Annotated in this window: 54 protein-coding genes; 30 read left to right on the top strand and 24 right to left on the bottom strand. The window is 59.7% G+C overall.

Going from position 1 to position 55,851, the window contains the following annotated elements:
* Positions 1-176 precede the first annotated feature (176 nt).
* Complete coding sequence (locus tag ACP7AP_RS15075; RefSeq protein ID WP_426035176.1) at positions 177-794, bottom strand: helix-turn-helix domain-containing protein; 618 nt, start codon at positions 792-794, stop codon at positions 177-179.
* 147 nt (positions 795-941) lie between these two features.
* On the opposite strand from ACP7AP_RS15075, the gene ACP7AP_RS15070 reads away from it, so the two are divergent.
* Both ACP7AP_RS15070 and ACP7AP_RS15065 read left to right on the top strand, forming a co-directional pair.
* A complete protein-coding gene (locus ACP7AP_RS15070; protein WP_426035174.1) occupies positions 942-1,589 on the top strand; it encodes a DsbA family oxidoreductase in 648 nt (215 codons plus the stop codon).
* A 1-nt stretch (position 1,590) separates the two neighbouring features.
* Positions 1,591-2,787 (top strand): multidrug effflux MFS transporter, encoded by a 1,197-nt coding sequence (locus ACP7AP_RS15065; protein WP_426035172.1) that lies wholly within the window; start codon positions 1,591-1,593, stop codon positions 2,785-2,787.
* Positions 2,788-2,848: 61 nt separating this feature from the next.
* Here ACP7AP_RS15065 and mfd read toward each other — a convergent pair whose 3' ends face one another.
* Together mfd and ACP7AP_RS15055 are read right to left on the bottom strand one after the other, a co-directional pair.
* A complete protein-coding gene (gene mfd / locus ACP7AP_RS15060) occupies positions 2,849-6,295 on the bottom strand; it encodes a transcription-repair coupling factor (RefSeq protein WP_426035170.1) in 3,447 nt (1,148 codons plus the stop codon).
* A gap of 3 nt (positions 6,296-6,298) precedes the next feature.
* On the bottom strand, positions 6,299-6,823 hold the full coding sequence (locus tag ACP7AP_RS15055) for a component of SufBCD complex (protein WP_426035168.1): 525 nt from the start codon (positions 6,821-6,823) through the stop codon (positions 6,299-6,301).
* Positions 6,824-6,947: 124 nt separating this feature from the next.
* Between ACP7AP_RS15055 and hemB the strand changes: the two genes are divergently transcribed.
* The 3 genes from hemB (at position 6,948) to ACP7AP_RS15040 (ending at position 9,867) form a co-directional block, all read left to right on the top strand.
* Complete coding sequence (hemB, locus tag ACP7AP_RS15050) at positions 6,948-7,958, top strand: porphobilinogen synthase (protein ID WP_426035166.1); 1,011 nt, start codon at positions 6,948-6,950, stop codon at positions 7,956-7,958.
* Positions 7,959-8,042: 84 nt separating this feature from the next.
* Positions 8,043-8,609 (top strand): YSC84-related protein, encoded by a 567-nt coding sequence (locus ACP7AP_RS15045; protein ID WP_426035164.1) that lies wholly within the window; start codon positions 8,043-8,045, stop codon positions 8,607-8,609.
* A 223-nt stretch (positions 8,610-8,832) separates the two neighbouring features.
* Positions 8,833-9,867, top strand: a complete 1,035-nt coding sequence (locus ACP7AP_RS15040) for a hypothetical protein (RefSeq protein WP_426035162.1) — start codon at positions 8,833-8,835, stop codon at positions 9,865-9,867.
* On the opposite strand, the gene ACP7AP_RS15035 is transcribed toward ACP7AP_RS15040, so the two are convergent.
* Positions 9,864-10,724 (bottom strand): NAD(P)-dependent oxidoreductase, encoded by an 861-nt coding sequence (locus ACP7AP_RS15035; protein ID WP_426035160.1) that lies wholly within the window; start codon positions 10,722-10,724, stop codon positions 9,864-9,866. The genes ACP7AP_RS15040 and ACP7AP_RS15035 overlap by 4 nt on opposite strands.
* Positions 10,725-10,803: 79 nt before the next feature.
* On the opposite strand from ACP7AP_RS15035, the gene ACP7AP_RS15030 reads away from it, so the two are divergent.
* Entirely contained in the window at positions 10,804-13,275 is a 2,472-nt protein-coding gene (locus ACP7AP_RS15030; RefSeq protein WP_426035158.1) for a penicillin acylase family protein, read from the top strand.
* A gap of 28 nt (positions 13,276-13,303) precedes the next feature.
* On the opposite strand, the gene hflX is transcribed toward ACP7AP_RS15030, so the two are convergent.
* The 7 genes from hflX to dusB form a co-directional block, all read right to left on the bottom strand.
* Positions 13,304-14,587 (bottom strand): GTPase HflX, encoded by a 1,284-nt coding sequence (hflX, locus tag ACP7AP_RS15025; protein ID WP_426035232.1) that lies wholly within the window; start codon positions 14,585-14,587, stop codon positions 13,304-13,306.
* Positions 14,588-14,634: 47 nt separating this feature from the next.
* Positions 14,635-14,868, bottom strand: a complete 234-nt coding sequence (hfq, locus tag ACP7AP_RS15020; protein ID WP_426035156.1) for an RNA chaperone Hfq — start codon at positions 14,866-14,868, stop codon at positions 14,635-14,637.
* Positions 14,869-15,019: 151 nt separating this feature from the next.
* On the bottom strand, positions 15,020-16,417 hold the full coding sequence (locus tag ACP7AP_RS15015) for a sigma-54-dependent transcriptional regulator (RefSeq protein WP_426035154.1): 1,398 nt from the start codon (positions 16,415-16,417) through the stop codon (positions 15,020-15,022).
* Entirely contained in the window at positions 16,414-18,624 is a 2,211-nt protein-coding gene (locus tag ACP7AP_RS15010; protein ID WP_426035230.1) for an ATP-binding protein, read from the bottom strand. Before ACP7AP_RS15010 ends, ACP7AP_RS15015 begins: the two co-directional genes overlap by 4 nt.
* A gap of 145 nt (positions 18,625-18,769) precedes the next feature.
* Positions 18,770-20,137 (bottom strand): response regulator, encoded by a 1,368-nt coding sequence (locus tag ACP7AP_RS15005; RefSeq protein ID WP_426035152.1) that lies wholly within the window; start codon positions 20,135-20,137, stop codon positions 18,770-18,772.
* A complete protein-coding gene (locus ACP7AP_RS15000) occupies positions 20,137-21,222 on the bottom strand; it encodes a two-component system sensor histidine kinase NtrB (protein ID WP_426035150.1) in 1,086 nt (361 codons plus the stop codon). The genes ACP7AP_RS15005 and ACP7AP_RS15000 overlap by 1 nt, the downstream gene beginning before the upstream one ends.
* Complete coding sequence (dusB, locus tag ACP7AP_RS14995) at positions 21,219-22,226, bottom strand: tRNA dihydrouridine synthase DusB (protein ID WP_426035148.1); 1,008 nt, start codon at positions 22,224-22,226, stop codon at positions 21,219-21,221. The genes ACP7AP_RS15000 and dusB overlap by 4 nt, the downstream gene beginning before the upstream one ends.
* 192 nt (positions 22,227-22,418) lie before the next feature.
* Between dusB and ACP7AP_RS14990 the strand changes: the two genes are divergently transcribed.
* From ACP7AP_RS14990 to ACP7AP_RS14980, 3 genes are read left to right on the top strand one after another with little or no spacing between them, the layout of a single operon-like run.
* The gene (locus ACP7AP_RS14990) at positions 22,419-23,543 is read left to right on the top strand and encodes a bifunctional 2-C-methyl-D-erythritol 4-phosphate cytidylyltransferase/2-C-methyl-D-erythritol 2,4-cyclodiphosphate synthase (protein WP_426035146.1); all 1,125 of its coding nucleotides are present in this window, start codon (positions 22,419-22,421) and stop codon (positions 23,541-23,543) included.
* Entirely contained in the window at positions 23,540-24,043 is a 504-nt protein-coding gene (locus tag ACP7AP_RS14985) for a phosphatidylglycerophosphatase A family protein (RefSeq protein WP_426035144.1), read from the top strand. The genes ACP7AP_RS14990 and ACP7AP_RS14985 overlap by 4 nt, the downstream gene beginning before the upstream one ends.
* 3 nt (positions 24,044-24,046) lie before the next feature.
* Positions 24,047-24,535 (top strand): CinA family protein, encoded by a 489-nt coding sequence (locus ACP7AP_RS14980; protein ID WP_426035142.1) that lies wholly within the window; start codon positions 24,047-24,049, stop codon positions 24,533-24,535.
* 53 nt (positions 24,536-24,588) lie between these two features.
* On the opposite strand, the gene ACP7AP_RS14975 is transcribed toward ACP7AP_RS14980, so the two are convergent.
* The gene (locus ACP7AP_RS14975; RefSeq protein ID WP_426035140.1) at positions 24,589-25,047 is read right to left on the bottom strand and encodes a type II toxin-antitoxin system RatA family toxin; all 459 of its coding nucleotides are present in this window, start codon (positions 25,045-25,047) and stop codon (positions 24,589-24,591) included.
* Between the two features lie 67 nt (positions 25,048-25,114).
* On the opposite strand from ACP7AP_RS14975, the gene hpt reads away from it, so the two are divergent.
* The 5 genes from hpt (at position 25,115) to ACP7AP_RS14950 (ending at position 28,127) form a co-directional block, all read left to right on the top strand.
* Positions 25,115-25,654, top strand: a complete 540-nt coding sequence (gene hpt, locus ACP7AP_RS14970) for a hypoxanthine phosphoribosyltransferase (RefSeq protein ID WP_426035138.1) — start codon at positions 25,115-25,117, stop codon at positions 25,652-25,654.
* Positions 25,654-25,827 carry a hypothetical protein gene (locus tag ACP7AP_RS14965; protein ID WP_426035136.1) on the top strand — a complete coding sequence of 58 codons (174 nt, stop codon included), beginning with the start codon at positions 25,654-25,656 and terminating at the stop codon, positions 25,825-25,827. The genes hpt and ACP7AP_RS14965 overlap by 1 nt, the downstream gene beginning before the upstream one ends.
* A gap of 114 nt (positions 25,828-25,941) precedes the next feature.
* On the top strand, positions 25,942-26,832 hold the full coding sequence (locus tag ACP7AP_RS14960; RefSeq protein WP_426035134.1) for a c-type cytochrome: 891 nt from the start codon (positions 25,942-25,944) through the stop codon (positions 26,830-26,832).
* Positions 26,833-27,450, top strand: a complete 618-nt coding sequence (locus ACP7AP_RS14955) for a glutathione S-transferase family protein (protein WP_426035132.1) — start codon at positions 26,833-26,835, stop codon at positions 27,448-27,450. It abuts the gene before it with no gap.
* 206 nt (positions 27,451-27,656) lie between these two features.
* Entirely contained in the window at positions 27,657-28,127 is a 471-nt protein-coding gene (locus tag ACP7AP_RS14950; protein WP_426035130.1) for a c-type cytochrome, read from the top strand.
* Between the two features lie 15 nt (positions 28,128-28,142).
* On the opposite strand, the gene lipA is transcribed toward ACP7AP_RS14950, so the two are convergent.
* Complete coding sequence (gene lipA, locus ACP7AP_RS14945; RefSeq protein WP_426035128.1) at positions 28,143-29,093, bottom strand: lipoyl synthase; 951 nt, start codon at positions 29,091-29,093, stop codon at positions 28,143-28,145.
* Positions 29,094-29,206: 113 nt separating this feature from the next.
* Here lipA and ACP7AP_RS14940 point away from each other — a divergent pair, with 113 nt between their 5' ends.
* Both ACP7AP_RS14940 and ACP7AP_RS14935 read left to right on the top strand, forming a co-directional pair.
* Positions 29,207-29,887, top strand: a complete 681-nt coding sequence (locus ACP7AP_RS14940) for an aquaporin (RefSeq protein WP_426035126.1) — start codon at positions 29,207-29,209, stop codon at positions 29,885-29,887.
* Between the two features lie 119 nt (positions 29,888-30,006).
* Positions 30,007-30,579: a LysE family translocator gene (locus ACP7AP_RS14935; RefSeq protein WP_426035124.1), complete on the top strand. Its 573-nt coding sequence runs from the start codon at positions 30,007-30,009 to the stop codon at positions 30,577-30,579.
* Positions 30,580-30,687: 108 nt separating this feature from the next.
* Here the strand turns inward: ACP7AP_RS14935 and ACP7AP_RS14930 are convergent, their stop codons facing one another.
* A complete protein-coding gene (locus tag ACP7AP_RS14930; RefSeq protein WP_426035228.1) occupies positions 30,688-31,800 on the bottom strand; it encodes a DUF6456 domain-containing protein in 1,113 nt (370 codons plus the stop codon).
* A gap of 222 nt (positions 31,801-32,022) precedes the next feature.
* On the opposite strand from ACP7AP_RS14930, the gene ACP7AP_RS14925 reads away from it, so the two are divergent.
* Positions 32,023-32,310: a DUF6477 family protein gene (locus ACP7AP_RS14925; RefSeq protein WP_304927017.1), complete on the top strand. Its 288-nt coding sequence runs from the start codon at positions 32,023-32,025 to the stop codon at positions 32,308-32,310.
* Positions 32,311-32,374: 64 nt separating this feature from the next.
* On the opposite strand, the gene ACP7AP_RS14920 is transcribed toward ACP7AP_RS14925, so the two are convergent.
* A complete protein-coding gene (locus ACP7AP_RS14920) occupies positions 32,375-33,922 on the bottom strand; it encodes a trimethylamine methyltransferase family protein (RefSeq protein ID WP_426035226.1) in 1,548 nt (515 codons plus the stop codon).
* A 271-nt stretch (positions 33,923-34,193) separates the two neighbouring features.
* Here ACP7AP_RS14920 and guaA point away from each other — a divergent pair, with 271 nt between their 5' ends.
* On the top strand, positions 34,194-35,750 hold the full coding sequence (gene guaA / locus ACP7AP_RS14915; RefSeq protein WP_426035121.1) for a glutamine-hydrolyzing GMP synthase: 1,557 nt from the start codon (positions 34,194-34,196) through the stop codon (positions 35,748-35,750).
* Between the two features lie 12 nt (positions 35,751-35,762).
* Complete coding sequence (locus tag ACP7AP_RS14910; RefSeq protein ID WP_426035119.1) at positions 35,763-36,041, top strand: putative quinol monooxygenase; 279 nt, start codon at positions 35,763-35,765, stop codon at positions 36,039-36,041.
* Positions 36,042-36,301: 260 nt separating this feature from the next.
* Here ACP7AP_RS14910 and ACP7AP_RS14905 read toward each other — a convergent pair whose 3' ends face one another.
* Entirely contained in the window at positions 36,302-36,901 is a 600-nt protein-coding gene (locus ACP7AP_RS14905) for a nitroreductase family protein (protein WP_426035117.1), read from the bottom strand.
* 144 nt (positions 36,902-37,045) lie between these two features.
* Between ACP7AP_RS14905 and ACP7AP_RS14900 the strand changes: the two genes are divergently transcribed.
* From ACP7AP_RS14900 to ACP7AP_RS14865, 8 genes are all read left to right on the top strand, one after another.
* Positions 37,046-38,341: an MFS transporter gene (locus ACP7AP_RS14900; RefSeq protein WP_426035115.1), complete on the top strand. Its 1,296-nt coding sequence runs from the start codon at positions 37,046-37,048 to the stop codon at positions 38,339-38,341.
* Positions 38,338-39,246 (top strand): DMT family transporter, encoded by a 909-nt coding sequence (locus ACP7AP_RS14895; protein WP_426035113.1) that lies wholly within the window; start codon positions 38,338-38,340, stop codon positions 39,244-39,246. The genes ACP7AP_RS14900 and ACP7AP_RS14895 overlap by 4 nt, the downstream gene beginning before the upstream one ends.
* 127 nt (positions 39,247-39,373) lie before the next feature.
* Positions 39,374-40,480 carry an OmpP1/FadL family transporter gene (locus ACP7AP_RS14890; RefSeq protein WP_426035111.1) on the top strand — a complete coding sequence of 369 codons (1,107 nt, stop codon included), beginning with the start codon at positions 39,374-39,376 and terminating at the stop codon, positions 40,478-40,480.
* A gap of 106 nt (positions 40,481-40,586) precedes the next feature.
* Positions 40,587-41,471, top strand: a complete 885-nt coding sequence (locus tag ACP7AP_RS14885; RefSeq protein WP_426035109.1) for an ATPase — start codon at positions 40,587-40,589, stop codon at positions 41,469-41,471.
* 25 nt (positions 41,472-41,496) lie between these two features.
* Positions 41,497-42,414 carry a homoserine O-acetyltransferase MetA gene (gene metA / locus ACP7AP_RS14880; RefSeq protein ID WP_426035107.1) on the top strand — a complete coding sequence of 306 codons (918 nt, stop codon included), beginning with the start codon at positions 41,497-41,499 and terminating at the stop codon, positions 42,412-42,414.
* Positions 42,389-43,366: an alpha/beta fold hydrolase gene (locus ACP7AP_RS14875; RefSeq protein ID WP_426035105.1), complete on the top strand. Its 978-nt coding sequence runs from the start codon at positions 42,389-42,391 to the stop codon at positions 43,364-43,366. Before metA ends, ACP7AP_RS14875 begins: the two co-directional genes overlap by 26 nt.
* Before the next feature lie 26 nt (positions 43,367-43,392).
* Positions 43,393-44,265 (top strand): polyphosphate kinase 2, encoded by an 873-nt coding sequence (gene ppk2 / locus ACP7AP_RS14870; protein ID WP_426035103.1) that lies wholly within the window; start codon positions 43,393-43,395, stop codon positions 44,263-44,265.
* Positions 44,262-44,876: a TetR/AcrR family transcriptional regulator gene (locus ACP7AP_RS14865; protein ID WP_426035101.1), complete on the top strand. Its 615-nt coding sequence runs from the start codon at positions 44,262-44,264 to the stop codon at positions 44,874-44,876. The genes ppk2 and ACP7AP_RS14865 overlap by 4 nt, the downstream gene beginning before the upstream one ends.
* Before the next feature lie 77 nt (positions 44,877-44,953).
* Here ACP7AP_RS14865 and ACP7AP_RS14860 read toward each other — a convergent pair whose 3' ends face one another.
* From ACP7AP_RS14860 to ACP7AP_RS14840, 5 genes are all read right to left on the bottom strand, one after another.
* Complete coding sequence (locus tag ACP7AP_RS14860) at positions 44,954-46,030, bottom strand: ABC transporter ATP-binding protein (protein ID WP_426035224.1); 1,077 nt, start codon at positions 46,028-46,030, stop codon at positions 44,954-44,956.
* A 32-nt stretch (positions 46,031-46,062) separates the two neighbouring features.
* Entirely contained in the window at positions 46,063-46,869 is an 807-nt protein-coding gene (locus tag ACP7AP_RS14855; RefSeq protein ID WP_426035099.1) for an ABC transporter permease, read from the bottom strand.
* Complete coding sequence (locus ACP7AP_RS14850) at positions 46,866-47,813, bottom strand: ABC transporter permease (protein WP_426035097.1); 948 nt, start codon at positions 47,811-47,813, stop codon at positions 46,866-46,868. Before ACP7AP_RS14850 ends, ACP7AP_RS14855 begins: the two co-directional genes overlap by 4 nt.
* Positions 47,814-47,965: 152 nt before the next feature.
* Positions 47,966-48,217 carry a hypothetical protein gene (locus ACP7AP_RS14845; protein ID WP_426035095.1) on the bottom strand — a complete coding sequence of 84 codons (252 nt, stop codon included), beginning with the start codon at positions 48,215-48,217 and terminating at the stop codon, positions 47,966-47,968.
* A 125-nt stretch (positions 48,218-48,342) separates the two neighbouring features.
* A complete protein-coding gene (locus ACP7AP_RS14840) occupies positions 48,343-49,743 on the bottom strand; it encodes a PLP-dependent aminotransferase family protein (protein ID WP_426035093.1) in 1,401 nt (466 codons plus the stop codon).
* 89 nt (positions 49,744-49,832) lie between these two features.
* Between ACP7AP_RS14840 and ACP7AP_RS14835 the strand changes: the two genes are divergently transcribed.
* Positions 49,833-50,045 carry a DUF1127 domain-containing protein gene (locus tag ACP7AP_RS14835; RefSeq protein ID WP_426035091.1) on the top strand — a complete coding sequence of 71 codons (213 nt, stop codon included), beginning with the start codon at positions 49,833-49,835 and terminating at the stop codon, positions 50,043-50,045.
* A 252-nt stretch (positions 50,046-50,297) separates the two neighbouring features.
* Here the strand turns inward: ACP7AP_RS14835 and rpsI are convergent, their stop codons facing one another.
* From rpsI to ACP7AP_RS14820, 3 genes are all read right to left on the bottom strand, one after another.
* Positions 50,298-50,783 carry a 30S ribosomal protein S9 gene (gene rpsI / locus ACP7AP_RS14830; RefSeq protein ID WP_426035089.1) on the bottom strand — a complete coding sequence of 162 codons (486 nt, stop codon included), beginning with the start codon at positions 50,781-50,783 and terminating at the stop codon, positions 50,298-50,300.
* 3 nt (positions 50,784-50,786) lie between these two features.
* Complete coding sequence (rplM, locus tag ACP7AP_RS14825) at positions 50,787-51,251, bottom strand: 50S ribosomal protein L13 (RefSeq protein ID WP_304927036.1); 465 nt, start codon at positions 51,249-51,251, stop codon at positions 50,787-50,789.
* A 234-nt stretch (positions 51,252-51,485) separates the two neighbouring features.
* Positions 51,486-52,274 carry an SseB family protein gene (locus tag ACP7AP_RS14820; RefSeq protein ID WP_426035086.1) on the bottom strand — a complete coding sequence of 263 codons (789 nt, stop codon included), beginning with the start codon at positions 52,272-52,274 and terminating at the stop codon, positions 51,486-51,488.
* A gap of 148 nt (positions 52,275-52,422) precedes the next feature.
* Here ACP7AP_RS14820 and ACP7AP_RS14815 point away from each other — a divergent pair, with 148 nt between their 5' ends.
* Entirely contained in the window at positions 52,423-53,670 is a 1,248-nt protein-coding gene (locus tag ACP7AP_RS14815) for a Na+/H+ antiporter NhaA (protein WP_426035084.1), read from the top strand.
* 195 nt (positions 53,671-53,865) lie between these two features.
* Positions 53,866-55,626 (top strand): adenylate/guanylate cyclase domain-containing protein, encoded by a 1,761-nt coding sequence (locus tag ACP7AP_RS14810; RefSeq protein ID WP_426035082.1) that lies wholly within the window; start codon positions 53,866-53,868, stop codon positions 55,624-55,626.
* The last annotated feature ends 225 nt before the right edge of the window (positions 55,627-55,851 follow it).

Here is a 55,851-nt window from a genome sequence, read left to right as displayed (position 1 = left end):
CTGGCCGCGCCTGCCTGCCCTGCGGCAGGCGCGATTGCGCCAGCGCAGTCAGGCGCGGCCAGATTGCATGCGATGGTTTGTTGGATGACGCCCCTTGCGCGACGGCGTTCCGCCTTACGCGCAACTCACCGGAAAACTCTGCCCCGCAGAGTTTTCGTTCGGTTCGGGTTGCGTTTTTACGCCAGCGACGTGACCCAAAGAATGGTCGCATCATCTTCCGACAGGCTGACCACGTTATGCCCCATCGAGGCATCATAATAGGCGCTGTCGCCGCGGCGCAGATCGACGGGCTCGTAAAACTCGGTGTAAAGCCGGATCACCCCGGTTAACACATAGAGAAATTCCTCGCCCTCATGGCGCACCCAGCCGTCGAAATCCTCCATCGCGCGGGCGCGGATGGTGGCGCGGTAGGGCAGCATCTGCTTTTTGGTCAGCGAGCCTGCCAGCAGTTCGTGCTCGTAGGTGGTGGTGGCATGGGCCTGCCCCTCACCGGATTTTGTCACCACAATGCGGCCCGAAACTTGCGGCGCTTGCGCGGGCGTGAACAGTTGCGGCACCGAGATTGCCATGCCCTGCGCGAGTTTCTTCAGGGCATCGTAAGTCGGCGACATCTGGCCGTTTTCGATCTTCGACAGGGTGGATCGCGCCAGACCCGCCTGCACCGAGGCCTGTTCCAGTGTCCAGCCCTTGGCTTTGCGCAACTCACGCACCCGGATGCCCAAATCGAGCGGCTCCGGCACGGTTTGGCCGGAGTCGCGGGCGATACGGATCATGCGTTTGGGGTCACTAGACATGGCTTTCCCATACGGCATAGCCGCCTTGCGTGCAACCAATGCAACAGGGCTGTGCGTGGATGGCGGATTGCGGCGGCGGGCGGATGGCGGTATCGAACTGAACCATTCGGTTTGAATAGCCCCCTGCGATGTTTTCGGAGCCTTGCGATGATCCGCCTTGATATTTTCTCTGATCCGGTGTGCCCGTGGTGCCTGATCGGCAAAGCCCATCTGGACCGGGCGTTGGAAGCCCATGCCGATCATCCGTTTGTGATTGCATGGCATCCGTTTCAGTTGAACCCGGATATGCCCGCCGAGGGGGTGGAAAAGCGCGCCTATCTGGCCAAGCGTCTGGGCGGTGCGGCCAAGGTTGATGCGATCCATGACCGCCTGCGTCAGATTGCCAAAGCGGCGGGCGTGGCGATGGACCCTGATAAGCCGGAGATGCTGCCCAAGACGATGAACGCGCACCGCATGATCCATTGGGCGGGAATTGAGGGCAAGCAGGCAGCGATGGTATCGGCTTTGTTCCGGGCCTATTGGCGCGATGGCCGTGATATTGGCGATACCGAGGAACTGGTCGATATTGCCGAGGAAGTCGGGATGGACCCGGCGGCTGTGGCGCGGCTGCTTGCCACTGATGCCGATATGGATGATCTGCGCGCCCGCGATGTCGATGCGCGTAAAAAAGGCGTCACGGCGGTGCCAACCTTTCTGATCGCCCAACAATATGTCGTCTCTGGCGCGCAACCTCCCGAGGTTTGGGCGCAGGTGATCGAAGAACTGGTGGCCAAAGCCACCGAAGAAAGTAAGTGAAATGACCCCGACCAAACGCATATCGCAGGGCGAGTTTATTGCCCTGACAGCGGCGCTTTTCGCCATGGTGGCGATCTCGATTGACGCGATGCTGCCGGCTTTGCCGCAGATTGCCAGCGCTTTGTCGCCCGATGCGCCGAACCGGGCGCAGTTGGTGATCACCAGTTTTGTGTTTGGCATGGGGCTGGGGACGCTGTTTGTCGGGCCGTTGTCGGATGCTTACGGGCGCAAGCCGGTGATCTATGCGGGTGCGGGGCTTTATGCGCTGACGGCGCTGGCCTGCTATTTCGCCAATTCGTTGGACACTTTGCTGATCGCCCGCGTGCTGCAAGGCATGTCGGTGGCCGCAGCGCGGGTGGTGTCGATGGCGATCATGCGTGATCAATTCAAGGGCCGCGAGATGGCCAAGATCATGTCGTTCGTGATGATGGTGTTCATCATGGTGCCTGCGGTGGCACCACTGATGGGGCAAGGCATCATCGCATTGGCGGGCTGGCAGAGCATTTTTCTGGTCTACATCCTGATCGTCGCGGTGATCATGCTGTGGTTCGGGTTGCGCCAGCATGAGACTTTGGCTGTGGAACACCGCCGCCCGCTGGATTTTTGGGTGCTGGTGGCGGCGACGCGCGAATTGTTCACCCATCGCATCGTGGTGGTTTCCATCGCAGCGCAGACCCTGACCATGGCGGCGTTGTTTGCCAGCCTTTCGTCGATGCAGGGAATTTTCGAGCAACGCTTTGAGCGCGCCGAAAGCTTTCCGCTATGGTTTGCGTTCATTGCGTTGGGCTCGGCCTCGGGCAGTATCATCAACTCGCGCGTGGTGATGCGGATCGGGATGCGGCCAGTGATCATGATGGCTTATGCATCGGTGCTGGCGCTGACTTTGATGCTGCTGGCGCTGATTGCCACGGGCACGATGCCCGAGGTTCTGGCGTTTCCGCTGCATATTGTCTGGAGCATTGGCCTCTTTTCGATGATGTCGATGACGATGGGCAACCTGAATGCGCTGGCGATGGAGCCTGTCGGCCATATCGCGGGCTTGGCGGCCTCGGTGATGACTTCGGTGGCGACGGTGGCTTCGGTGGTGCTGGCGGTGCCGGTCGGGCTGATGTTTGACGGCACCGCTTTGCCGCTGATGGCGGGGGTGGCGGTGTTTGTTGCCGGGGCATTGGCGCTGATGCAGTTGATCAAGCGCTGATCTATAGGTTCGATCTGTGATAGCGCGCCCTTTGCGGGGCGCGCTTTTTTCATGGCTGGTGTCAGCCTTTGGGCTTGACGATCTTCTCAGCCAGATCGCGGGCGATGTTGAACGCACCCTTGATGCGGTCAGAGTCCGATTTCATCTCGCCCATCAGCACGATCTTGTTGCCGTTGATTTTCGCCGCCGGACCCTGCGCTTTGATGAACTCCACCAGCCCCGCCGGATTGGCGAATTTGTCGTTGTGAAACTTCACGGTGGCACCCTTGGTGCCTGCGTCGATGCGGGAAATGCCCGCACGTTTGCACATCGACTTGATCCGCACGATCAGCATCAGGGTGTTCACTTCCTTGGGGATCGGGCCGAAACGGTCAATCAACTCAGCCGCGAAACCTTCCAGTTCAACCTTGGTTGCGAGGCTCGACAGCCTGCGATAGAGGCCCAAACGGATATCCAGATCAGGGATGTAAGCCTCAGGGATCATCACCGGCACGCCGAGGTTGATCTGCGGCGACCATTGGTCATCGACGGCGCTTAGGCCCTGCAATTCGCCGGATTTGATCTTGGCAATCGTTTCTTCCAGCATCGCCTGATACAGCTCGTAGCCGACTTCCTTGATATGGCCGGACTGTTCCTCGCCCAGCAAGTTACCCGCACCGCGCAGATCAAGGTCGTGGCTGGCAAGGTTGAACCCTGCACCCAGACTATCGAGTGACCCCATCAGTCGCAGGCGCTTCAGTGCCTGCGGTGTCAGCGGCGCGCGAGGTTTTGTGGTGAGATAACAATAGGCTCGGGTTTTTGAGCGCCCTACCCTGCCCCTGATCTGGTACAACTGTCCAAGTCCAAACATATCGGCGCGGTGGACGATCATGGTGTTGGCGCTGGGAATATCCAGACCGGATTCGACGATAGAAGTGGCGATCAGCACATTATATTTGCCGTCGTAAAATTCGTTCATCCGCTCATCGAGATCGCCCGCCGCAAGCTGGCCGTGGGCTACGACATAGCTGACCTCTGGGACATGAGTTTTCAGGAAATCCTCGATCTCGTGCAGATCAGAGATGCGGGGGACGACGTAGAAACTTTGCCCGCCCCGGAAGCGTTCGCGCAGCAGCGCCTCGCGGATGGTGATGGTGTCGAATTCGCTGATGTAGGTGCGGATTGCCAGACGATCGACCGGCGGGGTGGCGATAATCGACAGATCCCGCACCCCGGTGAGGGACAGTTGCAGCGTGCGCGGGATGGGCGTGGCGGTCAGGGTCAGCACATGGACCTCCGCGCGCATTTCCTTCAGGCGTTCTTTGTGGGTGACGCCGAAATGCTGTTCTTCGTCGATCACCAACAGGCCGAGGTTTTTGAAGCGGATGGCTTTGGCGAGCAGCGCATGGGTGCCGATGACGATATCGACCCTGCCCTCGGCCATTTCAGTTCGGGTGATGTTGGCGTCTTTGCTGGACACGAACCGCGACAGTGGTTTGATGTTGATCGGAAAACCCCGGAAGCGTTCCACAAAACTGCGGTAATGCTGGCGGGCAAGCAGGGTTGTGGGGCAGATCACCGCCACCTGCATCCCCGACAAAGCCGCCACAAACGCTGCGCGCATCGCGACTTCGGTTTTCCCGAACCCCACGTCGCCGACGATCAGGCGATCCATCGGGCTGCCTTTTTCCAGATCGGCCACCACATCGCCGATGGCGGAAAGCTGGTCGTCGGTCTCAGTGTAGGGGAAACGGGCGGCGAAAGCCTCCCATATCGAGTGTGGCGCTTCCAGAATCGGGGCGTGACGCAGGGCGCGCTCAGCCGCGATGCGCATCAGTTTGTCGGCAATCTCGCGGATGCGCTGCTTGAGTTTCGCCTTCTTCGCCTGCCATGCGCCGCCGCCGAGACGGTCGAGCAGACCTTCTTCATGGCCGTAGCGCGACAGCAGTTCGATATTCTCGACTGGAAGATAAAGTTTAGCGTTTTCAGCATATTCCAAGGCGACGCAGGCATGCGGCGCGCCCAACGCGGTGATGGTCTCTAACCCCAGATAGCGGCCAACGCCGTGTTCGACATGCACCACCAGATCGCCGACGCTTAAAGTATCGACCTCGCGCAGGAAGTTGTCAGCCTTGCGCTTTTTGCGCGGTTTGCTGACCAAACGGTCGCCCAACACGTCTTGTTCCGAGATCACCGCAAGGCCGGGGGCGGTAAAGCCCGCCTCCAACGCCCAAATCATCAGGTAAAGGCCGCCGCGTCCTTCGGGCAGATCGCGGAAGTCTTTGATTTCCCTTGCGCTATGCAGACCTTGATCGTCAAGCAAGCCTTTAAGACGCTCGCGCGCGCCATCGGACCAAGAGGCGATGATGACCTGTGCATCTTGAGACAATGCTTTAATATGTGCTGACAGCGCACTGAAAAGGCTGACGTTTTCTTGCTGACGTTCTGGCGCGAAGCTGCGGCCAATTCGGCCTTGGGCATCCAGCACCCCCGGCCCCGGCGCTTGCGGCAGCGGCGACAGTTGCACGACGCGGTGATCGGCCACGGCGGCTTCCCATGCGGTGTCGTCGAGATAGAGCAGGCCCGGCGCGGAGGGTTTATAGACCGAATCCATCCGGCCCTTGGCATGCATCGCCTCGTGCCGTGCATCATATTGGTCAGCGATGCCTTCCCAACGCGACAGGCGGGCGGCGGTGACTTGATCATCCAGCAGGACCGAAGCCTTTGGCAGATAGTCGAAAATCGTCTCAAGCCCTGCGTGGAAAAACGGCAGCCAATGCTCCATGCCTTGATGTTTGCGGCCAGCGGAAACCGCTTCATACAAAGGATCATCCGAGCCGCCCGCGCCAAATTCGACGCGGTAATTCTGCCGGAACCGCGAAATTGCGGCATCGTCCAAGATCACCTCGGACATCGGCGCGAACTCAACCGCTTTCAGCTTTTCGGTGGTGCGCTGGGTCACGGGATCAAAGCGGCGCGCGCCATCCAGCACATCGCCAAAGAAATCCAGCCGCACCGGGCCACCTTCGCCGGGTGGGAAAATATCAACAATGCCGCCACGAATAGCGAAATCACCCGGTTCGGCGACGGTCGAGACGGGCGAAAAGCCCATCCGCGCCAGAAAACCCTTCAGTTGCCGCTCGTCCACGTGATCACCGACGCGGGCGACAAAAGACGCGGTTTGCATGACGCTACGGGCAGGCAGACGCTGCATGGCGGCGTTCAAAGTGGTGAGCAGCACGAACGGGCCGTTAAAGCCCGAGGCCAAAGCCGCAAGGGTGGACATCCGGCGGGCCAGAATCTCGGGGTTTGGCGAGATGCGGTCGTAGGGCAAGCAATCCCAAGCGGGCAGATCCAGCACCACGGTTTTGGGGGCCATGACGCTTAATGCGGCGCGCATCGCCTCCAGGCGTTTGTCATCGCGCGCGATGTGCATAACCGGGGCACCACGCGCAAGTTCGCGGGCCAGCAGCTTGGCGTCATAGCCTTCGGGCGCGCCGCCCAGAATGATCCGGTCAGCGCCCGCCATGGCCTACCCCAACACGCCGATGTGCAAATTGGCATACATGCCGAACATCGAGGTCACGAAAATCGACACCATGCCAAGGGCTTGCGTGGCGATCCTGTGACGGATCAGACGACGGTGCAACGCCTCACCGCTGTTCTGACCACCGACGATCAGGCCAGCGGTGCGCAAAGACATCAGCGACAGCATGCTCATCGGCACCAGCAGGAACAGCACGGCTTGGGCGAATTCAACCTTATAATACACCGCCAGAACCAGCAGCGCGGTCAAAATAAAGCACAAAAACGCCACCAACCAGACTCCGGCGGTTTGCGCGATAAATAGCATCCGCCCGGTGTTGATCCGCACCAGAACTTCCAGATCATCCTGCAACGTGCCACCCTGACGCCGCGCGCGACTGATCAGATCGAACGGCACGCCCAGCACCCAATGACTGGCCGACGACCACATCACTGCCAGCATGATCCAATACCACAGGTTTGAGAACGACCGCATGTCGATCAATTCAAACAGGACTTGATACAAATTCACCTTAAGCCCTCATTGCCTTTAGCCTGCCTTTACCTGCGCCCGAATGTCTGCTTGAGACGTCGCTCTTTCCATGTCAGGCAGTGACACCAACCGCAAGCCTTTTTGCCAGTCTTAGGATAGACCGATGCGCCCGATTTCTGCTCCGACCCCGACCAACCGTTTTCGTCGTCTGCGCACCAGCCCAGCTTTGCGGGCTTTGGTGCAGGAAAATACCCTGACCGTGGGTGATCTGATCTGGCCCGTGTTCGTGCGCGATGGCGTCGGAGTGACGGAACCTGTGAGCTCAATGCCAGGGGTTAATCGGTTGTCAGTGGATTTGGTGGTAAAAGCGGCGGAGGATGCGGCGGCTTTGGGGATTCCGGCGATTTGCCTGTTTCCGTACACCGACCCCAGTTTGAAAACCACTGGATGTGAGGAGGCTTGGAACCCTGACAATCTGACCAACCGGGCCATTCGGGCGATCAAGGCAGCCGTGCCGCAGATTGCGGTGATGACGGATGTGGCGCTTGATCCCTACAGCGCCAACGGCCATGACGGCTTGGTTAAGGATGGCATCATTCTGAACGACGAATCCGTTCTGGCCTTGGTGAAGATGGCCTTGGTGCAAGCCGAAGCGGGCGCGGATATTCTGGGGCCGTCGGATATGATGGACGGGCGGATTGGGGCGATACGCTCTGCTTTGGAAGCGCATGGGCATACGAATGTCGCGATCATGTCTTATGCGGCGAAATATGCCAGCGCGTTTTACGGCCCGTTCCGCGATGCGGTGGGGGCTTCGAGTGCGCTGAAGGGCGACAAGAAGACCTATCAGATGAATCCGGCCAATGGCGATGAAGCCTTGCGGATGATTGAGCGCGATCTGCGCGAGGGGGCCGATATGGTGATGATCAAACCGGGGATGCCGTATTTGGATATCTGCCACCGGGCGAAAGCGATGTTTGGCGCGCCGACCTTTGCCTATCAGGTGTCCGGCGAATACGCGATGATACAGGCCGCTGCGCAAAACGGCTGGATTGATGGCGACAAAGCGATGGTTGAAAGCCTGATGGCGTTCAAACGTGCCGGTTGTGATGGGATTTTGACCTATTTCGCGCCTCGGGTGGCGAAACTGCTCGGCGGAGGCGCGCTTGCCTAAGCGGTGACGGATGACAAGCCGCCGAAACCGCGCTAATCTTTGCGCAACGGGGTCACAGAACCCTTGTGAGGCATGAGGGCGGATATGACAGATTTTTCCAGACGCGGCTTTTTGGCGTTGACCGGCGTGGGCTTGGTTTCGGCCTGCCAGAATACGGTGATCGGCAATGGCGTGGGCTCGAACGGCGGCGCGCAGATTGATGCGCGGGTGCGGGAGACGCAGGCCTATCTGTTTGGCAAGTTTCCGGGCACCCAACAGTTGGCGAACCGCTCCAGCGGGATTTTGACGATGCCTTTGGTGACGGAAGCTGGCTTTGGCTTTGGCGGTGCTTACGGGCGCGGCGTGTTGGAGATCAAGGGCGCCAAGGTGGATTATTATTCGGCCACCAAAGCCTCGATCGGCTTTCAGATCGGCGCGCAACAATACGCCCATATGTTGTTTTTCACCACTGATCAGGCGTTGCAGGACTTCCGCCGTTCGCCGGGATGGGCGGCCAGCGCCGATATCCGCTATGCAACACCGGATGAGGGTGGTTCGATTGGCAAAGAGACCACCGAGCTTGACCCGGTGATCGCTTTCGTGTTCGGCCAGCAGGGTTTGATGGCGGGGGCGACGCTGTCTGGGGTGAAATATACCCGGATCATCGTCTAAGCAGCCACCCGCGCGCAGCTTTTTCGTGCGTTTCAGATCAAAGGCTTAGCGGTTGCTGTTTAGGAATTGCCAAGCAACTGCTTTGCCAAACCATTGCTGGTTCGGTGCGCGTTTTGTAAGCATTTTGGCGACACGTCTGACGCTTGCATGAATTTTGCAACTGCCCTAAGCTTCACACAGATTTGATATTTTTATTCTTTGCCCGACATTTTGGGAGGTTTTCATGGCATTAATTGATGATTATATCGCCGATTTAGCAAATATTCAGCGTCTTTATGAAGCAAATTGGGTGCTGCCCTATGCGAATGCCTATGTGGTCGCGCATACCTCGTTTAAGGAAACGCTGCAATCGCAGGCTGATCTGGATAAATTCAAGCTGGACCTGTTCCTGACGGCTGCAACCATTGGTTTTGGGGCCGGGATGGGCGCGATTTTTGGCAAGGCGGCGACGGTTGCCTCGGTCGCGGTGGATCAGGCGTTGACGCAAGTGTGCAATCGCAACATGCAGCGCACCTTTAATCTGATGGCTTCAATCTCGGCTTCGGTTCCCGGCACCTTCATTGTCGAGCAGGTTTGGGCCGAGGTCAGCACAAAAATCGGGGCTGCGGCCTCGGCGCAGGTTCAGGCGATGGTGACGGCGGCACCTGTCACGGCTGGGGCTGTGCAAAATCCGCAAACCTTGCAAAACGACATGCAGCTTTATGTGTTGCGCGCGGTTGCTGCCGCCCATGCTGTGGCACAGGATATTCGCGACCATCTCACCATGACGGCGAATGAGAAAGACGCCAGTGCGCGCGCGATGCGGGCCGCGAGGTTGTTCAGCGGCGCACCGACCCGTGATATCATCGGCGCGCGGCAGGTTGCCGCCGATACGATGGAGCTTGGCTTCTATATGGCGCTGGTGATGGACGCAGATTATATTGAGGAAACCTACAACGACCCCGACACACGGGTCGGTGGACGCGCAATAAGTGAGCGCAGCCGGGTCGGTCAGGTGACACAATTAACCACAGCACAGGACTACCCGACCTGGGGCCACGGGCTGGGAGTGACGCCCGATGGCGGTATTCGCCGTATTGCCTACGATCGTCCCGGCAGCCGCATCGTTGACCGGATCAATACGCTGCATAATGCCAAGTTCCGCATGGACTTTATGGCAAACGGATGGTTCGACAATGACATGGGCGGGCGCGACATTGCGCGCGCCGAACTGACGCTTCAAGCGTTGAACTGGCTGGTTTTGGCGCGACCGCTTTAGCGCAAGCGCCGGATCAGGCTGGAGGTGTCGTGGCGTCCGCCGCCCATCCGCTGCACGTCCTTGTAGAATTGATCGACCAAAGCGGTCACTGGCAAGCAAGCTCCGATCTGGTCGGCGGCTTCCAGACAGATTTTCAGATCTTTGCGCATCCAATCCACCGCAAAACCGTGATCGAATTTATCCGCCAGCATGGTTTTGTGGCGGTTGACCATCTGCCACGAGCCAGCAGCGCCCTGAGAAATCACCTCGACCACCGCTTCGCCATCGAGACCAGCTTTCTCGCCAAAAGCCAAAGCCTCGGCCAGCCCCTGCACGAGCCCGGCAATGGCGATCTGGTTCATCATTTTCGCCAACTGCCCTGCCCCGCTTTCGCCCAGAAGCCGACAGATCCGGGCATAGGCGGCGATCACCGGCTCGGCTTTGTCGTAATCCGCCTGCGCGCCGCCGCACATCACCGAGAGCACGCCGTTCTCTGCGCCGGCTTGGCCGCCCGACACCGGAGCATCGACAAAGCCAAGGCCTTGCGCGAGGGCTATGGCCGACAACTCGCGCGTGACCGCCGCCGAAACCGTGGTGTGATCGACGAAGATCGCATCCTTCATACCGGCAAAAGCGCCATCCGGGCCAAGACAAATGCTGCGCAGATCGTCGTCATTGCCAACGCAAGCCATCACAAATGCGGCACCATTTGCGGCCTCTCGCGGCGTCGCCGCTGAAGCCCCGGCATGCTGCGCCACCCAAGCGGCCGATTTCGCCGGATTGCGGTTATAAACCGTGACTTGATGGCCCTTGGCAGCAAGATGCCCCGCCATCGGCGCGCCCATCACCCCAAGGCCCAAAAACGCCAGTTTTGCCATGATCGCCTACCCCGCATTGCCCCTATTCTGGCTTTGGACTAGGAAGGCAATCAACCTCTGCCGTCAAGGACTCCGCCCTATGTTGACCGCCTTCCGCTGGCTTATGCGCATCTTCACCGGGCTGATTGCTTTGGGGCTGCTGGCGGGGGGGCTGGTCTATTATGTGCTGACCCGCAGCCTGCCCGACTATAACGAGGATTTCACCCTGAAGGGCATCACAGCCCCGGTGGAAATCGTGCGAAATAACAATGATGTGCCGCATATTTTCGGCAAGACCGAGGAAGATGTCTATTTCGCTTTGGGATTCGCCCATGCGCAAGATCGGCTGTGGCAGATGACGATGCTAAGGCGCACGGCGCAGGGTCGGCTGTCAGAGATTTTCGGGCCGCGCACCGTGAAGATTGATGAATTGGTGCGGCGATTGGACATTTACGGTCTGGCGCAGCAATCGGTGAAGGTGCAGGACAAACGTACGACTTTGGCACTGCAGGCCTATGCGGCGGGGGTTAACGCATGGATTTCCCAAGTTAATCTTGGCGCGCGGGGCCGTGGCGCGCCAGAGTTCTTCTTCTTTTCAAATGAGATCGCGGCGTGGTCGCCTGCGGATTCTTTGGCTATTTTGAAGCTGATGGCGCTGCAACTGTCCTCGCATCTGGAGGATGAGGTTTTGCGCGCACAGATGTCGCTGGTGCTGCCTGCCGCGCGTCTCAGCGATATTCTGCCCGATGATCCGGGCCAAGGTGTCGCCGCCCTGCCCGATTACGCGAGCTTAATGCCGGGGGTATTCTCGGGGGCTGTGACCAAGACCGCCTATCTCGACACGCCTTTGTCGCCGTTTCATTCCCGCGATTTTGCCGGGGCCTCGAATGCTTGGGCGGCGATGCCGGGCAAGGCTGCGGCGGGCGGCTCGCTGTTGGCCAACGATCCGCATCTGGGGCTGACGGCACCGTCGATCTGGTATCTCGCCCGGCTGCAACTGCCGACCGGCGGAGTGATTGGCGGCACGATTCCGGGGATGCCGCTGGTGCTGGTGGGTAGGTCCGAGCGTTTGGGCTGGGGGCTGACCTCTAGCTATCTCGATGATCAGGATGTGGTGATCGAGAGGATTAACCCTAAGAATTCGCAGGAGTATCTCACGCCGGAGGGGCCGAAGAAATTCACCTCGCGTCAGACGATTTTGAACATCAAGGGCGAAGGCCCGGTGACGCTGACGCTGCGCTGGTCAGAAGCCGGGCCGATCCTGCCGGGCTCGCATTACGATCTGGCCTCGGTGACGCCTGCGGGCTCGGTTGCTGCGCTGGAATGGACGGCTTTGTCGGGTGCGGATACGTCGATGACTTCGGCGATGAAACTGATGTCGGCAGGCTCGGTCGCAGAGGCGATTGAGGCGGGCAAAGGCTTTGTCGCCCCCTCGCAGAACCTGATGCTGGCGGATGCGAATGGCATCGCGCTGCAAACCATCGGCGCGATGCCTGCGCGCGATCCGGCGAATGCAACCCAAGGCCGGATGCCCGCGCCCGGCTGGCAAGGTAAAAACCGCTGGACCGGGATGCTGCCCTATGAGGATAATCCGCGATTCGTGAACCCAACCAGTGGCTTGCTGGGCAACACCAACAACAAGACGGTGGATCGACCGTTTCCGCTGCATGTGTCGTTTGACTGGGGCGACACCCAACGGATTCAACGCTGGCTGGCATTGATGAAAACCCGCGAGGTGCATACCCGCGACAGTTTCATCGAGGCGCAGTTGGATACCGTCAGCCCCACCGCGCGCAACCTGTTGCCGCTGATCGGCGCGGATTTGTGGTTTACTGGCGCGGCTGCGGCGGAAGGCACACCCGAGCGTCTGCGGCAGAAGGCCCTCGATCTGATGGCAAAATGGAACGGCGAGATGAACGAACATCTGCCCGAACCGCTGATCGCCGAAGCTTGGCTGCGCGCCTTGCAAGACCGTCTGACCCGCGACGAGATCGGCCCCTTGGCGGATCAGTTCAGCCACCCCGAGCCGGTGTTTATCGAGCGGGTTTACCGCAATATCGGTGGCGCGTCGGTGTGGTGTGATGTGGTGCAATCGGCAGCGGTGGAAACCTGCACCGACATCGCACGCATCGCCTTGGATCAGGCTTTGCTTGAATTATCCGAGACTTACGGCCCGAATGTCGAAAGCTGGCGCTGGGGCGACGCGCATCAGGCGACGCATGATCACCCGGTTCTGGGCGATGTGCCTGGCTTGCGCTATTTCGTCAACATCCGGCAATCGACCTCGGGCGGTGACACCACTTTGCTGCGCGGGCGGACCAAAGGCACCGGCCCGAACCCATATCTGAACGTCCATGCGGGCGGCTATCGCGGGGTGTATGATTTCGCCGACCCGGATTCATCGGTGTTCATCCAAGCCACCGGGCAATCCGGGCATCCTTTGTCGCGGTTCTACGATGATCTCAGCGAATTGTGGCGGCGCGGCGAGTATATCCCGATGTCGCTCGACCCGGAACTGGCACGGGCCGGTTCTGTAGGGGATACGATCCTGACTCCGGAAGCGCCGCAATAACAAAGCATTGCGGCGCTATCTTCAGGTATCACTTGAACTCGCGGTAGCGCCCCTGTTGGCGCTCGGTCCATAGCACGGTGATCTGCCAGCCTGCGTCATCTTGGGTTTCATCAACCACAATCCCAGCATCATGCAGCCACGAGCGCCGCTTGCCATCGGAAAAGCCAAGTGCCAGCACCGCTTGCGATTTTTCCTCCTCAAACGCGGTAGAGGCGGCCTCAAGCAGCGCCGCAACCCCTTCGCCTGTCAGCGCAGAAACCGGGAAAACCCCTGCCCGATTGGTGGCTTGCACCAACAGAGCCTCGCGCTGGCTGGCATCGACGAGGTCAAGCTTGTTCCAGACCTCAAACATCGGCACGGCTTTGTTGACGCCCAGTGATGTCAGAATATCCCCCACATCGGCAGCCTGTTCGGCGGATTCGGTATGGCTGATGTCGCGCACATGCAGGATCAAATCGGCTTCCAGCACCTCCTCCAACGTGGCACGGAAGGCGGCGACGAGTTGGGTTGGCAGCTCAGAGATGAAACCCACGGTATCCGAGGCAATCACTTTGCGACCTGACGGCAGCACCACCCCGCGCATGGTCGGGTCCAAAGTGGCAAACAGCATGTCCTTGGCCAAAACCTCGGCCCCGGTCATATGGTTAAACAAAGTCGATTTTCCAGCGTTGGTGTAACCCACCAAAGCCACCAGCGGGAACGGCACTTTGCGGCGCGAGGCACGGTGCAGTTCACGGGTCTTGGCAACGCGGTCCAGCTGCCGTTTCAGGCGGATGACCTGATCGTCAATCGCGCGACGGTCGGATTCGATCTGGGTTTCCCCCGGCCCGCCGACAAAGCCAAAACCACCACGCTGACGCTCTAAGTGTGTCCAAGCCCGCACCAGACGGGTGCGTTGGTACGACAAAGCCGCGAGTTCGACCTGCAGCACGCCTTCACGGGTGCGCGCGCGGTCGGCGAAGATCTCAAGGATCAGACCAGTGCGGTCTAACAGCTTGACGCCCCATTCTTTTTCCAAATTGCGCTGCTGCACCGGGGTGACCGGACCATCGACCAAGACAAGGTCAATCTCCAGCCCATTCATCATGGCTTTCAGTTCCTCGACCTTGCCCGAGCCGAACAAAGTCCCCGGCTGCACCCGTGGCAGGCGCACAACTTCGGCTCCCAACACCTCCAAACCGGGCAACGCGGCGGCCAGACTGACCGCCTCGGCCAGCCCGTGTTCGGGCAAGCGCCGCGATTTCACCGACTTCAGATCGGGGTGCAGAACATAGGCGCGCGTCGGAGCCGCTGCCGTTTCATAGGCGTCGATGCCACCGTCGGCAAACGGCCAATCGTCATCTTCTGGAAGATCAGGGATCAGTCTTCACCTTCATAAAGGTTAACCGGGCCACCCGGCATGATGGTTGAGATCGCATGTTTATAGACCAGCTGCGATTGACCATCGCGACGGAGCAACACGCAGAAATTGTCAAACCAAGTGATGACACCTTGCAATTTAACCCCGTTGATCAGGAAAATCGTCACCGGAACCTTGGATTTCCGCACGTGATTGAGAAACGCGTCTTGCAAATTTTGTTTGTCTGTGGCCATTTTTTCTTATCCTTATCGCCAGTCGCACCGAAAAGCGCGCCCTATCGCGCCCCGATGTTTAACTATGTCGCGCAACTTTGGCAGATTCCAGCGCAAAACGTCAAAAACGCCGCCGACGTTCCTGATTTGGATTCTTTCTGCAACACTGGGCTTAGTCTTCGTCCGCGTCATCGCCGCGCCCGCCGGATTTGCCGGTGGTGACCACGCCCAAAGACTTCAACTTGCGGTGCAAGGCTGAGCGTTCCATGCCAACAAACCCGGCCGTGCGGCTGATATTGCCGCCAAAACGGTTAATTTGGGTCAGCAAGTATTCGCGCTCAAACACTTCGCGCGCCTCACGCAAAGGCAGGGTCGCCATCGCGCCCCCCAGCACCATGCGCCCGCCGGTATCCGTTGGCGCTTCCTGCCCCGGCAATTCGCGCGCCTCAATCGGGCCGGTGCCGTCGCCCAGGATGAGCACGCGCTCGATCACGTTGCGCAGTTGGCGGATGTTGCCGGGCCATTGCATCGTCTGCAGCATTGCCTCGGCTTCTTCGGTCAGCTTGCGCTGCGGCAGACCCTGAGTGCGGTGGAACATATCGACGAAAGTCGTTGTTAATTCAGGAATATCCTCGCGGCGCTCTGCCAAGGACGGCACGGCGATGGGCACCACGTTCAGTCGATCATACAACTCTTGCCGGAACCGCCCAGCCGCAATTTCGGCGCGCAAATCGCGGCTGGTCGAGGAAATCACCCGCAGGTCGACGCGGATTTTATCAGAGCCTCCGACCCGCATGAATTGCTGATCGGTCAGCACGCGCAGGATTTTCGATTGCGTTCCAAGCGGCATTTCCGCCACCTCATCAAAGTAAACAACGCCGCCATGACCTTGTTCCAACAGACCTTTTTCGACACCACGATCCGATGTTTCGCGGCCAAACAGCACTTCCTCCATCCGGTCGGCGTCAATCGTGGCGGAAGACACCGAGATGAAGGGCGCGCTCGCGCGGTTGGAATTGGAGTGGATGAAGCGGGCGGCCATCTCTTTGCCCGCCCCCGCAGGCCCGGCGAGCATCACGCGGCCATTGGACTTGGTGACCTTTTCCAGCTGTGATTTCAAGGTTCTAAACGACGGACTTGATCCAATCATCTCGGACGAGCTGACATCGCGCCGCCGCAGATCAGCGTTCTCGCGGCGCAGGCGTGAGGTTTCCATCGCTCGGCTGACCACCACCATCAACTGATCAATGTTGAACGGCTTTTCGATGAAATCATAGGCGCCCTGCTTGATCGCGGCGACGGCGATTTCGATATTGCCATGGCCCGAAATGATCACAATCGGGATATCCGGGTTGTCGCGTTTGACGGTTTTGAGGATGTCGATGCCATCCATCCGGCTGTCCTTCAGCCAGATATCGAGGATCATCAGGCTGGGTGCCTCGGCGTTGATTTCAGACATGCAATCGTCAGAATTTGCTGCAAGACGAATGGTATAGCCTTCGTCCTTCAGAATATCACCGATCAGTTCGCGGATGTCTTTTTCGTCGTCAACGATCAGAATATTGCTCATTTTTCCCCCTGGCCGGTTTGGCCCGTGTTGCGTAAGCCCCGTTTGCGCGGAGCGCGTGGCAGGTGGATCACCGCCATCGCTCCGCTGTGGGCGTTGTTTTCAAAGACGGGCGCATCTTCAAGTGTCAGCGTACCGCCATGTTCTTCAATGATTTTCTTCACGATAGGCAGACCCAAGCCAGTGCCTTTTTCGCGGGTGGTGACATAGGGTTCAAACAGACGCGCGCGGTCGGGCGGAAGACCAATGCCGTTGTCCATGATGCGGATCACGGCTTCGGTCTCATCCACCGTCAGGCTGACGCGGATTTCGGGTTTGTGATTTTGGGGATTTAACTTTTCATGCAGGGTTTCAATGGCTTCTCCGGCATTCTTAATCAGGTTTGTCAGCGCCTGCCCGATCATCGTGCCGTCGAGTTCCATCATCAGCGGACCTTCAACCAGCGTGCGGCGAAAGCTGACTGTGGGTTGACCGTTTTCTTGCAACATCACGGCAGCGCGCAACAGGGCCACCAGATCGGTCTCACGCCTGTCCGGTTCTGGCATGCGGGCGAATTTGGAAAACTCATCGACAATGCGGCGCAAGTCATTGGTTTGACGGATAATAACCTCGGTATACTGATCCAGATCCTCAGGGTCTTGCACTTGCGATCTGAATTTGCGTTTGATGCGTTCGGCGGAAAGCTGGATCGGCGTCAGCGGGTTCTTGATCTCATGCGCGATGCGGCGGGCGACGTCGCCCCAAGCCGCCATGCGTTGCGCCGAGACCAGTTCGGTTACGTCGTCAAAGGCCACGACATAGCCTTCCAGCCGCCCGGACTCGCTGCGGCGCACCGAGACGCGGACCAAAAGGCTTTCAAGCTTACCCTTGCGGGTCAGGCGGATTTCTTCTTGCACTGCGGAGCCGCCAATGTCTCGCAGACGCTCAAACAGGGCGGCAAATTCCGGGACGGCGGCAGCGAGTGGCACCTCTGCGGCACCATCGGTGAGTTCAAGCAGACGTTCGGCGGCGCGGTTGGCGAAATCAATATTGCCCTCGGCATCCAGACCGATCACGCCAGCGGTGACGTTGGAAAGTACAGAATCGAACAGCCGGCGGCGTTGTTCGGTTTGGCGATGGCCATCCAACAGTGCTTCGCGCTGTCCTTTAAGTTGATGCGTCATCTGGTTGAAAACGCGTGACAAAGTGGCTATTTCATCATCGCCTTCTTCCTCGATCACCTGCACATCGAGATCGCCTTGGCTGACGCGACCGACGGCATAGGCCAAGCGCCCGACCGGACGGCTGAGGCGTTCGGCGAACCACAGGCCAAGCCACACGGCGGCCAGAACCAAAATCAGCGCGAAGCCGAGATACAACAAGCCAAAGTTGAACAGGATCTTGCCACGCTCGGATTCCAGTTGCTGATAGAGCCGGACGGTTTCCTTGGTCTCATCCAAAAGTGACAAAATTCCGCCATCGACCTTGCGCGAAACATAAAGGTAGCGGTCGGCGAAGGCATCGAGATGCACCAAAGCGCGGAATTCGTCGTTGGCCCAATCCTGGATCACCACCACTTCGCCGGATTTGGCCTTGCTAAGTTCCTCGGGCTTGGGGGGTTCAAAATCGAACAGATAAGATCGCTCGCCTCGGGTCTTCAAGGTGGCGGTGCCGTCGATCAGATAGACCTCTTTCATGCCGCGCTGAATAGCGGCCTGACCTTGGGTCAGGATCGGGCGCACCTGATCGTCTTGCAGGAAAAAGGTCTTTTGCTTGGCGAGGTTCAGGAACGCGCCAAGCGCCGAGGCATCGTCTTTCAGCGCCTTGGTCTGCTCGTCTTCATAGGCTTGCGCGGCGGTTAAGGAGGCCGAGACCACATTGCTGACGCGGTCGGAAAACCAGCCTTCAAGGCCGATGTTCACGGTCAACACGGCAAAAACGGCGACCAGAATTGTCGGCACCAGTGCCACGAAAGCGAAAACGCCAGTAAGGCGCAAATGCAGCGCAGAGCCTGCGGATTGCGAGCGGCGATCCGCGATCATCCGCATCACGCGGGCCATCACCAGCCCTGCCACCACTAGGATATAGACCATATCAGCGAGCAGGATCAGCCGCAGGTTTTGCGACGACGCGCCCAGATTGAACGGCCCCAGCGCCAGAAACGTCGCCACCGCCAGCATCGGGCCAAGGAACACCAGCCCAAAGGTCAGCCCGTTTTGCACGCGCCGCATCCGGCGCAGGCGCGCCAGTTTGGCCCATGTCAGACTGCGGTAAGCGCCTTGCACGTATCCCCCTTTGCGCGGGGAGTGTCGTCCCCGCCACAGGCCATGTGCTTTTCGCATCACATGACGCGCGAAGCACTGCCCTGTGGCGGTTTTACATCAGCTTACGCCGCCGTGTCACGCGGATATCGAGGTCTGTGATCTTCTTACGCAAGGTATTGCGGTTGATGCCCAACAGATCGGCACATTTGGCTTGGTTGCCGCCAGTGGCGTCGAGGGCGATTTCGATCAAAGGCACCTCCATTTCGCGCAAAATCCGGTCGTAGACGCCCGGAGGTGGCAGTTGGCCGCCGTGCAGATCGAAATAGCGCTGTAAATGTCGCGCCACTGAGGCCGACAATTTTTCGCCGTCCATGCCACCGGATCGGCTGATTTGCACCGGCTGAGTGGCACCGAGAGCCTGCTCAATCTCGATTTTGGAGATCTCCGGCTCGGTTGCGGTGACAAGCAGGCGTTTCAGCAGATTCTCCAACTGCCGCACATTGCCCGGCCACGGATAGGCGCGGACAATCGCCATCGCTTCGGGCGAAAGGCGGCGTTGCAGGCCCATGTCGCGCTCGCCGCGCGCAAGGAAGTGTTCGGCCAGAAGCGGGATGTCTTCGACACGTTCGCGCAAGGGCGGCACTTGCAGGGTGACGCCACCGAGACGGTAGAACAGGTCTTTGCGGAACACCCCGGCTTCCATCTTTTGCCCCAGATCGGCTTGGCTTGTGGCCATGATGCGCGGCGCGTGGTCGCCCATCACGTCGAGCATCCGCACGAGGCGGGCTTGCGCGTCTTCGTCGAAATCGGAAACCTCATCCAGCACAAGGCTGCCACCTTTGGCGCGGGCCAAAAGCGTGGCGATGCCATCTACGCCGGCCAAATCCGCGGCTTGTGCGGTCACAAAAGGCTGGCTGCGACGGTCCGAGAAATCGTGAACGGCGCGGGCGATCAGAGATTTGCCGGTGCCGGATTCGCCGGAGATCAGCACGGGAAGATCGGCGTTCATCACCCTTGCGACCAGCCGATAGAGGGCCTGCATTGAGGGCGTGCGACCAACCAAAGGCAGATCGTCGCCCATTTCGCGCGGGGTCAGGCTGGGTTTTGGCGCATGACGTTTGAGGTCCAAGGCGCGGGCGGAGCGTTTCATCAGATCGGGCAGATCGAAGGGTTTGGGCAGATAGTCGAATGCCTCGGCCTCGGCGGCTTGGATCGCCGTCATGATCGTATTCTGCGCCGAAATCACGATCACCGGCAGACCGGGGCGCAGTTGCGCTATGCGTGGCAGGGCCTCAAGGCCGTTGCCGTCGGGCATCATCACGTCTGAAATCACCAGATCGCCTTTGCCCTCTTCAACCCAGCGCATCAGCGTCATCAGGCTGGAGGTTGCATGCACTTTACACCCGGCGCGGGTCAGCGCCTGGGTCAGAACGGTGCGGATGGTGCGGTCGTCATCGGCGACAAGAATGGTGCCATCCATCAGTGGGACTCCTCGGGTAGCCCGCGGGGTGCGAGCGGTAGGGAAATGCGGAAAACGGTGCGACCGGGGGCGGAATCAACCGAGATCCAGCCTTCATGGTCGGAGATGATTTTTGAGACCAAGGCGAGACCAAGGCCGGTGCCGTTCTCGCGGCCAGAGACGAAAGGCTCGAAAACATCGGTGGCGATGCCGGGCGGGATGCCGGGGCCGTCGTCAATGATCTCAACCTGTAGCGGCAGAGTGGAGCCGGAACCGTCTTTACGGCGGCGTCGCAAGCTGTGGTCGTAGAACGTATGCAGTCGGATGGTTCCGCCTTTAGAACCAGCAGCTTCCGAGGCGTTCTTCAACAAGTTCAGGAAGACTTGCATCAGTTGATCATTGTCGGCGAAGGTCGCTGGCAGTGAGGGGTCATAATCTTCCACGATGCTCATATGTACGCCAAAGCCGACCAGAGCCGAGCGGCGGGCGCGATCCAGCGCGTCATGGATGTTGACGGCGCGGCGGGCTGGTGGGCGCAGGTTGCCGAATTGCTCAACCTGTTCCAGCAGTTTGACGATGCGGCGGGTTTCCTCGACGATCAGGTCGGTAAGCTCTAAATCTTCCGGGCCAAGCCCCATCGCCAGCAGTTGGGCTGCACCCGAGATACCTGCGAGCGGGTTTTTGATCTCATGCGCCAGCATTTCGGCCATGCCGATGGCGGATTTTGCCGCAGAGGTGACTTGCATAGATCGGCCGAGGCGTTCGGCAATCTCACGCGGCGAGATCAGCAGCAGCACGCAGCCCGCGCTGTCTTGCAGCGGGGCCATTTGCAGCGCGCATTGCACCGGGGCGCGCTCGCCTGTGGTCACGTCAGCCTCGGCGATGAACAAGGGCGATTCGTGGGCGTGGACGCGGGCAAGGGCATCTTCCATCGGGGCGTCGATCGACAAACGGTCCAGCAGCGGTTGACCGACGAGGCTTTTGGAGGACGCGTTCAGGAAGGTCTCGGCGGGCGGGTTGACGTCAAGGATCAGGCCGGTGGGGCCGATCAGCAAGGCGGGCAGCGGCAAAGACGCCCAAAGTGCTGCGCCATTGAACTGGGTCATGCGGCCACCTCACGCGGTTCGGTGAAGCTGTCGCGGATCAGGGCGCGGACGGTGGCGGGGGTGGTGGCGGTCAGGATGGCATCGCGGCTGGTTTGGATGCCTGCGGATTGCAAATACCAGCCGAGGTGTTTGCGGGCGACGCGCAGGCCAAGGTCGGGGCCGTAAAACGCCAGCATATGATCGTAGTGCTCGATCACCAGATCGGCGCGGTCTGCGCCTTGCGGGATTTGCGGCGCGGGCGTGCCATAAAGCGCATGGGCAATCTCGGCCAGCCGCCAAGGTGCGCCTTGCGCGCCGCGACCGACCATGACGCCGTCGGCTTGCGAGAGCGTCAGCGCTTGTCTGGCCGTCGGCACATCAACAATATCGCCATTGGCAATCACTGGCACCGACACGGCGGCTTTCACCGCAGCAATCGCGGCCCAATCGGCGTGGCCTTTATAGAATTGGCAGCGGGTGCGGCCGTGGATGGTGATCAGCTGCACCCCTGCCGCTTCGGCGGATCTGGCGATTTGCGGCGCGTTTAGGCTGGCATCATCCCAGCCAAGGCGGGTTTTCAGCGTCACCGGGACCGTGACCGCATTGACCACCGATTCGATCAGCGCCAAAGCCAGTTCGGGTTCTTTCATCAGCGCCGAGCCACAAGCACCGTTGCCGCCCGCAGCCGTCACCCGTTTGGCGGGGCAGCCCATGTTGATGTCGATCACCTGCGCGCCTTGGTCCTGCACATAGCGGGCGGCTTCGGCCATCCAATAAGGGTCGCGACCTGCAAGCTGCACCGAAGTTGCGGCCTCGGAAAACCCCAGTTCGGCACGCGCCCGTGCAAGGGGCTGCGCTTTCATCACTTCTTCGGACGCAATCATCTCAGACACCACCAAGCCCGCGCCAAAGCGCGCCACCATCCGCCGGAACGGCAGATCGGTGATGCCCGCCATCGGTGCCAGAATCACCGGGGGGTGCAGAAACAGTGTGCCTAATGACAGAACGCCGTGAGAGGGGGACATTGCGGCTCCTTTGGCTGGAACATGCGCTTGGACGGGGGGTTCGCCAAGGGCTGGTCTTCCACTTTATGCCCTATTTCTAAGCAATGCATAAATATTAGGCTGTTGTGCTGCATTTCGCGACCAGTTCGGCATTGGTTGGGGCAGATTGTCAGACTTACGCCGCTGGCTTAGATAGAGCGAAAAGGAAACAGCATGACAACAGCTGCGATCATCACCGCTGCGGGGCGCGGCTTGCGTGCCGGGGGGGCCATGCCGAAGCAATGGCAGCTTTTGGGCGGGCTTGCGGTGGCGGCGCATGCAGTGGCTGCGTTTGAGGGCATGCTGCGGGTGCTGGTGGTGCATCCCGAGGATCGCGCACTGGTCGAAAGTTTGGGGTTGGATGTGCTGATTGTGGACGGCGGGGCGTCACGGTCGGCTTCGGTGCGCAATGCGTTGGAAGCTTTGGCGGGGCGCGGGATCGCCCATGTGTTGATCCATGACGGCGCGCGGCCTTTGGTGTCTGGGGCTGTGATCGCCTCGGTGATCGGGGCACTCGATCAGGCAGATGGGGCGGCACCTGCGCTAGCGGTGACGGATGCGTTGTGGCGCGGTGCTGCGGGGTTGGTGGTGGGCACGGTGCCGCGCGAGGGGTTGTTTCGGGCACAGACGCCGCAGGGCTTTCGTTTCGAGGCGATTTTGGCGGCGCATCGGGCGCATCCCGGCGAGGCTGCCGATGATGTGGCGGTGGCGCGCAGCTATGGCTTGGATGTGGTGATCGTTGAAGGCTGCGAGGATAATCTGAAACTGACCTATCCCGGCGATTTCGCGCGGGCTGAGGCGATCTTGAAGGGGCGGCAGATGGATCTGCGGGTGGGCAATGGCTTTGATGTGCATGGGTTTTGTGACGGCGACGGGGTGTGGCTGTGCGGAGTGAAGCTGCCGCATGGTCGCGCGCTGCTCGGCCATTCCGATGCCGACGTTGGCATGCACGCTTTGACAGATTCGATCTATGGCGCTTTGGCCGAGGGCGATATTGGCCGGCATTTCCCGCCCACTGATCCGCAGTGGAAGGGCGCTGCGAGCAAGATTTTCCTCGCCCATGCGATGCGCTTGGCACGGGCGAAGGGGTTTGCCTTGGCGAATTGCGATGTGACTTTGATCTGCGAGAAGCCCAAGGTGGGGCCACATGCCGAGGCGATGCGCGCGGCTTTGGCTGCAATCATGGAGGTGGCGGTGGAGCGGATTTCGGTCAAGGCCACAACTTCAGAACGGCTGGGCTTCACGGGGCGTGAGGAAGGTATTGCCGCGATGGCGACTTGCGCTTTGGTGCGGGCATGAGATTGACGCGGGTTCTGGCGATCTGGTTTGGCGCGGGGCTGCTGCGGCCTGCGCCGGGGACATGGGGATCGCTGGTCGCGGTGATCATGGCGCTGTTGATCGACCGTTATCTGGGGTTTCCGGTGCTGCTGGTGGCAACGATTGCCGTCACCGTCTTGGGGTTCTGGGCGGTTGGCGTCGAGTTGCGCGACACGCCCACCGCCGATCCGTCAGAGTTTGTGATTGATGAAGTGGCGGGCCAGTGGATTGCGCTGCTGTTTTCCTCGGCGGCGTTCTGGGGGCGGGGCCATGAGGGGTTTTTGCCCTACCCTGCCCCGATTGCGGCGTTTTTGTTCTTCCGGTTGTTTGACATCTGGAAGCCGTGGCTGGTGGGCCGGGCGGACCGGCGGCATGATCCGGCGGGGGTGATGCTTGACGATCTGTGGGCGGGGTTGTTTGCTGGGGGGGCTTCGATTGTGGCGGCTGCGGCCTATCACATTCCGCTGATCTTGAGGGGGTAAACGATGACGGCGGACCTTTTGCGGCTGGCGCGCTATTGGGGCTACCGGATTGCCACGGCGGAAAGCTGCACGGGGGGCATGGTCGCGGCGGCGCTGACCGATGTGGCGGGATCGTCAGAGATGTTTGATCGTGGCTTTGTCACCTATTCCAATCAGGCGAAGACCGAGATGCTGGGCGTTTCGCCAGCTTTGTTGGCCGAGTTTGGCGCGGTGTCGGAAGCGGTGGCGGCGGCGATGGCCGAGGGCGCTTTGCGCCATTCTCAGGCCGATCTTGCGGTATCAACCACCGGGATTGCCGGGCCGGGCGGGTCGGAATTTAAGCCCGAGGGGCGGGTTTGTTTTGGGCTGGCGGTGAAGGGCAAGCCTGTGGTGGTCGAAACGGTGGAGTTTGGGGCTTTGGGGCGGGACCGGGTGCGGATGGCAGCGCGGGATCATGCCTTGGCGATATTACTGCGGGCGATGGCGGTGCGGCTGACGCAGAGCGGGGGCTAGCCCCCACACCCCCAGAGTATTTTTGCCAAGATGAAACAAATTTTAGATAAATTTTAGGGGGTTGTTGCGACGTAGAGTTTCGCCGCCCGCACTTCAAACGCGCGCACCACGCGGGTCATCGCTTCGTTGAACACCAGACCAATAAGGCCGGCGAGGATTGGGTTGCGGAACTCAAAATCCACCTCAAACGAGACATCGCAACCGTTTGGGGTGTCTTTGAAGGTCCAGATGGATTTCAGATGTTTGAACGGGCCGTCGATATATTCGGTGAGGATTTTGGACTCGGTCGGAAGCAAAGTGACGCGGCTGCCGAATTTCTCGCGGAAAACCTTGAAGCTGATCACCAGATCGGCTTCCATCACCTCGCCACCGCCTGCGATGGGCGAGCGCGAGCGGATGCGGGCGGCGGCGGTCCAGGGCAGGAATTCGGGGTAGCGCGCGACATCGGCGACAAGGTCGTACATTTGTACGGCTTGATATGGCAGCTGCTTGGACTCAGAGTGATGCGGCACAGGGAACCTATCGCGTGACTTGCGCGCAGGTATTGAGTAGAAACCCAACGGAAATCAAGAGGTCCCCATGCAGACGCGTCCTTATGTCATTGATCAGCTGATTTCGGCCAAGGCGATTGCGGCGCGGGTCGAGGCTTTGGCGCGCGAGATTACCGAACATTACAAGGGCTGCGACAAGCTGATCGTGGTGGGTCTGCTGCGCGGATCGTTCGTGTTCGTCGCCGATCTGGTGCGCGAAATTGATCTGCCGGTGCAGGTGGATTTTCTGGAAGCCTCGTCTTACGGCGATGCGATGCATTCCAGCCGCGAGGTGCGGATATTGAAGGATCTGCGCGGTGAGATTGCGGGCGAGAATGTGCTGGTGGTCGAGGATATCGTCGATACCGGCTTCACTCTGCATCATATGAAAAACCTGTTGATGTCGCGGCAGCCGCATCGGTTGGAGGTCTGTGCGTTGCTGGACAAACCGACTCGGCGCGAGGTCGATATCAAGGCAACCTGGACCGGGTTTGAGATCCCCGATGAGTTCGTCGTAGGCTATGGCATTGATTTTGCACAGCGAAACCGCAACCTGCCTTATATCGGCAAAGTGCGGTTTACAGATTGATGAATCCGATCTGGCTGATCCGTATGGCGCGTTGGGCGCGCCGTCCGCCGTCGATGGGCCGGGTGAAGCTGGTGCTGGGCGTGGGGATTTTGTGCCTTATTCTGTTCGGGATCGAGCATGTCTGGGGTTGGCCGGACTGGCTGACGGTGAATGGCAAGACCAAGCTGCGTTAGAACTGGCCAAGGGACAGGCGGCGCAGAAATCGGCCTTTCCAAACAGGTATTCTGGTGTAACGTGCGGCAGAATTGGTCAGACCAGCTGGCCGACCCAGCTTGAAGGTCAGTGCCATGTCGCGTCTGTTCTCTGCCGTTTTGGCTGTCGTATTGTTGGGCTTTGGCGGGTTTTTACTGCTTTCTGCACCACATTCGGTGGATGTGGGTCTCTATGACGGGCTGAAGGGCGATGCGGCCAAGGGTGAGTTGGTGTTCTGGGCGGCGGGCTGCGCCTCGTGCCATGCGGCGGCGGATGCCAAGGGCGCGCAGGAGCTGGTTTTGGCGGGTGGGCAGCAATTCCCTTCGGCCTTCGGCAGCTTTGTCGCCCCCAATATCTCACCCGATCCGGTGCAGGGCATCGGCGGCTGGACGCTGGTGGAATTTGCCAATGCGGTGACGCAGGGGGTGGGTAAAGACGGCGAGCATCTTTACCCTGCCCTGCCCTATAATGCCTATAACAAGATGCTGCCGCAGGATGTGGCGGATTTGAAGGCGTTTATGGATGGGCTGCCTGCTTCGGCTGAACCGAGCAAGCCGCATCAGGTCGGCTTTCCGTTCAACATCCGGCGTTCTCTGGGGATCTGGAAGCTGCTGTTTGAGCGGACCGATTGGGTGATTGCGGGCGATCTGACGCCTGAGCAAACCCGTGGCCGCTATATTGCCGAAGCTTTGGCGCATTGCGGCGAATGTCACACCCCGCGCAACGCTTTGGGCGGTTTGCAGCGCAGCGCTTGGCTGTCGGGCGCGCCGAACCCCTCTGGCAAGGGCCGCATCCCGAACATCACGCCGGGCAAACTGACATGGAGCGAGGCGGATGTGGTGGAATATCTGACCTCGGGCTTCACGCCGGAGTTTGACTCGGTTGGCGGCCATATGGCGCATGTGGTCGAGAATATGGCCAAGCTGCCCGAATCGGATCGCAAGGCGGTGGCCGCCTATCTGCAACTTGTGCCAGCGGTGAAATGAATGATTCTGATCGGCCAATATGACAGCCCGTTTGTGCGCCGGGTTGGCGTGGCCCTGACGCTCTATGGTATGGCGTTCGAGCATCAGCCGTGGTCGTCGTTTGGCGATGCGGACCGTTTGCGCGCCTACAACCCGCTGACGCGGGTGCCGACGCTGATTCTGGACGACGGCTTTGTGCTGATCGACAGCCATCTTATCTTGGATTATCTGGATGGGCTGGTTGAGCAACCGCTGTTTCCGCGCACCGAGCCCGCGCGGCATCGGGTGCTGAAAGTGGCGGGCCTGGGCTGTGGGCTGGCGGATAAGGCGGTCAGCCTGTTTTACGAACGCGCGATGCACACCACCATCTCGCCCAGTTTTGACGCCCGCTGCCGCATTCAGATCGGCGCGGTATTGGCGGCGTTGGAGGACGATCTGGCGGAGCGTGCTGGCCCCTATTGGTTTGGCCCGATCAGCCATGCCGATATCATTGTGGCTTGTGCGTGGTGCTTTGTCACCGAGGCGCATCCGGGGTTGATTGACCCGGCAAGCTTGCCAAACCTGAACCGATTGAGTGCAGCACTTGAGGCGCTTCCGGCGTTTCAGGCCAACTATCAAACTTTCCTGCCGCCGACCTGAAGCAGCACCCCCGGGCCGCCGCAGTAAGCCTTTGGCATAAGCGTGGATCGGCTGTAAACTCTTTGTGTATCTTAAGCCTTTAGCACGGGCGCTGCCTCTGTCGGCTCTTGCGGCTGCCCCGCGCCTGCGCCAGCCTGCCCGCATCCGGCAGCGCCCTGCTCCGGCCAGCCCGCGCCGCAATCGGCGCTTTGCAAGCGGAGTAGCTTATGAAGAAACGTCTTATTGCCTTTACCACGATGGCGGCGCTGACGGCGTTTGGCGTCTATGCGCAGGATGCAGAAGACCCGTTCAAAGATGCGGTGGAAACCCGGCACGGCTTGATGCTGCAAATGGCCTCTGATCTGGGCACTTTGGGCGGCATGGCCAAGGGCGAGGTCGCCTATGACAAGACTTCCGCGACCAAAGCGGCGGCGAATGTGGCGGCGATTGCCTCGGTGATCTCGATGGCGCAGTTTCCTATTGGGTCAGAGAATGGCAAGTCAGCGGACAGTTACGCTTTGGCGGATATCTGGGCCAAGCAGGATGATTTTCTGGCCAAGATCACCGATCTGAACAATGCCGCCGCGATGATGCAAACGGCGGCGGCGACGGATAGCGCTGCGATCAAGGCCAGCATGGCGCAACTGGGCGGCGCGTGCTCGGCTTGCCATAAGGCCTATCGTCAGCCGGAAAGCTGATCTTTTTGGGGCGGGTTAAGCCCGCCCCAGTTTCTGCAAACGCGCCGCGCGCAACCGGGCGAAATCGTCGCCGGCGTGATAGCTGGACCGGGTCAAGGGCGTGGCCGACACCATCAGAAAGCCTTTGCCGAACGCGGTTTGCTCGTAGCTTTTGAACTCATCCGGGGTCACAAACCGATCCACCCGGTGATGTTTCGGCGTGGGTTGCAGATATTGCCCGATGGTCAGGAAATCGACATCCGCCGCGCGCATGTCGTCCATCACCTGATGCACGCCTTGGCGGTCTTCGCCCAAGCCTACCATGATGCCGGATTTGGTGAACAAAGTCGCATCAAGCTCTTTCACCTTCTGCAACAGCCGCAAAGAATGGAAATAGCGCGCGCCGGGGCGGACGGTGGGGTAAAGGCCGGGGACGGTTTCAAGATTGTGGTTGAACACATCCGGGCGGGCCTCGACGACCTTCTCCAAGGCGGAGGGCGGGCATTTCAGAAAATCTGGCGTCAGAATTTCAATCGTGGTGCCGGGCGCGCGGTGGCGAATGGCGCGGATGGTCTGGGCGAAATGCTCGGCCCCGCCATCGTCCAGATCGTCGCGGTCCACCGAGGTGATTACCACATGGTTCAGGCCCAACTCAGCCACGGCATGGGCGACGCGGCCGGGCTCGAACGCATCCAGATTGTTCGGCTTACCCGTGGCGATGTTGCAGAACGAACAGCCGCGCGTGCAAATCTCGCCCATGATCATCATGGTGGCGTGACCCTGAGACCAGCACTCGCCCACATTCGGGCAACCGGCTTCTTCGCAGACGGTGACCAGCTTTTTCTCGCGCAGAATATCCCGCGTGCGCTTGTAGCCTTCCGAAGTTGGCGCTTTCACGCGAATCCAATCGGGCTTTTTCGGCTGCGCATTGTCGGGCTTATGCGCCTTTTCGGGGTGACGTTGATCCGGCAGCTTGAGATCGCGCAACGGTTTTTCCCCCTGAAACCAACTTGGTTTTACAAATAGTCTGCTAGACAGGGCTTGGCAACGGCGTTCCCGCCGCAGGCCCATGCAAGCATAACAAGGGTAAGGGACAAAAAATGAATAAAAAGATGTTCGCTGAAACACTGGGAACCGCGATTCTGGTGCTTTTTGGCTGCGGTGCGGCGGTGATCGGCGGCGCTGATATTGGCTTGACCGGGATTTCGCTGGCCTTTGGGCTGTCGATTGTGGCGGCGGCTTATGGCATTGGCGCGATTTCGGGCGCGCATCTGAACCCGGCGGTCAGTCTGGGGATGTTGGCTGCTGGCCGCATGACCGTGGCCGAATGTGTGGGCCATGCGGCGGCGCAGGTTGCGGGCGCAACCATCGGCGCGGCTGTGCTGTATCTTATTGCCACCGGCAAAGCTGGCTTTGTGATGGGCGAATGGGCTTTGGGATCAAACGGCTATGGCCCGGGCTATCTGGGCGAATACAACGTGACTTCGGCTTTGGTGTTCGAGTTTGTGATGACCTTTATCTTCGTGACCGTGATCCTGGGTGCAACCGGAACCGGATCGACGGCGGGGTTTGCAGGCTTGGCGATTGGTCTGACGCTGGCGGGCATCCATTTGGTCGGCATCAATGTGACAGGCGTTTCGGTGAACCCGGCGCGCTCGATTGGTCCGGCGCTGTTTGCGGGTGGTGCGGCTTTGTCGCAGCTGTGGCTGTTTATCGTGGCCCCCTTGGCAGGTGGCGCTCTGGCTGGGCTGGTGCATAAGGCGGGCTTTACCCGCGCCTGATCGGAAATTGCGATTGCAGATGGATGACAATAGAACGGGCGACGGGAAACCGCCGCCCGTTTGCGTTTGCGGTTGATCTGGGTCATGGGCGCACTAGCTTTGCCGCGTAAAGGAAGCCGATGACCATGATAGACCTCACCCTCGCCATCCTCGTGCTGTTGATCACACCCGGCCCGACCAACACATTGCTGTTTCTGGCCGGAGCCGAGCGCGGCTGGCGGCCTGCGTTGCGCCTGATCCTGGCAGAGTTGGCGGGCTATCTGTTGATGGTGGTGCCTTTGGCGCTGGTTGGCGTTACGGTGTTACACGATGCGCCGCGCGCCCAGGCCTTGGTTGCGATTGCGGCGGGGCTATGGGTGGCGTGGCTTGCGATCAAGCTGTGGTTGCCGCAAACCGCGCAGAGCGGCACGCAGCGCATCAGCGCGCCTTTGGTATTCACCACCACCATGCTTAACCCCAAGGCGTTGATTTTTGGGCTGGTTTTACTGCCCGCGCCGGATCATCTCGGCAGCCATCTGGTGCTGTTTTCGGCTTTGGTCGTGGCTGTGGCGGCGGGATGGGCCGGATTTGGCGCGTGGCTGGGTGGTGTCTCGGGCAGCGAAAGCGCGGCGATGTTGTGGATCCGGCGCGGCGCTTCGGTGTGGCTAAGCATGGTGTCGCTGACATTGCTTGCGAAGGGGTTGGGGGCTTAGGTGTGACTGCTCAGATGTTCAGCCGCCGGGGCGCGCAAGCGTGCGCGCCCGTTCGCCGCTAAAAACCCTCCACTGGAGGGTTTTTCCCCGGCAGAGCCGGGGCGCGGCTCACCCAATCAGCGGCCCCGATTTGCCGTAAGTCTCATCAAAATGCCGCCGCAAGCGCTGCAACGCGATCCGCAGCACCACTTTGCCCGAGCGTGCCGCCCAACCCAAACGCTGCTCGGCGGTCTCGATGCCTTCCAGAAAGCAACACACCCGCAGCGCCACATCGCCAAGCCCCGGCCCCAGATCGCGCAGGGCTGCCGCCACCCGGTCGCGGGCAGCGCGCGGTCCTTCCGCGACACCAGCCTCGGCGCGAAAACTGCCCCGGTCGGCCCCGGTCAAAAACCGCTCCCAGTTCTGCGCCACCCGCGGCCCCATCTGTGCCAGTTCAAAATCCTCCCGCAAGCGTTCGGCGGCCACCACCAGTTCAGGTTCCAGATACAGCTTGCCGTCCTTGTCGCGCCTGCGCCCCAGTACCGCCACCGGACTTTCGGCCAAATTGTAGCGGATGCGGCGCGGGCCGCTATCTTCGGCAACCGTCCGACTGTCCCATGCGCGGTGCTGATCGCCAAACGCGGTTTGCGCCTCGGCAAAGCCACCGGCGCGGGCATCGGCATCGACCATCCGCTTCAACGCCGCCCGCCCGACCGAGCTGATCTCATAGGTCGCCACCCGCCCCGGCTTGCGGCAGGAAATCCAATCCTTCAGCGCGAAAGCCTGCGCGATCACCCGCTCCACCACCGCTGTGCGTGCGGTATGGCCATCGGGAAACTCGCGCATCACCACGGCTTTTTCCATATCCGGCGCGAAGGCCAGCACCGCGCCCGGTTCAACCAGACGGCGCAAAATACGTTTGCCCTCTGAGATGATTGTCGCTTCATCGGCAACAATGTTCTGTGGGCGCAATGGGGCGGTCATGCTGTTGTCATCCTTGTTGATCAGAGGCAGGTTTGGCGCGGGGGCACTGGTCAGGGCGGCCAGCGCTTCATCCAGCAAAGGATCGTCGCGCCGGGTCTCATAGCGGCGCACTGCGCGCATCACGGTCGAGGCATGTCGGCCTTCGCGTCGCGCAAGAGCCCGATAAGATTGACCATCTTCGGTATGATCCAGATAAAGCCGCACCGCGTCGGGCAGCCAGCCCGGCAGGGTTTGGACGGGAGAGAGATTGCTTTGCATCTTGTTTTGCCGCGCCGCAGCGCCTTCCTGATCAAACCTTGCCGAAACGTTAACAAGCGTGGAAGGCATTGATTACCCAATCGTTAATTTCTGAGCCTTCGTCGATAATTGTTTATAAATCTTAAACAATCTCGGAAGCTTCCGCGCGCTGCAACTCGGCTTTGCGCAACGCCCAGTTGTGGCGTGCTATGCAGGCTCCACCACTTATGGAGGCCTTGCCAAATGACCGATTTCCGCGCTTTGCTTGAAACCCTGAAGCGCCCGCGCATGCTGATCCGCGCCGCGCGTTGTGGCGTGCTGGATTACCGCCGCGACCGCGATCTGAAGCGTTTGGTGGATAGCACCCCCTCGCCTGAACGCGCCGTGACGCGGTTGTTGGCCGAGGAAGAACGGCTGGAGGATATCCGGGTCAGCGGCGAGGCCAGCTATTCGGTATCGCGCCATATTGAGGTGTTGATCGCCTTGATCGCCGAGGTGCGCCTCCTGCCGCGCGCACCGAAAGCGATCTGACCAAGCCACCCGAATAGCAAAAGGCCCGCAGCGCCGCGGGCCTTTTCAAGATCGGCTTATCCGATCACATGAACGCATCTGGCATGGATGCCTTCTTCCGCGCCACATAATCGTCGATGCTCTCGCGCACGCCCTCGTCAATCACCGGGGCCACATAGTCGCCGAGCATCTTCTTCACCCGCTCCGCAGCCAAGGTCTGCGTGTCACGCGCCCCTTCTTCGGCCCAGGTCTCAAACGGCTTGTAGTCGAACAGATCAGAGCGCCAGAACGCGGTTTTGAAGTTGGCTTGGGTATGCTCGCAGCCCAAGTAGTGGCCACCGGGGCCAACCTCGCGGATCGCGTCCATCGCCTGTCCGTTGGTGTCCATCATGATGCCCTGCGCAAGATGGTGCAAGGTGCCCAACTGATCGGCATCCATCACGAATTTCTCGTAAGAGCTGACCAGACCACCCTCCAGCCAACCACACGCGTGCAGCATGAAGTTCACCCCGGCCAGCAGCGCCATGTTCAGGCTGTTCGCGGTTTCATAAGCCGCCTGCGCATCCGGCAGCTTTGATCCACAGAACGAGCCGCCCGACCGGTACGGCAGCCCCAATCGCCGCACCAACTGCCCAACGCCATAGGTGATATGTGCTGCCTCAGGTGTGCCAAAGGTCGGCGCACCCGAGTTCATGTCGATCGAGGTCACAAACGCACCCGCGATCACTGGCGATCCGGGCCGGACCAACTGAGAATACGACACCCCAGCCAAAATCTCGGCCAACACCTGCGTCAGCGTGCCCGCCACCGTCACCGGAGCCATCGCCCCACCAACGATGAACGGCGACACGATGCTCGCCTGATTGTTGCTTGCGTAAACCTCCAATGCCCCCATCATGATGCCGTCAAAGGTCATCGGCGAGTTGATGTTGATCAGGCTGGTCATCACCGTGTTCTGATCGACAAAATCTGCGCCAAACAGCAGCTTCGACATCTCGATCGAATCCTCAGCCCGCGACGGCTCGGTCACCGAGCCCATATAGGGCTTGTCCGACAGCACCATATGCGCGCGCAGCATGTCCAGATGGCGCTTGTTCACCGCAATATCGGTCGGCTCACAGACCGTGCCACCCGAATGGTGCAACCATTTCGACATATAGCCCAGCTTCACGAATTTCTGGAAATCATCCAGTGTCGCATAGCGCCGCCCGCCTTCAATATCGCGCACGAAGGGTGGGCCATAGACCGGGGCCAGCACCAGATTGCGGCCACCGACTTCAACATTGCGCTCCGGGTTGCGGGCGTATTGGGTGAAGGTTTTCGGCGCGGTCGAGCACAGCTTGCGCGCCAGCCCACGCGGTATATGCACCCGCTCGCCGCGCACATCGGCCCCCGCTTCGCGCCAGCGCTGCAACGCCGCTTCGTTTTCGATAAAGTTGACGCCGATCTCTTCCAACACGGTTTCCGCGTTGTATTCGATGATCTGCAAGGCTTCTTCGTTGAGGATTTCAAAGTTCGGAATGTTGCGCTGGATGTATTTTGCGGTCTCAAACGAAACCGCCGTGCGCTCTGCCCGCCGGGTTGCCCCACCGCCGCCGCGCGCGCGCCGAACGCCCGTTTCCGTCCCGGCCATGTCACTCATCGCAATCTCCATCCTCAGCCGTCAGGCGGCACTGTTTTGTTACGCTTATGCCGTGAACACCCCGCCCCTCGCCCCCCGAATACGCCGCATAAGCGACGAAACCGACATGTTGCCATCCTGTAAGCGACTTATGCCCATCCTCTGTGCGCAAATATCCTCAAGGGGGTTCAAGGGAGGCTGAAAGGCCCGATTTCCGCGGTGCCTGCACAAAAATCCCGCCAACCGATCTTGCGATTCTTCGCCCCAACAGCTACCCGAGGCTATGACACAACATGATCGCCTTCTCATCATCGACTTCGGCTCTCAGGTCACGCAACTGATTGCGCGCCGTCTGCGCGAGTTGAACGTTTATTGCGAAATACACCCCTATAATAAGGTGGATGACGCGTTCCTGAACAGCTTCGAGCCAAAAGCGGTGATCCTGTCGGGCGGCCCGGATTCGGTGACGCGCGCCGGATCGCCCCGCGCGCCAGAGGCTTTGTGGTCATTTGGAGTGCCTGTTTTGGGCATCTGCTACGGCCAGCAGACCATGATGCAGCAACTCGGTGGCTTGGTCGAACACGGCCACGGCACCGCCGAATTTGGCCGCGCATTTGTGACGCCCACCAAGGACAGCCTGTCGATCCTCGACGGCTGGTTTGCAGATGGCCGCGAACAAGTCTGGATGAGCCACGGCGATCACGTTTCCAAAATCGCCCCCGGCTTCCAAGTCTACGGCACCTCGCCCAATGCCCCGTTCGCCGTCACCGCCGACCCTGCCCGCCACTTCTACGCCGTGCAGTTCCACCCCGAAGTGCATCACACCCCGAAAGGTGCCAAACTTTACGAGAATTTCGTGAAACTGGCAGGCTTTACCGGCGATTGGACGATGGGGCTTTACCGCGAGCAAGCGATCGCCGCGATCCGCGCCCAAGTCGGCGACAAAAAGGTGATCTGCGCTTTGTCGGGCGGCGTTGACAGCTCTGTCACCGCGATCCTGATCCACGAAGCCATCGGCGAGCAACTCACCTGCGTCTTCGTCGATCATGGCCTGCTGCGCTTGGGCGAAGCCGAACAAGTCGTCGCGATGTTCCGCGACAACTACAACCTGAACCTGATCCATGCCGATGAATCCGACCTGTTCTTAGGCAAACTCCAAGGTGTTTCCGACCCCGAAACCAAGCGCAAGATCATCGGCGGTCTGTTCATCGACGTGTTCCAGAAATACGCCAATGGCATTGAGGGCGCAGAATTCCTCGCCCAAGGCACGCTCTACCCCGATGTGATTGAAAGCGTCTCTTTCTCCGGCGGCCCCTCTGTCACCATCAAATCGCACCACAATGTCGGCGGTCTGCCCGCCAAGATGGGCCTGAAACTTGTTGAGCCGCTGCGCGAGCTGTTCAAGGATGAAGTCCGCGCCTTGGGTCGTGAGTTGGGCCTGCCCGCCAGTTTCATCGGCCGCCACCCCTTCCCCGGCCCTGGCCTCGCCATCCGTTGCCCCGGTGAAATCACCACCGAAAAGCTGGATATCCTGCGCCAAGCCGATGCGGTCTATATCGACCAGATCCGCAAGCACGGGCTATATGATGAAATCTGGCAAGCCTTCGCCGCCATCCTGCCGATGAAAACCGTCGGCGTGATGGGCGACGGGCGCACCTATGACTACGCTTTGGCCCTGCGCGCGGTCACATCGGTCGATGGCATGACTGCCGACACCTATCCCTTCAGCCATGACTTCCTCGGCGAAACCATGACCCGCATCATCAACGAGGTCAAAGGCGTCAACCGGGTGTTCTATGATATCACCTCAAAGCCGCCCGGCACGATTGAACTCGAATGATTAGCCCGCACCATGATTAGATTGCGCGGCCATCTGATCTGCGCCACGGCAGAAGAAGCCGCCGCTGTACAGGCCCACGTCGCCGAACACACCCGCCTCAGCCGCGCTGAACCGGGCTGCCTGTCGTTTGAAGTCACCCCGACCGACGATCCCATGATGTGGGAGGTGATGGAAACCTTCCGCACCCAAGGCGATTTCAACGCGCATCAAACCCGCACCCGCGCGTCCGACTGGTTCACCGCCACCCGCAACATCCTGCGCGATTTCCGCGTCGAGGCGGTCGGCGACTAAAGCCTCTAAAACATGTCAGATTAAGCTTGGATCGAAAATCGCTGGCTCCCGCATGGGCTCGAACGCGTTTTTCGATCAGGATGTTTCGATCAAAACCTGCTACGCTCTACCCAATTTCATCTTGGCAAAAATAATCCGGGGGAGCGCAGCGGGGGCTGGCCCCCTCCGGCGTCAAACCCCGCGCAACAGCCGAAGACCGCATCCCCGGCAGCGCCGTCGCAACGGGCTCGATGCCCCGCGCGACGGCACCCGTTGATGGGTCACACAAACCCGCCATGTGCCACGATCTGCGCAAAGGGCAGACGATCATTCGGCACCTCACGCGCTTGCAGCACTTCCGGCAGTTTTTCGATATCGCCATGCTCACCGACCGCGACCACGGCATGCAGCACATAACCTTCCGGCAGGTTCAGGTTTTTGGCCAGAATCTCCGCCTCAAACCCAGCCATCGCATGCGCCACCAGACCCGCGTGATACGCCTGCAAAGCCAGATACCCCCAGGCGGTGCCGGTGTCAAAAGCATGCGTACCATTTGGCACCTCTGCACCGTCCTTCGCGACAGTTGTGCGCGAGGCCACCACGACCAGCGCGCTGGCCTTCTCGGCCCATGAGCGGTTGAACGGCACCAAGGCCGCGGCGATCTTCGCAAACGCCGCATCGCCACGCAGGCCATACGCAAAGCGCCACGGTTGGTTGTTGCTGGCAGAAGGCGCCCAACGCGCAGCCTCAAACAGCGGTAGAAGTTCAGCCTCGGTCAAGGTCTTGGCGGTAAAGCCGCGTGGCGAGAAACGGCCGGTGAATTGCGCGTCGATCGGGTGATCCGCGCTGCGCGGGTTAGAGAAGGCGGTAGGGGCGGTCATGGCAGATCCAATCCGAAGTGAACTTTGTCTAAATATAATGCCGCAGCGCGGCGTAGCAAGGCTGTCCAGCGCAGAGCGGCCGCGCAAAAATGCACGCAACACCACCTCTGGCAAAGCGCCACTGATAGCGCTAGTCCTTGCGCCATGCGTGCGTTGTCTCAAACCTTCCTGTTCCGTCACCGCGATTTCGGCCTGTTCTGGGGCGGCATGGCCTTGGTGAATATCGCGGCCCAGATTGAGGCCGTGACCATCGGCTGGCAGATTTACAGCCTTGGCCGCGCTACGCTCTCCATCGAAGAAAGCGCGTTTCTGGTCGGCATGGTCGGCCTGTGCCAATTCCTGCCGCTGTTCGTGCTGACCCTATGGGCCGGGTCTCTGGCGGATCGCCACTCGCGGCGCAAGATCGTAATGCTGGCACTCCTGACCGAAACCGTTGGGGTTTTGGGCCTTGTGGCGCTGGCCCTGCATCCCGAACCCGGCTTCACTGCGATCTTCACCATCGCCGCTTTGTTCGGGGCCGCGCGGGCCTTCCTGTCGCCTGCGGCCACGGCTTTGGTGCCAATGCTGGTGCCGAAAGCCGATATGCCGCAGGCGATCTCGCTGAAATCGCTCAGCTGGCAGGGTGCGGTGATCATCGGCCCGTGGCTGGGCGGGATGCTGTGCGCAATCTCGACCGCTGCCGCCTATGCCACCACGGCGGCGCTCTATGTCGCGGGCGTGGCGATCCTGCTGTTGATGCGCGCCAACACCACGCCCGAACGGCAACCGGGCAGCCAATGGGCGCAGATCAAAGAGGGCCTCGCCTACACCTTCCACAACAAAATCGTGTTCGGGGCGATCTCGCTCGATCTGTTCGCGGTGCTGCTGGGCGGGGCGACAGCCCTGCTGCCCGCTTTTGCCAGCGATATTCTGCATGTCGGGCCAGAGGGTTTTGGCATCCTGCGCTCGGGCCCGGCGATTGGCGCGGTGCTGGTGGCACTGGCGCTCGCCCGTTGGCCGCTGAAGCGCCGCGCCGGGATCAGGATGTTCTGGGCGGTGGGGGCGTTTGGCTTGGCAACCGTGGTGTTCGGGTTGTCGAAGAATATGTATCTCTCGGTTGCAGCCCTCGCCGTGCTGGGGGCTGCGGATATGATCTCGGTCTATGTCCGGCAAACCTTGGTGCAGATCGTCACGCCAGATCACATGCGCGGCCGGGTGTCGTCGGTATCGGGGCTGTTCATCTCGGGCTCTAATGAGCTCGGCGAGTTCGAATCCGGCGTGGCCTCGCGCTTTCTTGGCCCGGTCGGCGCTGCGGTGTTCGGCGGCATCGGCACGATGATTGTCACCGGCACTTGGGCGTGGATGTTCCCGGCCCTGCGCAAAGCTGATCGGTTGGACGGGGCCGAACCGGATTCAGAAACCCTGCAACCCCATTCGATGACCTCACAGGTCAGCCAATGAGCCAAGCGCGCGCCCCAAACTCCCCTGCGATCCACGCGGCACTCTGGATGATCGGCTCGATTCTGGCGTTCTCGGCGATGGCGATTGCCGCCAAACAGATCGGCCCGCGTCACGACAGCTTTGAGATCATGACGGTGCGCTCGGCTGTGGGCTTTGTGCTGGTGCTGGCATTGGCCGCAGCGACGGGCAAGCTGCATGAGATCACCGCCCGCAATCTCGGCGGCCATGCTCTGCGCAATATCATCCATTTCACCGGGCAAAACCTGTGGTTCTGGGCGCTGACGATGATCCCCTTGGCGCAGCTTTTCGCCATCGAGTTCACCTCGCCGCTCTGGGTCGTGTTGTTGGCCGCCCTGCTGCTGGGTGAGCGGTTGACCAAAATCCGCCTGATCGCCGCCGCCTTGGGCTTTGTCGGCGTGCTGATCGTGGCCCGCCCGGATCTCGCACATCTGAACCCCGGCGTGCTGGCGGCAGCGGCCTCTGCCTTCTGCTTTGCCACCACCAATGTGGTCACCAAAAAGCTCACCATGGGCATCTCGATCCTGTGCATCCTGTTCTGGCTGACGCTGATGCAGTTCTTCTTTGGTCTTGCGGGCGCACTCAGCGATGGCATCTTCCACTTGCCCACCGCCGCCACCCTGCCCTGGCTTTGCGTCATTGGCCTTGCAGGTGTCACCGCGCATTACTGCATCACAGCCGCCCTGAAGGTCGCGCCCGCCTCTTACGTCATGCCGCTGGATTTCCTGCGCCTGCCGCTGATCGCCGTGGTGGGTGCCCTGATCTATGCCGAACCGCTTGACCCCTATGTGATCCTTGGCGCTGCGGTAATTTTTGCAGGCATTTGGCTGAACATCCGCGCGGAAATCCGTCCCAAAGGCCACATCGAGCCAATCACAACCCCGTGACGCCGCGTCATTGATTGACCGATGCACAGGCTTCCGCTTAAGCGTGACAAATCATCGCATTAGACGCATTAACCCTCGGCAAAGCAGGGACATGCCAAGATGCAGCATCGGTTACGGGGAGGAAACCATGAAGCATATCATCACAGCACTTGGCGCATTGGCAATGACCACGACGCTGGCACAGGCGGGGGGCATCGACCGCTCGGGTCAAGACGTTGGCATTCTGTTTGAAAAGGGCCGCACGGTTGAGCTTAGCTTTGGCTCTGTCACGCCAAAGGTCAAAGGCCGTGACGTGCTGGGCAACAATATCGACAACGTCGCAGACAGCTTTTTGCAGGGCAGCCTCGGGTTCAAAGCCGATATCAACGATAAATTGTCCTACGCGCTGATCATCGACAGCCCCTTCGCAGCGGACATCGAATATGGCGGCAGCCCTGCCTCGACCATGCTGGGCGGAACCACGGCCACGGCCTCATCAACCGCGCTGACCGGGCTGCTGCGCTACAAGTTTGACGACCGGATGAGCGTTTATGGCGGTCTGCGGCTGCAACAGGCCTCGGCGCATATTGATCTGCGCGGTCTCGCCTACGGCGGGTTAAACGGCTATTCGGTTGATTTGGGCACTGACAACAAGGTGGGCTATGTGGTTGGTGCCGCCTATGAGATCCCGGATATCGCGCTGCGGGTAGCACTGACCTACAATTCGGAAATTGAGCATGACTTTGACACGGTTGAAACTGTCGGGCCGTTTCCGTTCGGTTCGGGCAAAACCAAAGTGAAAACCCCGCAATCGGTCAACCTTGATTTCCAAAGCGGCGTTGCGAAGGACACGCTGATTTTTGGCTCGATCCGCTGGGCGGATTGGTCTTCGTTCAAGTTGAACCCTGACTCTTTCACGGCAGTTTCCCCCGGTGGGCTGATTGATCTGGAAGACACCGTGACCTACACCTTGGGCATTGGCCGCAAGTTCAATGAAACATGGTCTGGTGCGTTCTCGCTGACCTATGAAGACAAGGCCAATCCGCTGGTCTCGCCGCTGGCCCCAACCAATGGCTTTTTCGGTGCGACGATTGCCGGCGTTTACACCAAAGATAACATGAAGATCTCCGCAGGCATCAACTACACCAAACTGGGTGATGCAAAACCAGAAACCGGCACGCCGGATGTAGCGCGGGCCAACTTCACCGACAACGATGCGGTTGGCGTCGGCGTGAAGATCGCCTTCACGTTCTGATCTACGGCTTTCAACAGAACGGCCCCGCGCATCAACGCGGGGCCGTTTCTCATTTGCACCGCCCCGCACCTGCCTGTAACAAAGCCAAAAGCTAGCGGAGGGCCCGATGATCTATACCTCAGGACAAGATTTTCGCGCCGCCGCCCAGAAGCGCGTGCTGCTGTTTGGCATGTCGGGGCTTGGAAAGACCTATCTCTCGAACATGCTGCGGGATGCCGGGCAAGCGGGCGCGGGGGGCTGGTTTCACTACTCGGTCGATTACCGCATCGGCACCCGCTACATGAACGAATTCATCGCCGACAATTTCAAGCGCGAGGCGATGAAAGTGCCGCTGCTGCGCGAATTGTTGATGACGGATTCGGTCTATATCGCCTCGAACATCACCTTCAACAACCTCGCCCCGCTCTCGACCTATCTCGGCAAACCGGGTGATCCGGCGCGCGGCGGCATTGCGTTCGAGGAATATCAGCGCCGTCAGGCCGAACATGCGCAGGCTGAAATCTCGGCGATGCTCGACGTGCCGCGATTTGTTGAGCGCGCGGAAAATATCTATGGCTATCAGAACTTTATCTGCGACACCTCAGGTTCGATCTGCGAAGTGGTTGATGCCGAAAACCCCGATGATCCGGTGATGCGGGCACTGGCGGACAATCAGCTTCTGGTCTGGATCAAAGGCTCCGATGCCCATAAAGCCGAACTCGCCCGCCGCTTTGATCGCAGCCCCAAGCCGATGTATTACCGCCCGGATTTCTTGATGAAATTATGGGCAGAGTACCTTGTTCAACAAGGAAAATCCGCCGATCAGGTTGACCCCGACGCCTTCCTGCGCTTTGGCTACGCCCGCCTGCTCGATCACCGCCAGCCACGCTACGCCGCGATGGCGCGCTGGGGCATCACGGTGACTGCCGAAGATGTGGCGCAGGTCAAAACCCCCGCCGATTTCGATGACTTGATCGCGACGGCCCTTGATCGCGCGAAGAACCACGCCTAACTCTCGACAATATCAGGATAAACCCATGCCGATCACCCTGCCCGCCAGCCTGCCCGCCTTTGACGTTCTGCGGAACGAAGGCGTCATGGTGATGTCGCCGGAACGGGCGCAGGCGCAGGAAATCCGGCCTTTGCGCATTGGTCTGCTGAACCTGATGCCGAAGAAAATCCAGACCGAAAACCAATTCGCCCGGCTGATCGGTGCGACGCCATTGCAGATTGATCTGCAACTGATCCGCATGTCCGAACATCAGGCGAAAAACACCGCCGCCGAGCATATGGAAACCTTCTACCGCCCGTTTTCAGAGGTGAAATCCGAGAAATTCGATGGGTTGATCATCACAGGGGCCCCCATCGAACACCTCGCCTTCGAGGAGGTCACCTATTGGGATGAACTCTGCGAAGTGATGGATTGGACCCAGACCAACGTGTTCTCCACCTTTGGCGTCTGCTGGGGCGGCATGGCGATGATCAACCATTTCCACGGCGTCAAAAAGCACATGCTGGACCACAAGGCTTTCGGCTGTTTCCGGCATATGAACTTGGCCCCAACCTCGCCCTTCCTGCGCGGCTTTTCCGATGAATTTGTCATTCCCGTCAGCCGTTGGACCGAGATGAAACAGCCCGAGATTGACGCAGCTCCCGGCCTGCGCACCCTTCTGGGCAGCGATCAGGTCGGTGCCTGTCTGGTCGAAGACCCGGCGCATCGCGCGCTCTATATCTTCAACCATTTTGAATATGACAGCGACACGCTGAAGCAGGAATATGACCGCGATATCGCCGCTGGCACCCCGATCAATGTGCCGGATAATTACTACCCGAATGACAATCCCGCCCTACCTCCGTTGAACCGCTGGCGTAGTCACGCGCATTTGCTTTACGGCAACTGGATCAACGAGATTTATCAGGGCACCCCGTATGAGATGGCAGAAATTGGCCGCTAAGCTGTTGATAACCGCTGCCCTTCTAGGCGGTGTCGCAGGTGTAACCCTGTGGCGTGCGCAGTCGCGTGAGGCCGCAATCTTGGCCGAATTCCCGGCTGAAGGCCAGTTTCTAGTCGTCAACGGGCTGCGGGTGCATGTCTATGTCACAGGCCAAGGCCCCGATCTGATCCTGATCCATGGTGCTTCAGGCAATGCCCGCGATATGACCATGGCACTGGCCGCCGACCTTGAAAAAACCTACCGCGTCATTGCCTTTGACCGCCCCGGCCTCGGCTGGTCAGACCCGATCCCTGATCAATCCCTGCGCGGTCAAGCCCTGCATCTGTCCGCCGCCGCAGCACAGCTTGGCATCAAAGACCCGATCATCGTCGGCCAAAGCTATGGCGGTTCTGTCACCCTCGCCTGGGCGCTTTATGCCCCAATAAAACCCCGTGCCTTGGTGCTAATCTCGGCCCCCTCCTTGCCATGGCCCGGCGCGCTGGATATCTTCTACCGGCTCAGCGACAGCACCATAGGCTCTGCCCTGATCCCGCCACTGGCCGCAGCCTACACCCCCGACAGCTATCTCGACACCACCATCGCTGCCATCTTCGCACCCGATCCGGTGCCGCCCGGCTATGCCAAGGCCATCGCTGCGAAATTAACCATGCGCCGCACGGCCCTACGCGCCAACTTCGCGCAGGTGAATGATCTGCGCGCAGAAATCGTGGCGCAAGAACCGCTCTATCCCCAGCTTACCCTGCCGATTGAGATGATCCACGGCACTGCCGACACCATCGTGCCGATCAACATCCATTCCGAACCCTTCGCCGCCCGCCTGCCCAACGCGCATCTGACGGTCATTGCGGGTGCAGGCCACATGCCGCATTACAGCCACCGCGCCGAAACGCTTGCGGCGATTGAACGCGCCGCCGAACGCTCTGGATTGCGCGCAAGCCCACAATCGCCATAGTGGATGAAAGCCAACCGGAGGATACCATGGACCTGCCCTTTGACGGCGCGATCAGCCGCTATCTCAAAGAAGCCGCCCCGAAAGAGGTGCGCAAGACCATCGAAAAGGCGAGCAACGATGAAATCCTGTGGAAGGATTACCCCTACCGCCAAGAGATGAAGAAAACTGACTACAAAACGCACATGGACGCCCTTCAGGTCCAACTGGTGCGGATGGCCGCTGACATCAAAGCCACGGGAAAACGCATGGTGGTGGTGTTTGAGGGCCGCGATGCTGCGGGCAAAGGCGGGGCGATCTCTGCTGCCTATCTGAACCTCAATCCCCGCGTCGCGGGCATCGTCGCGCTGCCAAAGCCGACCGAGCGTGAGGCCGCACAATGGTATTTCCAGCGCTATGTCGATTGGCTGCCTGCGGCGGGGGAAATCGCTTTCTTTGACCGCTCTTGGTACAATCGCGGGATTGTCGAACATGTCTTCGGCTTTTGTACCCCCGAGCAGCGCGCGAAGTTCTTCCGGCAACTGCCTGAATTTGAACGGATGTTGGTGGATGAGGGGATTGTGCTGGTCAAGCTCTGGCTGGAAGTTGGCCAAGCCGAGCAGTTGCAGCGCTTTCTGGACCGCGAGCAAGACCCGCTGAAGCAGTGGAAACTCAGCCAGATCGACATTGATGGCTTGGCGAAATGGCAGGAATACAGCACTGCGATTGATGAAACCTTTGCCCAAAGCGATTTCAAATACGCGCCTTGGACGGTGATCTTGTCGGATGACAAACTGCGCACCCGGATTTGCGCGATCCAGAACATCCTGCTGGCGCTGGATTTCAAAGGCAAAGACCTGAATGTAATCGGCAAGATTGATGAGAAAATCTGCGGTGGGCCGAAGAAAAGGCCAAAAGGGTGAAACGAGGCTACCATCACGGCAATCTGCGGCAGGCCTTGGTTGAGGCAGCGCTAGAGCTGATCGCCGATCAAGGCCCGACCGGGTTTACTTTGTCCGAGGCCGCGAAAGCCGCCGATGTCACCCCCGCCGCCGTCTACCGCCATTTCGCTGGCCGCGATGATCTGATCGCCGAAGTCGCCCGCCAAGGCTATGACATTTTCGCGGCATTGATGGAGTTTGCTTATAACAACGGCCAGCCCACCGCGCTGGCCGCATTTGAGGCCACGGGCCGTGCCTATCTGGCTTTCGCGCGCAAATATCCCGGCCATTACATGGCGATGTTTGAATCCGGCCTCAGCCTGCAAGCGCATCCCGATCTGGCCATTGTCGCGCAAAAAGCCCGCGCCGTGCTGGAACAAGCCGCCGAAAAACTGTCGCAACACCTGCCCGCAAACAAACGCCCGCCCTCGACGATGTTCTCGGCGCATATCTGGGCGCTGAGCCATGGTGTGGTTGAACTCTATATGCGCGGCGCACCGGGGGCCAAAAGCCCGTTTCCGCCCGAAGATCTGCTGGAAGCAGGCATCGGAATCTATCTGCGCGGGCTGGGGCTGTTGCGGCCCGACAACTGACTGCCCGTTTCATCTTGGCCAAAATACTCCCGCGCGGCGCGCTCCTCAGCCACCAACGGGTACTGATTTAGGCCGAACTAGCGGAACAGCACCAGCGCCCCCGGCGACCATGCCACGCGGGTTTGCGTGCCGATGTCCAGCACAGGCCGCCCGAACACGTTGCGCATCGACAGCCGCATCGGCTCGGTGGTGCCTTCCAGCTTGATGTCGTAATAGGTCATGTCGCCGTAGTAAACGACCTCGACCACCTCGGCCTTACTTTCGCGGTCGGTTGCAGTCTGGCCATCAAACAGGATGGTCAGCGTCTCGGGCCGGAACCCGATTGAGGCGCTTGAGCTGCCCGGTGCGACTGAAACCTGTTCGGCATCCAGCGTAAGCCTGCCAAAACCCTTGGCCTCAACCTCCACCTTGCCATCCACTTCCGACAGAATATCGGCGGGCAGGAAGTTCATCGTGCCAATGAAATCAGCCACTTTCCGGCTGTTCGGACGCCTGTACAACGTTTCAGGATCGGCCAGTTGCGCGATCTCACCCTCAAACATCACCGCAATCCGGTCGGACATCACCAAGGCTTCTTCCTGATCATGCGTCACCAGAATAAAGGTGATGCCAACCTGACGTTGCAGCTTGATCAGCTCCATCTGCATCTGCTCGCGCATCTTTTTGTCCAGCGCAGACAGCGGCTCATCCAGCAGCAACACCTTCGGTTTCAGGATCAACGCCCGTGCCAAAGCCACCCGCTGCCGCTGCCCGCCCGAAAGCGCATGCGCCGCCCGCGCGCCGTAGCCTTTCAGGCCGACCATCTCTAGCGCTTCCGCCACCGCCTTGGCTTTATCCGCAGCCGAGCGCGGATCTTTGCGCAGACCAAAGCCGACGTTCTGCTCCACCGTCAGATGCGGGAAAATCGCGTAGCTTTGGAACACCATATTGGTCGGCCGTACATTGGCTGGCACATTGGCCATATCCTTGCCGTCAATCATCACGACGCCCGAGGATATCCCCTCAAACCCGGCAATGGTGCGCAACAGCGTGGTTTTCCCACAGCCAGACGGCCCGAGCAGGCTGAAAAACTCGCCCGCTTTGATCGTCGCAGTGATGCCGCGCAGGGCGTGATAATCGCCATAATATTTATGCACGTCTTTGAACTCGATCATCGTCTGATCGGCAGCGGTTGATGTTTCAGACGTCACAGGAAGCCTCCAGTATCCTTACCACCGGTTTTGGCGAGGCCACGGCGGCGGAAATATTCTGCGGTTGCAAGCAAGGCGATGGACAGACAGACAAGGATCGTCCCCAAAGCCAGAATGACTGGCACGTTCTGCGGAAAGCGGAACTGGCCAAAGATATAGACCGGCAGAGTGTTTTCATTGCCCGCCAGAAAGAACGCCATGATGAATTCATCAAGGCTGATGGTGAAGGTGATCAGCAAGGACGAGATAATCCCCGGCAGCACCAGCGGCAGGATCACCAAGCGGAACGCCGAAATCGGGGTTTCGCCCAGATCATAAGCGGCCTCCTCCAGCGATTGATCCAAGGATTGAAACGCCGCCGATAAGATTGCGATGGAAAACGGCGTGCAGACCAGCACATGCCCTAAGATCACCGTGAACAACGACAGCGGCATCCCGATCCCCAACAGAACCGTCAGCAATGCCACCGCCAGAATGATATCCGGCATCACCAACGGCAACATGATCAGCCCCATCAGCGGCGTTTTGAACGGGAACGCGTAGCGGCTTGAGGCGCGCGAGGCGAAAATCCCCAGGCAGGTCGAGATCACCGCGGCACTACAGCCGATGATCAGCGAGTTTTTCAGCGCATGATGCAGCGCCGGATCATCCCACAGCTTGCTAAACCAGATCGTGGTGAAGCCGTTCAGCGGAAAGGCGATCGTGGTGGCATTGTTGAACGCAAAGATCGGCAGCAGCACGATCGGCGCGTAAAGAAAGATCAGATAGAAGATCGTATAGCCACGAAACCAACCGCCCTTCATCGCTTGTTCCCCCGCAAGAATCGCCTGTTCAGGAACAAAAATATCAGGCTCACCGCCATCACGAGCGCCATCGACGACACCGCCAATGCCGATCCAAGCGGGTAATTGTCCAGCTTTTTGTAATTCAGCTCGACCAGATTGGCGACCATCTTACCCTCTGGTCCGCCAACCAAACTCGGTGTCACATAATCGCCAATGGTCGGAATGAACACGATCAGCACCGAGGAAATCACCCCCGGCATCGCCAACGGCAAGGTCACCCGCCAGAACGTCATGAACGGACTTTCGCCCAGATCACGCCCTGCCTCAAGGAACGAGCGGTCGATCTTCTCCAATGAGACGAAAATCGGCAGGATCGCAAACGGCGCATAGGCATGCGCAAGGGTGATCACCACCGAATTGACGTTGTACAAAAGCCAGGTGATGGGCTCTTGGATCAGGCCAAGTTCCAGCAGCCCAAAGTTGATCGGCCCACCGGTGCCCAAAATCACCTTCCACAAGAACACCCGGATCAGATAGCTGGTCCAAAACGGAATGGTGATCAAAAACAGCCACAACGACTTTCTCGACGGGCTGACGTAAAAGCTGACGTAATAGGCCACCGGAAACGCCAGCAGCACCGTCACCGCCGTCACCAGCATCGAAATCATCAGCGACCGCCACATCAGCGTCAACGCCAGCGGGTCCGACCAAACCCCCTTATAAGTCTGCGACTCGGTCAGAACGCCGTTAACCTCCTTCATGGAATGACATTCACCAAAGTAGTTACACAGTTGAAAATGCGGGATAATCTGCAAATATCCGTCGGTCATGAAGCTGTAGACCAAGATCATCCCCAACGGGGCCGCCAGCAGCAAGATCGCGTAAATCGCGGTGGGGCTGATCATCAACAGCCCGTTGGCGGCCTCAGATCCCCTGAAGCGCACCTTTGGTTTCGATTGCATCCCAACCCCCCTGTTGCGCCTTGGCTGGCACAGCTTTGCGTCTTTTGATCAAATTAAGCCGATCCTGCGAAACCGCGCAAGACTTATCTGATCGCAAATCTTGACCGATCATTGCCGCCAAGGGACCATCGCGCAAGGAAAACAGGATGAATTCAGATCCGCTCGATCTCAATCGCCCGCTTTTTAAGCTCGTCGTACAGACGGGCGAGCACTCTTTGCGCGCCCACCGCGGCCTGTAACGCATCCGAGATCCCCTGATCGCCCGCGCCATCCGACACCCGCCAGACCAGCCGCTGCTTGGCGCCGTCATCATAGACAATCTCGGTCAGGCCGGTGCGCGACTTGCGCATGCCCAGAAAATCCGCGCCCGCTCCCGGCGCGTGAAACGTGGTTTGAAGTCCCATTTTCGGGCCTTTCTTTTATGGGTCTGGCTAACCTGTTCTAAGGTTGGAATCTTGCGCACCGACCGCCTTTCGGTCAATTCCTGCCAAAAGGATTGTGTGCGAGCCGAGTCCAGAAAGTCACACAATCAAACTGCCATATCGTTCGGCGGCCGCGGCAGCATGTATCCCAACGCCGCGAGGCCAGCGTCAAGCTGCTGCCGCGGGATACCCCCCGCAATCGCCAGACGCACCGCATTGGGGGCCCGCCCATTGCTCATCGCATATTGGTCGGCGGCACGCAGCAACACCCCCTGTTCTTCCGCCATCCGGGTGAACGTATAACACCGCCAGCCTTGCGGCAGCCGCAACCATGCAAACGGGATACCCTTTTGCCAAGACAGATCAAACGCGCCCAAACGGTTGACAACCATTTGCAAACGTTCAGAAAACTCTGCCTCAACCTTTGCGCGGATCGTATGCGCAGCCCCCGAGTTGAACAATTCCAGCGCAAACTCGGCCAGCGGCTTTGATAGCGCAAAAAACGCGTGCTGCGCCGCCAGCCGCCCGGTTGGCCCCATGCCGCTCGGGCAAATCACATAGCCAAACCGCAGCGCCGCCGACACCGATTTCGACAGTGACCCCGCATACCAAACCCGCTCGGGAGCCAAAGCCCGCAAGGCCGGGTCGGGCGCGCCGGAATAGAAATAGCACTCATCCTCGATGATTTGCAGATCATAGCGCCGCGCGATGGATACAATCTGGGACATACGTTCGGGGCTCATCCGCGCGGTGGTCGGGTTTTGTGCGCTTGGCGTCAGACACAAAACTTGCGCGCCATAACGTTTGCAGGCGGCTTCCAGCGCATCCGGGCGGATACCTTCATCATCCAGTTCAATGCCGATCACCTCGGCCCGCGCCGCACGCGCGGCATAGCGAAAGCCCGGATAAGCCAGATCCTCGATCAGCACCACCGGACGGTCGCCGCGCAAACAGCAATCCAGAATCAGTCCGATGCCGCTTTGCCCGCCATGCGTCAGCATCACATCATCTTCGCCAATCGGCCCCAGCACCCGGTTGGCCAGCCAGCCCACCACCGCTTCACGCAGCGGGGCCTCACCACTTTGATGTGTATAATCAAGCCATTCCGTGCCGACGCTCAGGGAAACCTTGCGCAGAATATCACCAAAAATCGCCACCTGTCCAACATCCGGCAGTTGCGGTGAGCGCAGATCAACCCGGCCCTCGTCCACCCCCGGATCGCGATCGGTGAACAAGGGTTGCGTCGGCCCCAGCCTCGGTTTACGCGCTGCCACAAAAGTGCCGCGACCCACCGTCGCCTCCAGCAGACCTTCCTGCGTCGCAATCTGATAGGCCCGGCTGACCGTCCCCGGCGTCACAGACAAGCGGTAGGCCAGATCGCGCACGGTCGGTAATTGTGTGCCTTGCGGTAAGGTCGCGGTGCGGATCGCGTCTCGCAACGCCCGCGCCAGCGACAGATACTTCGGCCCTTCATCGCCGGCGAGATCGGGCACCCAGATTGTATGCATAACAATGTTCCTCTGGCGATTCGCCGGCTGGCATTGTATCAATCATAGCAGGCAACTGCATCTTGTATCAATACAATCGGATGAAGCAAATGTCGTATAACCAAGCCCTCGCTCTGAATGCTCAAGCCCTGCCGCCAATTTCGCGCATCGCAGTCTCGCTCGCGCTGACCGTCGCGGCATGGGAATTGCGCTATCGCACCCGAAAGCAGTTGGCACAGATGCCGAAACATATACTGCGCGACATTGGCCTTTCTGAAGACCACGCGGAACTTGAGGCCGAAAAGCCGTTCTGGCGCGCCTGACCCATTCTCGCTGTTCCCCAACCTCGGGCCGGTTATTCCGGCCCGTTTTTTTTACGGCTTTGATCCAAGCCAAGGCGTGGCCAATCCGCATAGAACCACAACATATTGTGGAAATGGGTCTTAGAGAGACGCACAAACACAAGTCATTCCCAGCGGGGAAGACTTTTGCGGTGAAATCTATGGGTCAAAGCAACCCAAAACAAAAGGCCCGTGGAACACCACGGGCCTTTTGCCAAATCCCAGAGGGGAAACTTAACGCTTCGAGAACTGGAACGACTTACGGGCTTTCGCCTTGCCGTATTTCTTACGTTCCACCACGCGGCTGTCGCGGGTCAGGAAGCCAGCGGCTTTCAAAGCGCCACGCAAAGCGGGCTCATAAAGCTGCAAGGCTTTCGAGACGCCATGCTTAACAGCACCAGCCTGGCCGGAAAGACCACCGCCCGCCACCGTGGCCATCACGTCGAATTGGCCTTCGACACCAGCAACCGTGAACGGCTGACGCAGGATCATTTGCAGCACCGGACGCGCGAAATAAACCGCCATCTCTTTGCCGTTCACAACCACTTTGCCCGAGCCCGGTTTGATCCAGACGCGCGCAACCGCGTTTTTCCGCTTGCCGGTCGCATAAGAGCGGCCCAGCTTGTCACGCACAGCGACGCGCACGATAGCCAAAGGAGCAGCCGGGGAAGCCGCACCAACGGCCGATTTCAGATCGTCGAGAGATTTGATTTCGGACATGATTTATGCGCTCCGGGTGTTCTTCGGGTTCAGCGATGCAACATCGAGAACGGTGGGCTGTTGCGCCTCATGCGGATGCTCAGCCGACGCGTAAACGCGCAGGTTGGTCATCTGAACGCGGCCCAGACGGTTGCGGGTGATCATACGCTCAACAGCTTTGACCACGACGCGCTCGGGATGCGCACCTTCCAAGACTTGCTTGGCGGTGCGCTGCTTGATGCCGCCCGGATGGCCGGTGTGCCAGTAGTAGATCTTGTCGTTGCGCTTGTTGCCAGTCATCTGGATTTTGTCCGCGTTGATGACTATAACATTATCACCCATGTCCATGTGGGGGGTGAAGGTCGGCTTGTTTTTGCCGCGCAGGATAGAAGCCACGATCGTTGCAAGACGGCCCAGAACGATGCCTTCGGCGTCGATCAGGATCCATTTCTTGTCAATGTCCGCAGGCGTAGCGGAGAAGGTTTTCATCTTGAACCCATAAGAGAGAGGGCGAGAGTCACCTCTCGCATTTCGGATAGCGGTTTATCGCTGAACCAGTGCGCAGCGTCAAGCGGCAGAACGAATATAAAATTATACGTTTTCAATGATTTGCGATATGCGGTATTAAGTTACCCCATATTCACTCCGAACAATTTGACTAAAATGGTCATCCTCTCTGCTCAAATATCCCACAGGGGTCTGGGGGTGTGAAACCCCCAGCCTTCATCGCAAGCGCGGCGGCTTGCCATCCATCCCCGGCGCCGCGCGCTCTATCGTATCCTCCACCACCAGTTCCGGCACCTCAAACACCACCGCGACCCGGGCAAGCTCGACCACTGCCGCATCGCTGGATGCCAAAAACGTTACATCCAACTCCCCCGCCTCCAGCCCGGAAAACACCAAAGCCTCTGACAACGCCCGCGCCAAAGCCTCCTCTGCGCGCGGAGCCGCATCTATCACCGCCAATATATGCCCCAGCCGCCCGTCCCTATAGCGCACCCCCACCAGCAGTGCCGCCTGCGCCAACCCAGCCGCCCCGCCAAGCGTAAACCTCAAAGCATCGCTCAACGATTCTGGCAGACCCTTCGGTGCGAAAAACTGCGCAGGTGTTGCCTCGACCTCGACCGGAGCTGCCTCCAACATCTCGCACAGCCAGCGCAAGGCTTCCGGCGGCAACAGCACTTCGGACGCAGCGCCAGTGCCAAAGTTCAGCCCCAAAGACAGCCCCTGCCCCAGCATCTGCTGCGCGATCAACCGCCCCGGCAGCGCCGCATAGGGCAGGCCTGCAACCGACTGCCCGCCCCCCATCACCGCCAACCGTTCCTCGGAATCATACGCCAACAGCACCGGCCCATCCGGCAGATCGAACACCTTAGGGTCCACCCGCTCGCCTGAAGCCTCGCGCTCCAGCAGCAAAAACAACGTCGCATCCGCCAGCAGCCGGTAAAACTGCAACCCCGCCGCCGCATCCCCCGTCTGCATCGCGCCATAAGCCTGATCGAGACTTTGCATCACATCCTCCGTTTTGCCATCGCTACTGCTACAAACGCCGCACCGCAACAGCACAGCAACACTTGCAGACTTCCGCCAAATCCTGATTGTGACGCCGCTGCCCCCCAGATAGTGAGGGATAAACCGCGCGCCTCCCCGGAATCCCGCTATGTATCGTGTCTCGCCCTTCGTGCGCCATTTCGCCTTGGCCCTTTGCCTTGGCATCCTTGCCGCCACGCTTTGGCTTAACCTGGATGCCGCAAGTTACTATGATTTCGTCGAAGGACGCATCACCGATCTGCACGCCCCTTCAGGTGTCACCGAAATGCTGCCCGCGTGGCTGACGCAATGGTCGCTGCAAAGCCCGGCCCTGACCCCCGCCTCGCTCACCTCGCACGGGCTGATGGCGTTGTTCATGTTCTTCGTCGGTAAGGAATTGTGGGAGGCCTTGATTTTAGAGCGTGGCGCGCTGTCTGGCCCGCAATCTCTGGTGCCGCTTGGCGGTGTGATCGGAGCGACATTGGGTGCAGCCCTTGTCTGGATACTCACCGGCGCGCTGATCGAGACCGCCGCCGAATCCAGCCTTGCCATCGGCTGGCAAGTCCCGCTCGGCTCTGATGTGGTGCTCGGCTACGTCTTGGGCCGCCGGGTGTTCGGGCCAAATCACCCGGCGCTGCATGTGCTGCTGCTGGTCACCATCGCCTGCGATTTTCTCGGCTTGCTGGTGTTGGGCCTGTCCTATCCCAGCGGTGGTCTGTTCCGCTTGGGCTGGCTTGCGCTGCCGCTGCTCGCCAGCCTTGGCGTCTGGGCATTGTATGGCCGCCGCCCGAACCCCAACGCGTCTGAGACCGCGCGCCGCCGCGGCCTGATGCTTTGGCCCTATATCTTGGCCGGAGCGATCTCTTTCATCGGCGTCGCCTGTGCGGGCCTGCCCCCGGCGCTTGGCCTGCTGCCGGTGATCCCCGCCATCCCGCACGCCGACCGCTCTTTCGGCTTCTTCGCCGAGGCCGAGAATTTCTTGCAAGACCCGCTCAACCGCCTCGCCCACCTGTTGGTGCGACCCTTGGCGCTGGTGTTGTTCCTGTTCGGCCTGACCCGAGGCGGCATTGATCTGTCGGCCCTTGCCCCCACCACAATCACCACCCTCGCCGCGTTCTGGATCGGCAAACCCTTTGGCTTCCTGCTCGGGTGCTGGCTGGCGGCAAAAATAACCCGCCGCACCCTGCCGCAAGGTATCGGCCTGCGGGAGCTGCTGCTGATCGCCATGCTGCTCGGCCTCGGCTTCACCGTCCCGGTCCTCGCCCTTGACACCGCTTTGCCCGGCGGCGGCATGGCCGAAGCCGCCCGCATTGGCCTCGCGTTAAGCCTCTTGGCTGGGGCCTGCGCCCTGATCATCGGCAAACTGACGCGGCGCTAGCGGCCATTTTGGTCAGAGACAGGAGCGCGTGAGTTCTGTCAAAGCAACAGTGTAGCTAACAATGCCAGCAGCCGAACCCCCCTTGGTACCTTGACTGACGGCTCATCGGGTCGCCGACAGTTGGCCATAGATCATTGGACGGAACCCGGCTTTTGGGATAAAAGCCAAAAGCATAGGTTTGAGTGGTGTCAACCGATGAATGAGACCCGCGTCCAGCGTAGACTTTCGGCCGTACTGGTGGCGGATATCGTGGGCTACAGCCTGATGGTTGGAGCCGACGAGAAGGGAACTGTCCAAGCAGTAAAGAATTTTTGGGCAAACGTGTTGACGCCGCTGGTCGCAGAACACGCGGGCCGGATCATCAAGTTCATGGGCGATGGTGTTCTCATTGAATTCCAGAGCGCAGTTGATGCCGTGGAATGTGCGCTGCGCGTTCAGGATTTTCTCTCGCATGTGAATGAAACTGACTCTGGGGATCACTGCATCACCCTACGCATTGGCATCAACCTCGGTGACTTGATCATTGATGGGGATGACATCTTCGGCGAAGGCGTGAATGTGGCGGCTCGTCTTGAGTCCCTCGCTCGGATAGGGGAACTGTGTATCGCTGCCAACGTATATGACGCCGTTCGTGGTAAGCTGGAGTTTGGTGCCGAAGACCTTGGGCCTGTGCAACTTAAAAACATCTCGGAACCCGTAAGAATCTTTCGCGTCTTTCGCGGTGGCGCACGGCTGCACACAGGTATGAAGGCTAAGCCTGAGGAAGTCGTCCTGTCGATTGCGGTGCTGCCCTTCGACAACATGAGTGCCGTTCCAGAGCACGGATATATCGGAGACGGGATTGCGGAAAACATCATCACTGATTTATCGCGCTTTCGAGATATTTCGGTGATCGCGCGGAATTCAAGCTTTGCCTACAAGGGTAAGGCGACACGAGTCCAGGACATCCGCAGAGACCTCGGTGTGAACTATGTGCTGGAAGGCAGCATCCAGAAAACCGCAGACCGTATCAGGATCACCGCGCAGCTGATCGAGGGGGTGACCGGAAAGCACCTCTGGGCAGAACGCTATGATCGGCAAGTGGATGATATCTTTGGGGTCATGGACGAGATCACCCAGACAATCGTAGGTACTCTGGCCACAACCTACGGCGGCCGATTGCGCAAGTCTGCAAGCGAACGATCAAGCGATGCGGGTCCCACCAGCTTCACTGCCTTCGATCACTTCGTGCAGGGCATGCAGGAGGTGAACAAATTTACGGAAGACTCGATCTCGGCGTCGATCAATCACTTCAAACTAGCGATCCAGCTAAACCCCCGATACGCCAAAGCTCATGCCAAACTGGCTTGGGCCTATCTGATGAGGCTCTTCTTCGGTTGGACGGATGACGAAGCTGACACTCTCAAGAAAAGCCAGGACGCAGCTAACCGGGCGATCTGGGCCGATGAATCAGAAGCTTGGGCCCATTGGGCAATCGCCGGATGCGCACTTCTCGAACTTAAGCACGATCTGACAATTAGCCGCATGCTTCGTGCGGTCGAATTGAATCCGAACGACGCTGACATTTTGACAGATATGGCTGCGTTTTGCAGTTATGCGGGGCGGGCTGACGAAGGGATTGTCTACGCGCTGAAGGGCATGCGGATCAATCCACACTACCCCGAGTATTATGCTGATCAGCTTGGTCAGATTTATTTCGACGCTCGGCAGTATGAAGACGCAATCCGCACATTTCAAGGCATACGGTCTCTTAAGACACCGTCAATGCTGGTGTACTTGGCAGCAAGTTATGCCGCTCTGGGTCAGGGCGATGAAGCGCTTAAAGTCACCACAGAATTACTCTCTCTGGAACCCCAATCGACGGCAGCTTATTGGGCGGGGCGCACTCCTTACAAATTGGACACGGACAGAGACCATTTGGCGACAAACTTGTGCCGGGCTGGTCTGCCCCATTAGCTTGTGCACCCAAGATGTTGCTGACTTGGAAAGTTGTTGCGTAGCAAAAGCACGCTCCCACAGCCGAATTGTTAAGCAGACAAGCAGTTTTGGGCAAAACCATACGGTTAGAGCAAGTCGCCGTTCATATGATTCAGGCTTCCCATCTTGGACGGTTTCTGATTCCCTGATCTTTCCAGATATAGGGGATCGAGATGGGCAAATCACATCCTATGGAGCTTCGCA

The organism is Cypionkella sp. TWP1-2-1b2, from assembly GCF_049896245.1.
In the GTDB taxonomy this organism is placed as follows: Bacteria; Pseudomonadota; Alphaproteobacteria; order Rhodobacterales; family Rhodobacteraceae; genus Cypionkella.
This window is presented reverse-complemented; position numbering and strand designations above follow the sequence as displayed.

What these genes read in the sequence shown, in the direction of transcription:
- ACP7AP_RS15030 (WP_426035158.1), top strand. Translation starts at nt 10,804, where the DNA reads ATGTTGACCGCCTTCCGCTGGCTTATGCGCATCTTCACCGGGCTGATT.
- ACP7AP_RS14845 (WP_426035095.1), bottom strand. Translation starts at nt 48,217, where the DNA reads ATGGGACTTCAAACCACGTTTCACGCGCCGGGAGCGGGCGCGGATTTT.
- ACP7AP_RS14930 (WP_426035228.1), bottom strand. Translation starts at nt 31,800, where the DNA reads ATGCAAAGCAATCTCTCTCCCGTCCAAACCCTGCCGGGCTGGCTGCCC.
- ACP7AP_RS14990 (WP_426035146.1), top strand. Translation starts at nt 22,419, where the DNA reads ATGACAACAGCTGCGATCATCACCGCTGCGGGGCGCGGCTTGCGTGCC.
- ACP7AP_RS15070 (WP_426035174.1), top strand. Translation starts at nt 942, where the DNA reads ATGATCCGCCTTGATATTTTCTCTGATCCGGTGTGCCCGTGGTGCCTG.
- hpt (WP_426035138.1), top strand. Translation starts at nt 25,115, where the DNA reads ATGCAGACGCGTCCTTATGTCATTGATCAGCTGATTTCGGCCAAGGCG.
- ACP7AP_RS15015 (WP_426035154.1), bottom strand. Translation starts at nt 16,417, where the DNA reads ATGAGCAATATTCTGATCGTTGACGACGAAAAAGACATCCGCGAACTG.
- ACP7AP_RS14850 (WP_426035097.1), bottom strand. Translation starts at nt 47,813, where the DNA reads ATGCAATCGAAACCAAAGGTGCGCTTCAGGGGATCTGAGGCCGCCAAC.
- ACP7AP_RS14900 (WP_426035115.1), top strand. Translation starts at nt 37,046, where the DNA reads ATGCGTGCGTTGTCTCAAACCTTCCTGTTCCGTCACCGCGATTTCGGC.
- ACP7AP_RS14875 (WP_426035105.1), top strand. Translation starts at nt 42,389, where the DNA reads ATGAGATGGCAGAAATTGGCCGCTAAGCTGTTGATAACCGCTGCCCTT.
- hfq (WP_426035156.1), bottom strand. Translation starts at nt 14,868, where the DNA reads ATGGCCACAGACAAACAAAATTTGCAAGACGCGTTTCTCAATCACGTG.
- mfd (WP_426035170.1), bottom strand. Translation starts at nt 6,295, where the DNA reads ATGGCGGGCGCTGACCGGATCATTCTGGGCGGCGCGCCCGAAGGCTAT.
- ACP7AP_RS15065 (WP_426035172.1), top strand. Translation starts at nt 1,591, where the DNA reads ATGACCCCGACCAAACGCATATCGCAGGGCGAGTTTATTGCCCTGACA.
- ACP7AP_RS14860 (WP_426035224.1), bottom strand. Translation starts at nt 46,030, where the DNA reads ATGATCGAGTTCAAAGACGTGCATAAATATTATGGCGATTATCACGCC.
- ACP7AP_RS14835 (WP_426035091.1), top strand. Translation starts at nt 49,833, where the DNA reads ATGTCGTATAACCAAGCCCTCGCTCTGAATGCTCAAGCCCTGCCGCCA.
- ACP7AP_RS15035 (WP_426035160.1), bottom strand. Translation starts at nt 10,724, where the DNA reads ATGGCAAAACTGGCGTTTTTGGGCCTTGGGGTGATGGGCGCGCCGATG.
- ACP7AP_RS14935 (WP_426035124.1), top strand. Translation starts at nt 30,007, where the DNA reads ATGACCATGATAGACCTCACCCTCGCCATCCTCGTGCTGTTGATCACA.
- ACP7AP_RS14820 (WP_426035086.1), bottom strand. Translation starts at nt 52,274, where the DNA reads ATGCAAAGTCTCGATCAGGCTTATGGCGCGATGCAGACGGGGGATGCG.
- ACP7AP_RS14910 (WP_426035119.1), top strand. Translation starts at nt 35,763, where the DNA reads ATGATTAGATTGCGCGGCCATCTGATCTGCGCCACGGCAGAAGAAGCC.
- ACP7AP_RS14810 (WP_426035082.1), top strand. Translation starts at nt 53,866, where the DNA reads ATGAATGAGACCCGCGTCCAGCGTAGACTTTCGGCCGTACTGGTGGCG.
- ACP7AP_RS15045 (WP_426035164.1), top strand. Translation starts at nt 8,043, where the DNA reads ATGACAGATTTTTCCAGACGCGGCTTTTTGGCGTTGACCGGCGTGGGC.
- dusB (WP_426035148.1), bottom strand. Translation starts at nt 22,226, where the DNA reads ATGTCCCCCTCTCACGGCGTTCTGTCATTAGGCACACTGTTTCTGCAC.
- ACP7AP_RS15040 (WP_426035162.1), top strand. Translation starts at nt 8,833, where the DNA reads ATGGCATTAATTGATGATTATATCGCCGATTTAGCAAATATTCAGCGT.
- ACP7AP_RS14950 (WP_426035130.1), top strand. Translation starts at nt 27,657, where the DNA reads ATGAAGAAACGTCTTATTGCCTTTACCACGATGGCGGCGCTGACGGCG.
- ACP7AP_RS15000 (WP_426035150.1), bottom strand. Translation starts at nt 21,222, where the DNA reads ATGACCCAGTTCAATGGCGCAGCACTTTGGGCGTCTTTGCCGCTGCCC.
- guaA (WP_426035121.1), top strand. Translation starts at nt 34,194, where the DNA reads ATGACACAACATGATCGCCTTCTCATCATCGACTTCGGCTCTCAGGTC.
- ACP7AP_RS14955 (WP_426035132.1), top strand. Translation starts at nt 26,833, where the DNA reads ATGATTCTGATCGGCCAATATGACAGCCCGTTTGTGCGCCGGGTTGGC.
- ACP7AP_RS14940 (WP_426035126.1), top strand. Translation starts at nt 29,207, where the DNA reads ATGAATAAAAAGATGTTCGCTGAAACACTGGGAACCGCGATTCTGGTG.
- ACP7AP_RS14985 (WP_426035144.1), top strand. Translation starts at nt 23,540, where the DNA reads ATGAGATTGACGCGGGTTCTGGCGATCTGGTTTGGCGCGGGGCTGCTG.
- ACP7AP_RS14855 (WP_426035099.1), bottom strand. Translation starts at nt 46,869, where the DNA reads ATGAAGGGCGGTTGGTTTCGTGGCTATACGATCTTCTATCTGATCTTT.
- rplM (WP_304927036.1), bottom strand. Translation starts at nt 51,251, where the DNA reads ATGAAAACCTTCTCCGCTACGCCTGCGGACATTGACAAGAAATGGATC.
- ACP7AP_RS15005 (WP_426035152.1), bottom strand. Translation starts at nt 20,137, where the DNA reads ATGGATGGCACCATTCTTGTCGCCGATGACGACCGCACCATCCGCACC.
- ACP7AP_RS14815 (WP_426035084.1), top strand. Translation starts at nt 52,423, where the DNA reads ATGTATCGTGTCTCGCCCTTCGTGCGCCATTTCGCCTTGGCCCTTTGC.
- ppk2 (WP_426035103.1), top strand. Translation starts at nt 43,393, where the DNA reads ATGGACCTGCCCTTTGACGGCGCGATCAGCCGCTATCTCAAAGAAGCC.
- hemB (WP_426035166.1), top strand. Translation starts at nt 6,948, where the DNA reads ATGCGCCCGATTTCTGCTCCGACCCCGACCAACCGTTTTCGTCGTCTG.
- ACP7AP_RS14890 (WP_426035111.1), top strand. Translation starts at nt 39,374, where the DNA reads ATGAAGCATATCATCACAGCACTTGGCGCATTGGCAATGACCACGACG.
- ACP7AP_RS14895 (WP_426035113.1), top strand. Translation starts at nt 38,338, where the DNA reads ATGAGCCAAGCGCGCGCCCCAAACTCCCCTGCGATCCACGCGGCACTC.
- rpsI (WP_426035089.1), bottom strand. Translation starts at nt 50,783, where the DNA reads ATGTCCGAAATCAAATCTCTCGACGATCTGAAATCGGCCGTTGGTGCG.
- ACP7AP_RS14885 (WP_426035109.1), top strand. Translation starts at nt 40,587, where the DNA reads ATGATCTATACCTCAGGACAAGATTTTCGCGCCGCCGCCCAGAAGCGC.
- ACP7AP_RS15075 (WP_426035176.1), bottom strand. Translation starts at nt 794, where the DNA reads ATGTCTAGTGACCCCAAACGCATGATCCGTATCGCCCGCGACTCCGGC.
- ACP7AP_RS14905 (WP_426035117.1), bottom strand. Translation starts at nt 36,901, where the DNA reads ATGACCGCCCCTACCGCCTTCTCTAACCCGCGCAGCGCGGATCACCCG.
- ACP7AP_RS14960 (WP_426035134.1), top strand. Translation starts at nt 25,942, where the DNA reads ATGTCGCGTCTGTTCTCTGCCGTTTTGGCTGTCGTATTGTTGGGCTTT.
- ACP7AP_RS14920 (WP_426035226.1), bottom strand. Translation starts at nt 33,922, where the DNA reads ATGGCCGGGACGGAAACGGGCGTTCGGCGCGCGCGCGGCGGCGGTGGG.
- ACP7AP_RS14840 (WP_426035093.1), bottom strand. Translation starts at nt 49,743, where the DNA reads ATGCATACAATCTGGGTGCCCGATCTCGCCGGCGATGAAGGGCCGAAG.
- ACP7AP_RS15010 (WP_426035230.1), bottom strand. Translation starts at nt 18,624, where the DNA reads ATGCGGCGCGTGCAAAACGGGCTGACCTTTGGGCTGGTGTTCCTTGGC.
- ACP7AP_RS14925 (WP_304927017.1), top strand. Translation starts at nt 32,023, where the DNA reads ATGACCGATTTCCGCGCTTTGCTTGAAACCCTGAAGCGCCCGCGCATG.
- ACP7AP_RS14980 (WP_426035142.1), top strand. Translation starts at nt 24,047, where the DNA reads ATGACGGCGGACCTTTTGCGGCTGGCGCGCTATTGGGGCTACCGGATT.
- ACP7AP_RS14965 (WP_426035136.1), top strand. Translation starts at nt 25,654, where the DNA reads ATGAATCCGATCTGGCTGATCCGTATGGCGCGTTGGGCGCGCCGTCCG.
- metA (WP_426035107.1), top strand. Translation starts at nt 41,497, where the DNA reads ATGCCGATCACCCTGCCCGCCAGCCTGCCCGCCTTTGACGTTCTGCGG.